Origin of the sequence: Microbacterium sp. UMB0228, assembly GCF_002871415.1 — a bacterium.
GTDB lineage: Bacteria > Actinomycetota > Actinomycetes > Actinomycetales > Microbacteriaceae > Microbacterium.
Genome location: NZ_PNFU01000003.1, coordinates 413,052 through 467,547, shown reverse-complemented (window position 1 = coordinate 467,547; position 54,496 = coordinate 413,052). Strand labels below are relative to the sequence as shown.

Annotated in this window: 57 protein-coding genes (1 of these 57 running past the window's edge); 18 read left to right on the top strand and 39 right to left on the bottom strand. The window is 71.7% G+C overall.

Going from position 1 to position 54,496, the window contains the following annotated elements; all coding sequences use genetic code 11:
* Positions 1-234: 234 nt before the first annotated feature.
* Complete coding sequence (locus CJ226_RS09720; RefSeq protein WP_102209045.1) at positions 235-891, bottom strand: class I SAM-dependent methyltransferase; 657 nt, start codon at positions 889-891, stop codon at positions 235-237.
* 140 nt (positions 892-1,031) lie between these two features.
* The gene (gene rsmI, locus CJ226_RS09715; RefSeq protein ID WP_102209044.1) at positions 1,032-1,853 is read right to left on the bottom strand and encodes a 16S rRNA (cytidine(1402)-2'-O)-methyltransferase; all 822 of its coding nucleotides are present in this window, start codon (positions 1,851-1,853) and stop codon (positions 1,032-1,034) included.
* Between the two features lie 83 nt (positions 1,854-1,936).
* Between rsmI and CJ226_RS09710 the strand changes: the two genes are divergently transcribed.
* On the top strand, positions 1,937-3,493 hold the full coding sequence (locus CJ226_RS09710; protein WP_062636469.1) for a dolichyl-phosphate-mannose--protein mannosyltransferase: 1,557 nt from the start codon (positions 1,937-1,939) through the stop codon (positions 3,491-3,493).
* A gap of 33 nt (positions 3,494-3,526) precedes the next feature.
* Here the strand turns inward: CJ226_RS09710 and CJ226_RS09705 are convergent, their stop codons facing one another.
* From CJ226_RS09705 to CJ226_RS09675, 7 genes are all read right to left on the bottom strand, one after another.
* A complete protein-coding gene (locus CJ226_RS09705; RefSeq protein WP_025105602.1) occupies positions 3,527-4,006 on the bottom strand; it encodes an Lrp/AsnC family transcriptional regulator in 480 nt (159 codons plus the stop codon).
* Position 4,007: 1 nt separating this feature from the next.
* Positions 4,008-5,399 (bottom strand): amino acid permease, encoded by a 1,392-nt coding sequence (locus tag CJ226_RS09700; RefSeq protein ID WP_102209043.1) that lies wholly within the window; start codon positions 5,397-5,399, stop codon positions 4,008-4,010.
* On the bottom strand, positions 5,396-6,499 hold the full coding sequence (hisC, locus tag CJ226_RS09695) for a histidinol-phosphate transaminase (RefSeq protein ID WP_102209042.1): 1,104 nt from the start codon (positions 6,497-6,499) through the stop codon (positions 5,396-5,398). Before hisC ends, CJ226_RS09700 begins: the two co-directional genes overlap by 4 nt.
* Positions 6,500-6,664: 165 nt before the next feature.
* Positions 6,665-8,467 carry a thioredoxin domain-containing protein gene (locus CJ226_RS09690; protein ID WP_102209041.1) on the bottom strand — a complete coding sequence of 601 codons (1,803 nt, stop codon included), beginning with the start codon at positions 8,465-8,467 and terminating at the stop codon, positions 6,665-6,667.
* Between the two features lie 40 nt (positions 8,468-8,507).
* Positions 8,508-9,077 (bottom strand): FMN reductase, encoded by a 570-nt coding sequence (gene msuE, locus CJ226_RS09685; protein WP_102209040.1) that lies wholly within the window; start codon positions 9,075-9,077, stop codon positions 8,508-8,510.
* Between the two features lie 107 nt (positions 9,078-9,184).
* Positions 9,185-10,021 carry an aldo/keto reductase gene (locus CJ226_RS09680; RefSeq protein WP_071330032.1) on the bottom strand — a complete coding sequence of 279 codons (837 nt, stop codon included), beginning with the start codon at positions 10,019-10,021 and terminating at the stop codon, positions 9,185-9,187.
* 55 nt (positions 10,022-10,076) lie between these two features.
* Positions 10,077-11,276 (bottom strand): DUF1624 domain-containing protein, encoded by a 1,200-nt coding sequence (locus tag CJ226_RS09675; RefSeq protein ID WP_257996610.1) that lies wholly within the window; start codon positions 11,274-11,276, stop codon positions 10,077-10,079.
* A gap of 66 nt (positions 11,277-11,342) precedes the next feature.
* Between CJ226_RS09675 and hrpA the strand changes: the two genes are divergently transcribed.
* Positions 11,343-15,389 (top strand): ATP-dependent RNA helicase HrpA, encoded by a 4,047-nt coding sequence (gene hrpA, locus CJ226_RS09670; RefSeq protein ID WP_102209038.1) that lies wholly within the window; start codon positions 11,343-11,345, stop codon positions 15,387-15,389.
* Between the two features lie 23 nt (positions 15,390-15,412).
* Entirely contained in the window at positions 15,413-16,357 is a 945-nt protein-coding gene (locus CJ226_RS09665; RefSeq protein WP_102209037.1) for an NADP-dependent oxidoreductase, read from the top strand.
* Between the two features lie 57 nt (positions 16,358-16,414).
* Here CJ226_RS09665 and CJ226_RS09660 read toward each other — a convergent pair whose 3' ends face one another.
* On the bottom strand, positions 16,415-16,981 hold the full coding sequence (locus CJ226_RS09660) for a hypothetical protein (RefSeq protein WP_146008238.1): 567 nt from the start codon (positions 16,979-16,981) through the stop codon (positions 16,415-16,417).
* Positions 16,982-17,105: 124 nt separating this feature from the next.
* Here CJ226_RS09660 and CJ226_RS09655 point away from each other — a divergent pair, with 124 nt between their 5' ends.
* Both CJ226_RS09655 and CJ226_RS09650 read left to right on the top strand, forming a co-directional pair.
* A complete protein-coding gene (locus CJ226_RS09655) occupies positions 17,106-17,699 on the top strand; it encodes an RNA polymerase sigma factor (RefSeq protein WP_231868258.1) in 594 nt (197 codons plus the stop codon).
* Positions 17,665-18,807: a CU044_5270 family protein gene (locus tag CJ226_RS09650; RefSeq protein ID WP_102209036.1), complete on the top strand. Its 1,143-nt coding sequence runs from the start codon at positions 17,665-17,667 to the stop codon at positions 18,805-18,807. The genes CJ226_RS09655 and CJ226_RS09650 overlap by 35 nt, the downstream gene beginning before the upstream one ends.
* Positions 18,808-18,845: 38 nt before the next feature.
* Here the strand turns inward: CJ226_RS09650 and CJ226_RS09645 are convergent, their stop codons facing one another.
* From CJ226_RS09645 to CJ226_RS09610, 8 genes are all read right to left on the bottom strand, one after another.
* Positions 18,846-19,454: an alkylhydroperoxidase domain protein gene (locus tag CJ226_RS09645; protein ID WP_062636448.1), complete on the bottom strand. Its 609-nt coding sequence runs from the start codon at positions 19,452-19,454 to the stop codon at positions 18,846-18,848.
* Positions 19,451-20,080, bottom strand: coding sequence for a CMD domain protein (locus CJ226_RS09640; RefSeq protein WP_102209035.1), 630 nt, complete (start codon positions 20,078-20,080; stop codon positions 19,451-19,453). The genes CJ226_RS09645 and CJ226_RS09640 overlap by 4 nt, the downstream gene beginning before the upstream one ends.
* Positions 20,077-21,144, bottom strand: coding sequence for a putative FMN-dependent luciferase-like monooxygenase (locus CJ226_RS09635; protein ID WP_102209034.1), 1,068 nt, complete (start codon positions 21,142-21,144; stop codon positions 20,077-20,079). The genes CJ226_RS09640 and CJ226_RS09635 overlap by 4 nt, the downstream gene beginning before the upstream one ends.
* Positions 21,141-22,787 (bottom strand): ABC transporter ATP-binding protein, encoded by a 1,647-nt coding sequence (locus tag CJ226_RS09630; RefSeq protein WP_102209033.1) that lies wholly within the window; start codon positions 22,785-22,787, stop codon positions 21,141-21,143. The genes CJ226_RS09635 and CJ226_RS09630 overlap by 4 nt, the downstream gene beginning before the upstream one ends.
* Positions 22,784-23,677: an ABC transporter permease gene (locus CJ226_RS09625; RefSeq protein ID WP_102209032.1), complete on the bottom strand. Its 894-nt coding sequence runs from the start codon at positions 23,675-23,677 to the stop codon at positions 22,784-22,786. The genes CJ226_RS09630 and CJ226_RS09625 overlap by 4 nt, the downstream gene beginning before the upstream one ends.
* On the bottom strand, positions 23,674-24,654 hold the full coding sequence (locus CJ226_RS09620; RefSeq protein ID WP_102209031.1) for an ABC transporter permease: 981 nt from the start codon (positions 24,652-24,654) through the stop codon (positions 23,674-23,676). The genes CJ226_RS09625 and CJ226_RS09620 overlap by 4 nt, the downstream gene beginning before the upstream one ends.
* Positions 24,655-24,670: 16 nt before the next feature.
* Complete coding sequence (locus tag CJ226_RS09615) at positions 24,671-26,305, bottom strand: TIGR04028 family ABC transporter substrate-binding protein (RefSeq protein ID WP_102209030.1); 1,635 nt, start codon at positions 26,303-26,305, stop codon at positions 24,671-24,673.
* Positions 26,306-26,436: 131 nt separating this feature from the next.
* Positions 26,437-27,831, bottom strand: a complete 1,395-nt coding sequence (locus CJ226_RS09610; RefSeq protein WP_062636424.1) for an NtaA/DmoA family FMN-dependent monooxygenase — start codon at positions 27,829-27,831, stop codon at positions 26,437-26,439.
* A gap of 103 nt (positions 27,832-27,934) precedes the next feature.
* Between CJ226_RS09610 and CJ226_RS09605 the strand changes: the two genes are divergently transcribed.
* A complete protein-coding gene (locus CJ226_RS09605; RefSeq protein WP_102209029.1) occupies positions 27,935-28,930 on the top strand; it encodes a Gfo/Idh/MocA family protein in 996 nt (331 codons plus the stop codon).
* Positions 28,923-29,903 (top strand): NYN domain-containing protein, encoded by a 981-nt coding sequence (locus CJ226_RS09600; protein ID WP_062636423.1) that lies wholly within the window; start codon positions 28,923-28,925, stop codon positions 29,901-29,903. Before CJ226_RS09605 ends, CJ226_RS09600 begins: the two co-directional genes overlap by 8 nt.
* Positions 29,904-29,928: 25 nt before the next feature.
* Here the strand turns inward: CJ226_RS09600 and CJ226_RS09595 are convergent, their stop codons facing one another.
* The 7 genes from CJ226_RS09595 to CJ226_RS09565 form a co-directional block, all read right to left on the bottom strand.
* Positions 29,929-30,936, bottom strand: coding sequence for a sugar phosphate isomerase/epimerase (locus CJ226_RS09595; protein WP_102209028.1), 1,008 nt, complete (start codon positions 30,934-30,936; stop codon positions 29,929-29,931).
* A 44-nt stretch (positions 30,937-30,980) separates the two neighbouring features.
* Positions 30,981-31,832: a sugar phosphate isomerase/epimerase gene (locus CJ226_RS09590; RefSeq protein ID WP_085606150.1), complete on the bottom strand. Its 852-nt coding sequence runs from the start codon at positions 31,830-31,832 to the stop codon at positions 30,981-30,983.
* A gap of 78 nt (positions 31,833-31,910) precedes the next feature.
* Positions 31,911-33,107, bottom strand: a complete 1,197-nt coding sequence (locus tag CJ226_RS09585; RefSeq protein WP_371259839.1) for a substrate-binding domain-containing protein — start codon at positions 33,105-33,107, stop codon at positions 31,911-31,913.
* 14 nt (positions 33,108-33,121) lie between these two features.
* Positions 33,122-34,171 (bottom strand): ABC transporter permease, encoded by a 1,050-nt coding sequence (locus tag CJ226_RS09580; protein ID WP_257996609.1) that lies wholly within the window; start codon positions 34,169-34,171, stop codon positions 33,122-33,124.
* Entirely contained in the window at positions 34,168-35,304 is a 1,137-nt protein-coding gene (locus CJ226_RS09575; RefSeq protein ID WP_102209027.1) for an ABC transporter permease, read from the bottom strand. The genes CJ226_RS09580 and CJ226_RS09575 overlap by 4 nt, the downstream gene beginning before the upstream one ends.
* Positions 35,301-36,821 (bottom strand): sugar ABC transporter ATP-binding protein, encoded by a 1,521-nt coding sequence (locus CJ226_RS09570; RefSeq protein ID WP_102209026.1) that lies wholly within the window; start codon positions 36,819-36,821, stop codon positions 35,301-35,303. The genes CJ226_RS09575 and CJ226_RS09570 overlap by 4 nt, the downstream gene beginning before the upstream one ends.
* Complete coding sequence (locus CJ226_RS09565) at positions 36,818-37,927, bottom strand: Gfo/Idh/MocA family protein (RefSeq protein WP_102209025.1); 1,110 nt, start codon at positions 37,925-37,927, stop codon at positions 36,818-36,820. Before CJ226_RS09565 ends, CJ226_RS09570 begins: the two co-directional genes overlap by 4 nt.
* A gap of 115 nt (positions 37,928-38,042) precedes the next feature.
* Here CJ226_RS09565 and CJ226_RS09560 point away from each other — a divergent pair, with 115 nt between their 5' ends.
* Entirely contained in the window at positions 38,043-39,260 is a 1,218-nt protein-coding gene (locus tag CJ226_RS09560) for an ROK family protein (RefSeq protein WP_257996608.1), read from the top strand.
* Here the strand turns inward: CJ226_RS09560 and CJ226_RS09555 are convergent.
* Both CJ226_RS09555 and CJ226_RS09550 read right to left on the bottom strand, forming a co-directional pair.
* Positions 39,212-40,348, bottom strand: coding sequence for a Gfo/Idh/MocA family protein (locus CJ226_RS09555; protein WP_102209024.1), 1,137 nt, complete (start codon positions 40,346-40,348; stop codon positions 39,212-39,214). The two genes, CJ226_RS09560 and CJ226_RS09555, sit on opposite strands and share 49 nt — an antisense overlap.
* Positions 40,348-41,154, bottom strand: coding sequence for a sugar phosphate isomerase/epimerase (locus CJ226_RS09550; protein ID WP_102209023.1), 807 nt, complete (start codon positions 41,152-41,154; stop codon positions 40,348-40,350). Before CJ226_RS09550 ends, CJ226_RS09555 begins: the two co-directional genes overlap by 1 nt.
* A 106-nt stretch (positions 41,155-41,260) precedes the next feature.
* Between CJ226_RS09550 and CJ226_RS09545 the strand changes: the two genes are divergently transcribed.
* From CJ226_RS09545 to CJ226_RS09535, 3 genes are read left to right on the top strand one after another with little or no spacing between them, the layout of a single operon-like run.
* Complete coding sequence (locus tag CJ226_RS09545; RefSeq protein WP_062636405.1) at positions 41,261-41,902, top strand: TetR/AcrR family transcriptional regulator; 642 nt, start codon at positions 41,261-41,263, stop codon at positions 41,900-41,902.
* 9 nt (positions 41,903-41,911) lie between these two features.
* Complete coding sequence (locus CJ226_RS09540) at positions 41,912-42,544, top strand: DUF4166 domain-containing protein (protein WP_102209022.1); 633 nt, start codon at positions 41,912-41,914, stop codon at positions 42,542-42,544.
* Positions 42,541-43,527 carry an epimerase gene (locus tag CJ226_RS09535; RefSeq protein WP_102209021.1) on the top strand — a complete coding sequence of 329 codons (987 nt, stop codon included), beginning with the start codon at positions 42,541-42,543 and terminating at the stop codon, positions 43,525-43,527. The genes CJ226_RS09540 and CJ226_RS09535 overlap by 4 nt, the downstream gene beginning before the upstream one ends.
* A 19-nt stretch (positions 43,528-43,546) precedes the next feature.
* Here CJ226_RS09535 and CJ226_RS09530 read toward each other — a convergent pair whose 3' ends face one another.
* The 6 genes from CJ226_RS09530 to CJ226_RS09505 are packed head-to-tail and all read right to left on the bottom strand — an operon-like array spanning position 43,547 to position 47,498.
* Complete coding sequence (locus tag CJ226_RS09530; RefSeq protein ID WP_102209020.1) at positions 43,547-44,350, bottom strand: MerR family transcriptional regulator; 804 nt, start codon at positions 44,348-44,350, stop codon at positions 43,547-43,549.
* The gene (locus tag CJ226_RS09525) at positions 44,340-44,882 is read right to left on the bottom strand and encodes a VOC family protein (RefSeq protein ID WP_102209019.1); all 543 of its coding nucleotides are present in this window, start codon (positions 44,880-44,882) and stop codon (positions 44,340-44,342) included. The genes CJ226_RS09530 and CJ226_RS09525 overlap by 11 nt, the downstream gene beginning before the upstream one ends.
* A 33-nt stretch (positions 44,883-44,915) precedes the next feature.
* Positions 44,916-45,860, bottom strand: coding sequence for a DUF1214 domain-containing protein (locus CJ226_RS09520; protein WP_102209018.1), 945 nt, complete (start codon positions 45,858-45,860; stop codon positions 44,916-44,918).
* Positions 45,861-45,893: 33 nt separating this feature from the next.
* On the bottom strand, positions 45,894-46,280 hold the full coding sequence (locus CJ226_RS09515) for a PLDc N-terminal domain-containing protein (RefSeq protein ID WP_025105568.1): 387 nt from the start codon (positions 46,278-46,280) through the stop codon (positions 45,894-45,896).
* A gap of 39 nt (positions 46,281-46,319) precedes the next feature.
* Positions 46,320-47,249 (bottom strand): aldo/keto reductase family oxidoreductase, encoded by a 930-nt coding sequence (locus CJ226_RS09510; RefSeq protein ID WP_102209017.1) that lies wholly within the window; start codon positions 47,247-47,249, stop codon positions 46,320-46,322.
* A gap of 54 nt (positions 47,250-47,303) precedes the next feature.
* Positions 47,304-47,498, bottom strand: coding sequence for a helix-turn-helix transcriptional regulator (locus CJ226_RS09505; RefSeq protein WP_062636381.1), 195 nt, complete (start codon positions 47,496-47,498; stop codon positions 47,304-47,306).
* Positions 47,499-47,616: 118 nt separating this feature from the next.
* Between CJ226_RS09505 and CJ226_RS09500 the strand changes: the two genes are divergently transcribed.
* The 3 genes from CJ226_RS09500 to CJ226_RS09490 are packed head-to-tail and all read left to right on the top strand — an operon-like array spanning position 47,617 to position 49,046.
* The gene (locus CJ226_RS09500; protein ID WP_257996607.1) at positions 47,617-47,988 is read left to right on the top strand and encodes a helix-turn-helix domain-containing protein; all 372 of its coding nucleotides are present in this window, start codon (positions 47,617-47,619) and stop codon (positions 47,986-47,988) included.
* Between the two features lie 24 nt (positions 47,989-48,012).
* Complete coding sequence (locus CJ226_RS09495; protein ID WP_102209015.1) at positions 48,013-48,405, top strand: ImmA/IrrE family metallo-endopeptidase; 393 nt, start codon at positions 48,013-48,015, stop codon at positions 48,403-48,405.
* A gap of 38 nt (positions 48,406-48,443) precedes the next feature.
* Positions 48,444-49,046, top strand: coding sequence for a GNAT family N-acetyltransferase (locus tag CJ226_RS09490; protein ID WP_102209014.1), 603 nt, complete (start codon positions 48,444-48,446; stop codon positions 49,044-49,046).
* Between the two features lie 24 nt (positions 49,047-49,070).
* Here the strand turns inward: CJ226_RS09490 and CJ226_RS09485 are convergent, their stop codons facing one another.
* Complete coding sequence (locus CJ226_RS09485; RefSeq protein ID WP_025105563.1) at positions 49,071-49,277, bottom strand: hypothetical protein; 207 nt, start codon at positions 49,275-49,277, stop codon at positions 49,071-49,073.
* A gap of 88 nt (positions 49,278-49,365) precedes the next feature.
* Here CJ226_RS09485 and CJ226_RS09480 point away from each other — a divergent pair, with 88 nt between their 5' ends.
* On the top strand, positions 49,366-49,977 hold the full coding sequence (locus CJ226_RS09480; protein ID WP_102209013.1) for a flavodoxin family protein: 612 nt from the start codon (positions 49,366-49,368) through the stop codon (positions 49,975-49,977).
* Between the two features lie 9 nt (positions 49,978-49,986).
* Here CJ226_RS09480 and CJ226_RS09475 read toward each other — a convergent pair whose 3' ends face one another.
* The 4 genes from CJ226_RS09475 to galU form a co-directional block, all read right to left on the bottom strand.
* Positions 49,987-50,298, bottom strand: coding sequence for a hypothetical protein (locus tag CJ226_RS09475; protein WP_062636375.1), 312 nt, complete (start codon positions 50,296-50,298; stop codon positions 49,987-49,989).
* 105 nt (positions 50,299-50,403) lie between these two features.
* Positions 50,404-51,267, bottom strand: a complete 864-nt coding sequence (locus tag CJ226_RS09470; RefSeq protein WP_102209012.1) for a hypothetical protein — start codon at positions 51,265-51,267, stop codon at positions 50,404-50,406.
* 82 nt (positions 51,268-51,349) lie between these two features.
* Positions 51,350-51,961 carry a GNAT family N-acetyltransferase gene (locus tag CJ226_RS09465; RefSeq protein WP_062636882.1) on the bottom strand — a complete coding sequence of 204 codons (612 nt, stop codon included), beginning with the start codon at positions 51,959-51,961 and terminating at the stop codon, positions 51,350-51,352.
* Between the two features lie 45 nt (positions 51,962-52,006).
* Complete coding sequence (gene galU, locus CJ226_RS09460) at positions 52,007-52,894, bottom strand: UTP--glucose-1-phosphate uridylyltransferase GalU (protein ID WP_062636370.1); 888 nt, start codon at positions 52,892-52,894, stop codon at positions 52,007-52,009.
* A gap of 40 nt (positions 52,895-52,934) precedes the next feature.
* Here galU and CJ226_RS09455 point away from each other — a divergent pair, with 40 nt between their 5' ends.
* Genes CJ226_RS09455 through mscL form a run of 3 tightly spaced genes read left to right on the top strand, consistent with a single transcriptional unit; the run spans position 52,935 to position 54,275 of the window.
* On the top strand, positions 52,935-53,531 hold the full coding sequence (locus tag CJ226_RS09455) for a 5-formyltetrahydrofolate cyclo-ligase (protein WP_062636368.1): 597 nt from the start codon (positions 52,935-52,937) through the stop codon (positions 53,529-53,531).
* 15 nt (positions 53,532-53,546) lie between these two features.
* Positions 53,547-53,819, top strand: a complete 273-nt coding sequence (locus CJ226_RS09450) for an FmdB family zinc ribbon protein (RefSeq protein ID WP_025105556.1) — start codon at positions 53,547-53,549, stop codon at positions 53,817-53,819.
* A gap of 24 nt (positions 53,820-53,843) precedes the next feature.
* Complete coding sequence (gene mscL / locus CJ226_RS09445; protein ID WP_102209011.1) at positions 53,844-54,275, top strand: large conductance mechanosensitive channel protein MscL; 432 nt, start codon at positions 53,844-53,846, stop codon at positions 54,273-54,275.
* Positions 54,276-54,346: 71 nt separating this feature from the next.
* Here the strand turns inward: mscL and CJ226_RS09440 are convergent, their stop codons facing one another.
* Positions 54,347-54,496, bottom strand: partial view of a hypothetical protein gene (locus CJ226_RS09440; protein WP_102209010.1) — the 3' portion only. It continues 48 nt past the right edge of the window; 150 of the gene's 198 nt are visible here — the last part of the coding sequence; its start codon lies beyond the right edge, outside the window; it ends in the stop codon at positions 54,347-54,349.

Genomic DNA, 54,496 nt, shown 5'->3' with positions numbered 1-54,496 from the left:
CCTGGTCCTGGTCCTGGTCCTGGTCCTGGTCCTGGTCCTGGTCCTGTCAGCGTAGGACAGTCTCCCCCGGTGCCCCCTCCCGCTCCCGCGCGCGGGCCCAGATTCGCGTCGGTGTCGCAGGGATGGAGTCAGTCTCTGCGACACGGTGCGGATCTGCGACGCGACGCGGATCTGCGACACGGTGCGGATCTGCGACACGGTGCGGATCTGTGACGGGGTAGCTGGACGGGCGGGTCAGGAACGGAGGGCTCGGAGGGCTCCGTGGGGGCGGGAGCTGATCTCGCCGGGTTCGCGCTCGCGGGTCTCGGACCATTGCAGCTCGAGGCCGGCCGCGGCGAGCAGCGGGGACAGGGCCTCCGCGGTCCAGAAGAACGCGGGGGCGACGGCATGAGGAAAGATCACCCGGGGTTCGCCGACGAAGTACCCGAGGAGCAGGCTCCCGCCAGGGGCGAGCACCCGGGCGAACTCCGCGAACACGTCCGGGAGCTCGGCCGGAGGCGTGTGGATCACGGAGTACCACGCGAGGACGCCGCCGACCGTGCCCGATGCCTGCGGCAGCGTCCGGAACGATCCGTGATGGAACGAGAGGTGCGGATACTGCGTCCGCGCCCCGTGGATGAACGCCGCGGAGAGGTCGATCCCCTCGACGTCCCGCCCGGTTCCGGGCTCCGCGCCCTCACACCCGTGCAGGAAGGCCGTCCAGTGCCCGGGGCCGCAGCCCGCGTCGAGCAGCCGCCCCGGGGTCTCATCGCGCCAGCGCCGGATGAGCTCCCGGTCACGAGGATCCATCAGCCCCAGGTCTCCCGCGACCTCCCGGTACTCCGCGGCCCTCGCGTCGTAGGCACACGCGACCGGGTCCAGTCCGGCGGGAGGTCGCAGACTCGGGCTCATGTCGCACACGTCCCCCGCATCCCTGCGACCGGGGTGCGAATCTGCGGGTGAATCCTGTCCGGCAGGAGGTCGCAGATCCGCGCTCATGTCGCAGCCGTCCCGCGCATCCCCGCGACCGGGGTGCGAATCTGCGACGGGGGTCACCGCGACCGCGCCGCGAGGGCCGCCTGATACAGATCCCGGGAGGACAAGCCGGTCAGAGCCGCGACCTCGGAGGCCGCGTCCTTCAGGCGGGTGCCATCCGCGACCAGGGCCTGCACCTGGGCGAGGGCGTCCTCCGGGGAGGCCTCCCGCCGCGGCGCCCCCTCGACGACCACCACGATCTCGCCCTTCACCCCGTCAGCGGCCCAGGCGGCGAGCTCGGACGCGGTGCCACGACGGACCTCCTCGTACAGCTTGGTCAGCTCCCGGCACACGGCGATCCGGCGGTCCGCACCGAAAGCGGCCCCCATGTCGGTGAGGGCCGTCGCCAGGCGCGAGGGCGACTCGAAGAACACCATCGTGCGGGGCTCGGCGGCGAGGGCGGAGAGGGTCGCCCGGCGCTCCCCCGGCTTCCGCGGCAGGAACCCCTCGAAGGTGAAGCGGTCCGTCGGCAGCCCCGAGATCGCCAGGGCCATGAGCACCGCGCTGGGCCCCGGGATGGCGGTCACCGTGACCCCCTGCGCCACCGCCTCGGCGACGAGGCCGTATCCCGGGTCGCTCACGGTCGGCATGCCCGCATCGCTCAGCACCACGAGGTCGGTCTCCGCGGCGAGCGCGGCGAGCTCCGCGGCCTTCTGCTTCTCGTTGTGGTCGTGCAGCGCGATCAAGCGGGGCCGGTTGTCGATCGCGAGGGCCTGCAGGAGGCGCTGCGTCGTGCGGGTGTCCTCCGCCACGACGATCTCGGCGTTCTCCAGCACCTCCACGAGGCGCCGCGACGCATCGCCCAGGTTTCCGATCGGGGTCGCGGCGAGGATGATCACCCGCCCAGCTTAGGCGTGGACCTGAGACGGGACCGGAGCCGGCATACCGGGAGCACAGAGCGGAGTGTGTCTAGGCTGGACCGGTGACCGCGCCCGAGCCCCTCCTGCCCCTCCCCGAGGAACGGCTCACGCGCTACGAGCGGCTCCGCGACCGCGTGCTGAACGCGCCGGACTGGGGCCGGGCGATCGGCTGGCTTGCCCCGCTGCTGGTCACCGCTCTCGCGGCGGTGCTGCGCCTGGCGAACGTCGGCCACCCGCACCAGCTCGCCTTCGACGAGACCTACTACGTCAAGGACGCCTGGTCGCTGTGGAGCCTCGGCTACGAGGGGGTGTGGGGTGAGAACGCGAACGACGCCTTCGTCACCCTGCAGGAGCTCCCACTGACGAACAAGGGCGCGTTCATCGTGCACCCGCCCCTCGGGAAGTGGCTCATCGCGCTCGGCATGGCCATCGGAGGCCCGGACAACAGCGCCGGCTGGCGTCTGGCGACCGCCCTGCTCGGTGCGGGATCGGTGCTGCTGGTCTTCCTGATCGCGCGCCGGCTGACCGGCTCGGTCGTGGCGGCGACGGTGGCCGGCACGCTCCTCGCGATCGACGGCCTGAGCATCGTGATGAGCCGGATCGCCCTGCTCGACGGCATCCTCACCTTCTTCGTGCTCCTGGGGGTGCTGTTCGTTCTCATCGACCGCCAGCGCACGATCCCCCTGCTCGAACGCCGGGACCCCGACGACGACGAGCACCCGCTGTGGGGACCGATCCTCTGGCGCCGTCCCTGGCTCGTCGCCGCGGGGCTCGCACTCGGCGCCGCCTCGGCGGTGAAGTGGTCGGGGCTGTACGTGCTCGCGGGCTTCGGACTCTACGTCGTCATCACCGACGCCCTCGCCCGGCGCCGCGGCGGGGTCGTCGTGTGGCCGGCGTCCGCGGTCTTCCGCCAGGGGCCGGTGTCGTTCGTCCTCCTCGTCGTCCCCGCGTTCGCGGTCTACCTCGCGAGCTGGACCGGATGGCTGGTGACGGCGAACGGCTACGACCGCGGCAGCGATCCGAACCCTCTCATCGCCCTGTGGAACTACCACGAGGCCATGCTCGGCTTCCACGTGGGTCTCACCCGCGGGCACCCGTACGCGAGCCCGGCGTGGGAGTGGCCCTTCCTGCTCCGCCCGACCGCCGTGTGGGTCGACAGCGACCCCACCGGCTGCGGCGTCGACCACTGCATCGGCGTGATCTCGGCGATCCCCAACCCGCTCATCTGGTACGGCGGCGTCGCGGCCAGCGTGTACCTGCTCTACCGCCTCGTCCGCGGCTGGATCACGCGGCAGCCGGTCGGCCCGGCGCTCAGCCTCCCGCTCGTGGGCCTCGCGGTGACCTATCTGCCCTGGCTGATGTTCCCGGACCGGACGATCTTCCAGTTCTACACGGTCGTGATGATGCCGTTCCTCGTGCTCGCGCTCACCGTCACGCTGCGGATCATCGCCGGGCGCCGGGAGGATCCGCTCCCGCGCCGCCAGTCGGGACAGCGGACCGTCCTGATCTTCCTCGGCGTCGTCGTCCTCGTCTCGGCGTTCTTCCTGCCGCTGTGGACGGGGATGAGCGTGCCCTACGACTTCTGGCGCCTGCACAACTGGCTGCCGGGCTGGGTCTGACCGGCGTCTGACCGACCGGACTCCGAGCCCGGGTCAGGAGACCTCGTCGGCCACGTGCTCCACGAGCGGGAGCACGCGACCCGAGAGATGCGTGCGCATGGCGATGGAGGACGCGGTCCGCGCGACCCCCGGCACGAGGGCGACCCGGTCCAGCACCTCCTGGAGCCGCGTCGCATCGCGGGCGACGAGCCGAAGCTGCATGTCGCTCGCGCCGGTCACCGTGTGCATGTCGACGATCTCCGGCACCGCGTCTGCGAGGGCGGTCGCGACGTCGTCATGCCCCACCTTCTGATCGATCTCGACGAGACAGAACGCCACGACGCCGTACCCGAAGCCGGCGGGGTCGATGCGCGGCACGATCGCCTCGATCACGCCACCCTCGTGCAGGCGCGCGAGACGGCTCGTGGCCGTCCCCCGCGCGATGCCCAGCCGGCGCGCGCACTCCAGGAGGGGCAGCTGCGGCGACTCCGTCAGCAGCCGGATCAGCGCCGCGTCGAGGCGATCGATCCGCACGTCACTCCTTGACGATGCCGGGGCGGGAGACACCCCGCGTCAGGCGGGCGACGACGAGCAGCACCGCGGTGAGCCCGAGCGTGAGCAGCAGCTGGATGCGCGCAGCCGGGTCGATCATCGCGAGCGCGATCACGGCGGCGAGCAGCACGAGGCACAGCCACGACACCCAGGGGAAGCCCCAGAGCCGCATGGGCATCGCCTCGCCGGCACGGTCGGCCCGCCGGCGCAGCACGATCTGCGAGATCGCCGTCGCCGTCCAGATCACCAGCAGGGTCGACCCCACGACGTTCAGCAGCGCCGGGAGCACCACGTCCGGGAAGGCCCAGTTCAGCCCGACGGTGACGAAGCCGAAGGCCACCGAGGCGAGGACGGCGACGAACGGCACGCCCTTGAGGCTCGTCCGGGTGACGGACAGCGGCGCCAGCCCCCGCTCCCCCAGCGAGTACGCCATCCGGGACGCCCCGTAGATGTTGGCGTTCATGGCCGAGAGCAGCGCGATCACCACGATGAGGTCCATCACGAGGCCGACGCCCGGGACGTTCAGGGTGTCCAGGACCGCCGAGAACGGACCGGCCTGCACGGCGGGGTCGTCCCACGGGAGCACCGCGACGATGACGAAGATCGAGCCGACGTAGAAGACCAGGATGCGCACCAGCACCTCGCGCACGATCCGGCGGATGTTGCGGGAGGGGTCGTCCGACTCGGCGGCCGCGATCGCGACGACCTCGGTGCCGCCGAACGCGAAGACGACGATGAGGAGCGCCGCGGCGATGCCGGTGATGCCGTGCGGGGCGAAGCCGCCCTCATCCACCAGGTTCGAGATGCCGGTCGCCGGCACGCCGGGGATGAGTCCGACGATCGCGCACACGCCGACGACGAGGAAGGCGATGATCGCGGCGACCTTGATCGCCGCGAACCAGAACTCGAAACGGCCGTAGTTGCGCACGCCGAAGAGGTTCACCGCGGTGAGCGCCACGACGAACACGAGCACCCACACCCACGCGGGGATCCCGGGTACCCAGTTCGCCACGATCCCGGCCGCGCCGGTCGCCTCGGCGGCGATCACGACGACGAGCTGGATCCAGTACAGCCAGCCCACCGCGCTGCCGGCGCTGCGCCCCATGGCCTTCTGGGCGTAGGAGCTGAAGGCGCCGGAGCTGGGGCGGGCCGCCACCATCTCGGCGAGCATCGCCATCACGAGCACGACGATGCCGCCCGCGACGAGGTAGGAGATGAGCACGGCGGGTCCGGCGATGCTGATCGCCTGCCCGGAGCCGACGAACAGCCCCGCGCCGATCGCGCCGCCGAGCCCCATCATGGAGATCTGGCGGCGGGTGAGGCCCGGGTGCAGGCCCTTCGTGGTCGTCGTGGTGACGGGGACCTCCGTGGTCACGCGCCCACCTCCATCAGGTCGGAATCGTGGTCGGACTCGTGCGCGGCGTCGCCGGAGACCGCGAGGGCGGCTTCCACCCTGTCGATGTCGGCGGCGGAGCCGGACGAGATGCGGATGCCCTCGCCGGGGAAGGCGCGGGCGACCACGCCGCCGGCATGCAGGAGGGCGTCGAGTTCGGCGGTGCGCTCCCCCGCGGGGACCCAGAGGAAGTTGGCCTGCGAGCGGACGGCGGGCCAGCCGGCGGCGGTGAGCACGGTGTACAGCCGATCGCGCTGCGCCACGACCTCGTCGATGCGGACGGCGAGCTCGTCCTCCGCGGCGAGCGAGGCGAGGGCCGCGGCCTGGGCGAGGTCGGTGACCCCGAACGGCACGGCCACCTTGCGCTGCGCCTCGGCGATCGCGGTGGGGGCGATCGCGTAGCCGATGCGGAGCCCGGCCAGGCCGTACGCCTTGGAGAACGTGTGCAGCACCGCGACGTGCGGGTGACGGCGGAACAGCTCGATCCCGGCGCCGCGGCTGTCCGTGCGGTCGAAGTGCACGTAGGCCTCGTCGATGACGACGAGGACGTCGTGCGGCACCGCGGCGACGAAGCGCTCCAGTGCCTCGGCGTCGACGACCGTGCCGGTCGGGTTGTTGGGGTTGCACACGAACACGAGACGTGTGCGCGGGGTGATCGCGGCGCGCATCGCGTCGAGGTCGTGTCCGTGATCGGCATCCAGCGGCACGGCGACGGGCGTCGCGCCCGCGATCCGGACGAGCGAGGGGTAGGCCTCGAAGGACCGCCATGCGAAGACGACCTCGTCCCCCTCGCCGGCGACCGCGTGGATGAGCTGGGCGGCGATCTCCACCGACCCCGCGCCGACGGTCACCTGCGCCGGGTCCACGGCGTACCGGGCGGCGAGCGCCTCCCGGACCGCGGAGGCGCTCATGTCCGGGTAGCGGTGGATGCCGGCCACCCGGTCCTGCACGGCGCGCACGACGGAGGGCAGCGGCGGATGCGGGGACTCGTTCGAGGAGAGCTTGGAGGCACCGGCCGGGGCGGAGCGCCCCTGTCGGTAGGCGGGCACGGCGTCGAGACCGGCGCGGGCGGAGAGAGTCATCGTCAGAGCATCCTTGCTGTGATCCGAGAGGGGTCGCGTCACCCTAGAACGGATCGCGGGCGCTGGGCAAACCGTGCACTCGAAGCTGCGCATCGCGCGCACTCGACGGGCAGACGGACGGCGCGCGGTAGGCAGAATGCACAGCGCTGCGCCGGAGAAGGGCGCTCACCGTGCGCGCGAGACCGCGGCCGGATCGCTCACCGGCAGGCGGCACACGAAGGCGCGGCAGTCGTAGGCGCGCTCGGCGGTCGCCTCCTTGCCCTCGAACAGCTCGAACCCCGCGGCGGCGAACGCCGCGGCCTGCGCCGGCGTGACGACCGCGACGACATCGGCATCGGCTCCGCGGGCCGCGGCGCCGAGCGCCCCACCCGGCTCCTCCGTCACCACGACGAGCTGCCGCGGGGCGGTGGCGAGTCCGGCGGCGACCCGGAGCAGGCTGCCGTGGGCGAAGGGCTGGGCGAGCGCCCGGGAGGCGAGGGCCTCCACCCCCTCCGCCGCTGCCGCGCGATAGCGGTCCCCCGCTCCCAGCCGCCAGGCGGTGAGCGCGGCCTGTGCGACCGCCGCCGTGTCCGAGGGCAGGTCGCCGTCGGTGTGGTCGGGCGAGGCGGCGATGCCCTGGGCGCGGAGCAACGGATCCTCCCCGGCGGCGCCGTCCAGCGCTCCGTCGAGGAGGCCCAGGGCCGTGGCCGCCGGAGCGACGTCGCCCGTGGCCGCCGCGAGGGCGAACAGGCCCTCGGCGAGCAGCGCGAGGTCAGCGGCCGTGGCGACCGCGGCGGAGGCCCGACCGTCCAGCGATGCCCGCACGAGCGCGCCGTCGGCCCCGCGGTTGGTGTCGAGCACGGCAGCGGCGGCGTCTGCGGCGGCGGCGATCCACGCGTCCTCGCCGAGCGCGGCGCCTGCCCGGGCGAGTGCCGCGATCGCGAGGCCGTTCCATCCCGTGATGACCTTGCCGTCCACGGCGGGCGGCTCCAGTGCCGCGCGCTCCGCGACGGGACGGAGGTAGTAGCCCCCCTCGCTGCGGGCCCCGTCGATCCACGATTCGGAATCCTGTGCAGCGCCGAAGCCGCCGCCCTCCTGCCGCAGCGTGCCGAGCAGGAAGCGGGCGATCCCGCGGGCGGTCTCCTCGTCGGCGGCGTCGAGCGCGACCTCGAGCAGCTGGGCGTTGTCGGTCAGCATGCGCTCGTAGTGCGGCACCGTCCAGTCACGCCGAGTCGCATAGCGGAAGAACCCGCCGTCGGCGTCACGCAGATCCGAGGCCGCCATCGCCGTGAGGGCGCGCTCGGCCGCAGCCGCCGCCTCCGGTGCGGCCGCGCGGATGAGGGGCTCCTGGAGGAACCGCAGGGTCGTGGCCACCGGGAACTTCGGAGCTCCGCCGAAGCCGCCGAACTCCGTGTCCTCCCTGGCGGCGAGACCGCGGGCGGCCTCCGCGAGGGCCGTGGCGTCCGGGAGGCTCGGCGCCGTGGTCTCCGCCGCCTCGGCGAGGGCCGCGGTCACCGCGTCCGCGGACTCCTCGGCCTGCGCCCGTCGCGTCGTCCACGCCTCGCGGACCGCGGCCAGCACTTCACGGAACGCGGGCATCGGCGGTCGCGCCTCCGGCGGCCAGTACGTCCCCGCGTAGAAGGCGCGTCCGGCAGGCGTGGTGAACACCGTGAGCGGCCAGCCGAGGTTCTGCGTGAACGCCGACGCGGCGGCCATGTAGGCCCCGTCGACGTGCGGATGCTCCTCGCGGTCGACCTTCACCGCGACGAACCCCTCGTTGATGCGGGCGGCGGTCTGCGGGTCGGCGAACGACTCGCGCGCCATCACATGGCACCAGTGGCAGGTGGAGTAGCCGATCGAGATCAGCATCGGCACGTCCCGGCGGCGCGCCTCGGCGAAGGCCTCCTCTCCCCAGGGGTACCAGTCGACGGGGTTGTCGGCGTGGGCCCGCAGATAGGGGCTGAGGGTGTCGGCGAGACGGTTCGTCATGCTCCCACGCTACGCCGGGCTCACCGGCTCCGGACCAGGATCAGCCGACGAGCAGCTCCGCGGGACGGGACAGGGTGTAACCGACGAGCGGGAGGGCCCGCTCGGCCGCGAGCGCGATCCGCGCACGCAGCACGTCCGTCGCCACCTCGTAGCCGTCGAAGTCGGTCGTGCTCGCGTACACGCCAAGCGGGAGGGTGAGCGCCTGGAAGAACGCGAACAGCGGGCGCAGCTGGTGCTCGATCATGAGCGCGTGTCGCTCGCCGCCACCGGTCGCCGCGAGGAGCACCGGCGTGCCGACGAGGGCGTACTGGTCCACGAAGTCGAACAGGTGCTTGAACAGCCCCGTGAACGAGGCGCGGTACACCGGGCTGCCCACGATGAGCAGGTCGGCGGTCTCGATCGCCTGCAGCTGCGCCTCCACCTCGGACGGGAGCTGGTCACGGGTGAGAGCACCCGCGAGCGAGGGCCCGACCTGCGTGAGCTCGATCAGCTGCGTCTCGACCGGGGCGCGCTCGGCGACCGCGGCGGTGATCGCACGGAGGAGGGCGGTGGTCTTGCTCGGCTCGTGGAGGGAGCCCGAGACGGCGACGACGCGGAGCGGAGCTGTCATGGGCTCGACGGTACCCACGCGGACGCCCCGTGTCGCGTGAAGCGACACGGGGCGTCATGTGGAACGGAGACGAGCCGCGGGGCGCGGGCTCGGGAGCACGGCTCCGGTCAGTTGACCTCGTCGGGGTGCGAGCCCACGCGGCCGGAGCCGTCGAGCGGGTCGAGCGCGTCGATCGCGGCGATCTCGGCATCGGTCAGCTCGAAGCCGAACACGTCGAGGTTCTCGCGCAAACGCTCCGGACGCACCGACTTCGGGAAGACGATGATGCCCTTCTGCAGGTGCCAGCGCAGGACGGCCTGTGCGGGGGTCACGCCGTGGGCGGCGGCCGCCTCCGCGATCGCCGGGGTGCCGAAGAGGTCGTACTTGCCCTGGCCGAGCGGACCCCAGGCCTCGATGCGGACGCCGTTGGCCTCGGCCCAGGCGACCTCCTCGCGGCGCTGGTACGCCGGGTGCAGCTCGATCTGGTTCACGGCCGGGACGACGCCGGTCTCCTTCACCGTGCGCTCGAGGTGCGGCACGAGGAAGTTCGAGACGCCGATGCTCCGGGTCAGGCCCGCGTCGCGCAACTCGATGAGCTTCGCGAACGCGTGTACGTAGTCGTCCTTCGCCGGGGTGGGCCAGTGCACGAGGTAGAGGTCGACCTGCTCCAGGCCGAGCTTCTCGAGGCTCTCGCCGATGGCGGCGCGAGGCTCGTCGTCGTGGTGGCGGTCGTTCCACAGCTTCGTGGTGACGAAGAGCTCCTCACGGGGGATGCCGGAGGACGCGATGGCCGCGCCGACGCCCTCCTCGTTGCCGTAGATCGCGGCGGTGTCGATGTGGCGGTACCCGATCTCGAGGGCCTCGCTCACCGCCTTCTCGGTCTCTGCCGGCGGCACCTTGAAGACGCCGTAGCCCAGCTGGGGGATGGAGTTGCCGTCGTTCAGTTCGAGTGCAGGAATGGTCATCCCCCCAGCCTAGGACCTGTGATGACAGGTGCGCCCGTGCGGATGACGAAAAGCGTCAGCGGCGAGGGACGGCGGCCATCGCGGCGGCGCCCTTTCCGACGAGGCGTTCCAGAGGACCACGTCCGACGAACATCGCCCACAGCGTCGTGACCAGCAGGAGTCCTATGGCGGTGAGCGCCCAGAAGGCGTTGTCCGCGATGAAGCCGCCGGGGCCGGCGACGAGGACGACGGAGACGACGTGCAGGCTGTATGCCGTGAGCGGCATGGACCCCAGCGCGCCGAGGGGCAGCAGCGGCCAGCGCAGCGGACGGCTCAGCAGCAGGCACAGGGCGACCACCGCGAGGGCGAAGCCGCCGGAACCCAGGATCTCGGCGGTACCGCCGCTGTGCGGGTCGACGGCGAAGACCGCGCGGACCATGGAGCCGAGCGGATCCGTCGCGGCGAGCGCCTCGGGGTAGCTCTCCCAGCCGGACGGCGGCATCATGTCGTCAGGGATGAACGACGACGACGTGCTCTCGCTCCCGGAGGACGCGCTCGTCGAGGAGATGATCGATTCCGTCCCGCCCAGCCCCGCGCCCGCGCCGAGGGCACCCAGACCGTAGCCGATCGCGGCGAGGACCACGCCGACGACGAGGGCGACGACGGCCGTGCGCAGCTCCTGCACCCGGAGCCGGCCCAGGGCCATGCCGCCCAGCACGAGAGCCAGCCACACGGTGATCGGATAGGTGCCGTAGAGAACGAACCCGATGCCCGCGCCGAACGGCTGCAGCGCCACCGCGCTGAGCAGAGCGAGCAGCGCCGGGCCGGCGAGGGCGAGGACGGCGGCGCCGAGAAGCAGCTGCCGGGGCCGCCACCGCAGCACGGGGATGACCGCGACGTAGAGCAGGCCGTAGAGGGTGAGGATCACGGCGATCGGCGTGTTGAGGAGCTCCAGGGCGAGGCCGATCACGAAGATCACCGCGCCGCGGCCCACGAGGTTGAGGCGGATGCTCGGGAGGCGTTCCCGCTCCGGCAGCACGTCGCGCCCGGTCATGAGGGCGATGGAGACGCCGGCGAGCAGCGCGAAGAGGATCGACGAGCGGCCGTGCACGAGGTCGGTCCACGTGGTCGGGTCGCCCCACTCGAACGCCTCCGTCACGCCGACGTGGGCACCGGCCATGCCGAGGATCGCCAGACCCCGCGCGACGTCGAGACCGAGGATGCGCGGCGGCCGCCCGAAATCACGGAACCAGCGCACGGGACGGAGAGCAGTCATCACCCGATGATCGTATGCGGCGATCGCGGCGACCCCGGTGTGCATCCCGGCATACGATGGAGGGCTATGTCCTCCCCCGTGATCTCCTACCCTCCGGAGCTGCCCGTCAGCGCGGCCAGGGACGAGATCGCCGACGCCATCCGCGACCACCAGGTCGTCATCGTCGCCGGCGCGACCGGATCGGGGAAGACCACCCAGCTCCCCAAGATCGCGCTGGAGCTGGGCCGCGAGCGCATCGCCCACACCCAGCCCCGACGGCTGGCCGCCCGCACGATCGCGGAGCGCGTGGCCGAGGAGCTGCGGGTCGAGCTCGGCACGCTCGTCGGCTACAAGGTGCGCTTCACCGACAAGGTCTCCGACGAGACCCGGATCGCGCTGATGACCGACGGGATCCTCCTCAACGAGATCCACCGCGACCGGCTGCTGACGCGCTACGACACGATCATCATCGACGAGGCGCACGAGCGCTCCCTCAACGTCGACTTCCTGCTGGGCTACCTCGCCCGCATCCTCCCGGAGCGCCCGGACCTGAAGGTGATCATCACCTCCGCCACCATCGACCCGGAGAGCTTCGCGCGGCACTTCGCCGCCGCCGACGGCACCCCCGCGCCGGTCATCGAGGTGTCGGGGCGCACGTATCCCGTCGAGATCCGCTATCGCCCGCTCGTCGACGAGGACGCGGAGCAGGACGCCGCCGGCGAGCCGGAGGACGAGGTGAGCGCGATCGTCGCGGCGCTCCGCGAGCTCGACCGGGAGGCGCCCGGCGATGTGCTCGTGTTCCTGCCGGGCGAGGCGGAGATCCGGGACGCGGCCGACGCCGTGCGCGCGGCCTACGCCAAGGACCGTTCGCCCACCGAGGTCCTCCCCCTGTTCGGCCGGCTCTCCGCCGCGGAGCAGCACCGGGTGTTCGAGCGCAGCACCGTGGCCGGCGTCCGTCGCCGGGTCGTGCTCGCGACGAACGTGGCCGAGACGAGCCTCACGGTGCCCGGCATCAAGTACGTCATCGACACCGGCACCGCGCGTATCTCCCGGTACAGCAACCGCTCGAAGGTGCAGCGGCTGCCCATCGAGGCCATCTCCCAGGCCTCGGCGAACCAGCGCTCCGGTCGCGCCGGCCGTACGAGCGACGGCATCGCCATCCGCCTGTACTCCGAGGAGGACTACGCGCGCCGTCCCGAGTTCACCGAACCCGAGATCCTGCGCACCTCCCTCGCCTCCGTCATCCTGCAGATGCTCGCGCTGGGCTTCGGTGACATCACCGCGTTCCCGTTCCTCACCCCGCCCGACTCCCGGGGCGTGAAGGCGGCGTTCGACCTGCTCACCGAGCTCGGCGCCCTCCGCCCGGCGCAGGGGCCGGACGACGGCCCCCGGCTCACCCGCATCGGACGCGACATCGCCCGGATGCCGATGGACCCGCGGTTCGCGCGGATGCTCATCGAGGCGGGCCCTTCGACAGGCTCAGGGACCCAGCGGGGGTCAGGCCCTTCGACAAGCTCAGGGACCCAGCGGGGCTCAGGCCCTTCGACAAGCTCAGGGACCCAGCGGGGCTCAGGCCCTTCGACAAGCTCAGGGACCCCGTCGGTGCTGCGGGACGTGCTCGCGATCGTGGCGGGGCTGTCCATCCAGGACGTGCGCGAGCGACCGGAGGACCGCCGCGAGGAGGCGGACCGGCTGCACGCGCGCTTCGTGGACCCGACGAGCGACTTCCTCACCCTCCTGAACCTCTGGAACCACCTGCGCGAGCAGCAGCGCGAGCTCGGCTCCAGCGCGTTCCGCCGGCTGTGCCGCAGCGAGCACCTCAACTACGTGCGGGTCCGCGAGTGGTTCGACGTGCACCGCCAGCTCCGGACGCTCGTCAAGAGCCCCGACCGCGGGGCGGAGCAGAGCGGCGCGGCCGATCCGGATGCCATCCACCGCGCGCTGCTCTCCGGCCTGCTGTCGCAGATCGGCGTCCTCGACGAGCGCACGGCCCCCGCGGGGAAGGCCCACTCTCCCGCGAAGGACGCTCGCCGCCGGATCACGGAGTACCGGGGCGCGCGAGGCATCCGGTTCTCGATCTTCCCGGGGTCGGGGCTGCGCAAGAAGAGCCCCCGGGCGGTCATGGCCGCCGAGATCGTGGAGACCTCCCGCACCTTCGCCCGCACCGTCGCCGCGATCGACCCCGCCTGGGCCGAGCCCCTCGCCGGCGACCTCGCGAAGCGCCAGGTCACCGAGCCGCACTGGTCCAAAGACGCCGGAGCCGCCGTGGCGTTCGAGAAGGTCACGCTGTTCGGGGTTGAGATCATCCCGCGCCGGCGCGTGCAGTTCGCCCGCATCGACCGGGCCGCCTCGCGCGAGCTCTTCGTGCGTCATGCGCTCGTCGAGGGCGAATGGGACCCGTCCCGCATCGACAAGCGGGTCAGTGCGTTCTGGCGCAGCAACGCCGAGCTCCGTCGCCGCCTGGAGAAGCTCGAGGAGCGCGAGCGGCGCCGCGACATCCTGGCCGGCGACGAGGCCGTCTTCCGCTTCTACGACGAGCGCATCCCCGCCGACGTGTTCGACGTGCGGTCGTTCGAGAAGTGGTGGCGCGAGGCGCTGACGACGACGCCGAAGCTGCTCGTGATGCGGGAGAGCGACCTCATCGACGACGAGGACCGCGCCGACCAGCGCGAGTTCCCGACCCGGTGGACGCAGGGCGACCAGGTGCTCGGCCTCGCGTACCGGTTCGAGCCGGGCGCACCGGACGACGGCGTGAGCGTCGTGCTGCCTCTGCCGCTGCTCGCCCAGATCGAGGACCGCGGCTTCGACTGGCAGGTGCCGGGGCTCCGCGCGGAGCTCGTCACCGGACTGCTGCGTGCGCTGCCCAAGGCCATCCGGCGCCACGTCGTCCCCGCCGCCGACTGGGCGGAGAAGTTCGGGGCGGCGCTGGCCGACGAGGGACCGGAGGCGCACGGCGGTCTCCCCCCGCGCACCCTCAAGGAGGCGCTCGCGCGGCTCGTGCAGCCGCTCGCGAACCAGGTGGTCACGGCCGCCGACTTCGACGACGAACGGGTGCCGGCGCATCTGCGCATGAACTTCCGCGCCGTGGACGAGCGGGGACGCGTGGTCGGTTCGGGGCGCGATCTCCGGTCGCTGCAGGCTCAGCTCTCCGACCGCGCGCGCAGCAGCGTCGCCCGCTCGATCGCGCGCCCCGGGCGTGCGGAGACACCGGGACCGCGCGGGGCGGAGCGCGTGGCCGCCGCTCCGGTCGAGCAGACCGGGCTGACGGCGTGGACGTTCGGCGACCTCCCGGCGGTCATCGACACCAAGGTCGCGGGCGGCGTCGTCCGGGGGTATCCGGCGATCGTCGATGCCGGCACGAGCGTGTCGGTGCGGGTCGAGGCGACTCCCGACGCCGCGGCCGCCGCCACGCGCGACGGCGTGCTCCGTCTCGTCCTGCTCGCGGTGCCGTCGCCGTCGTCGTACGTGCAGCAGCACCTCACCAGCCAGGAGAAGCTCGCACTCGCCGCCTCGCCGTACCCGTCGGCGGCCGCGCTCATCGAGGACTGCCGGGCCGCCGTCGCCCGTCGCGTCATCGACGCCTCGACCGGCGGCGCCGACGGCCGGGACCGCGGCGTCGTGCGCACCGAGGCCGAGTTCGCGCGGGTGCGCGACGCTGTCTCGGCCGTACTCGTCGACGAGCTCTTCGCCTGCGTCTCCCTGGTCGCGCGCATCCTCACGAAGGCGCGGGAGGTGGAGCGCGGCATCAAGGCGCAGAACGCGCTGGCGCTGCTCGGCCCGCTGAACGACATCCGCACCCAGCTCTCCGGACTGCTCCACCCCGGCTTCGTCGCGGCGGCGGGGGTCGACCGGCTCGCCCACTTCCCCCGGTACCTCGACGGCATGACCGACCGGCTGAAGACCCTCGCGAACGAGCCGGGCAAGGACCGCGCGCGGATGACGGAGTTCGAGCGGATGGCCGTGCTGTTCGCGGACGCCGGCGGCACGATCCCCCTCGCGCCCGACGCTCCGCCCGCGATCGTCGAGGTGCGCTGGCTGCTGGAGGAGTACCGGGTCAGCGTCTTCGCCCAGCGTCTCGGCACCGCGCAGCCGGTGTCGCCGCAGCGGATCACCAAGGCGCTCGCGGGGAAGTGACCCCCGCCGGGTAGCCTGAGGACATGGCCCGTGCGATCGTCTACACCGAGTTCGGATCCCCCGCTGTCCTCCACCTGATGGAGGTGCCTGACCCCGTGCCCGTTCGCGGCGAGGCGCTGGTGCGTATCGAGGCGGCCGGTGCCAACCCCATCGACGCCAAGCTCCGCGGCGGCAAGCGCCCCTCCGCGCCGATCACCGAGCCGCGTCCGGTCGGGTTCGACGGCGCGGGAGTGATCGAGGTGCTGGGCGAGGGCGTCGACGGGTTCGAGGTCGGCGACCGCGTCGCGATCCGCGACACGCTCGGGACCTACGCCTCCGCCCTCGCGGTCGAGGCCGACAAGCTCGTAAAGCTCCCGGACGCCGTCACCGCGGCCGAGGGGGCGGCGATCGGCATCCCCGCCGGCACCGCGTATCAGTCCCTCCGCTCGCTCGCCGTGACGGCCGACGACGTGCTCCTCGTGCACGCAGGCTCGGGTGCGGTCGGCCAGGCCGCCGTGCAGTTCGCGGTCTCCTGGGGCGCGACGGTGATCGCCACCGCGAGCCCCGCCCGGCACGACCAACTCCGCGAGCTCGGCGCGATCCCCGTGGCCTACGGCGACGGCCTGCTCGACCGCGTCCGCGCGGCGGCCCCCTCCCCCGTGACCGTCGTCCTGGACTGCGCAGGCACCGACGAGGCGATCGAGACCTCCCTCGCCCTGGTCGCCGACCGCGACCGCATCGCGACCATCGTCCGCGGCCCCGACGCGGCCGACTTCGGCATCCGGGCGTTCTCCGGCGGCTCCCCCGAGCCGCTCACGCCGCAGGAGCTGGAGTGGCGCGCAGAAGCGCTGCAGAAGACGGTTGACCTGCTGGCCGCGGGCGACTTCACCATCGAGCTCGGCCCGGAGCTGCCTCTCGCCGAGGCGGCGCGCGCCCATGAGCTCATGGAGACCGGCGCCGCCTCGGGGAAGATCATCCTCGTCCCCTGAGGGATCAGGGTGGCACCGGAGCGGAGGTGCTGCCGCGACAGGCTCCGATCCGATCGCCTATCCTCCGGGGCAGTCGCACTCACTGCCGCTGTAGCACTGGCACACCGAGTCAGGGTAGTCGGCCTTGGTGGCGGTGATTCTGACGTCGAGTTCTTCGAGCGGGACGACGTCCTCGATGCCGTCCAGCTCCGGGATACTCGGGCAGTCCGCGGGGCCGGTCTCCACGATCTCTTCGCCTCGCGGAAAGGTCAGGGTGAAGCACACCGCCCCTTGGCGCTGCTCGTACCACCAGCCACCGCCCGTCTGCGCGCCACCGAATGCGAGGAGTGTCAGGGTGGTGCTGTCGCCCCTCTTGTCGAGGGCGAGGAGCTTGAGGGGGTTGCCGTCGAGCTCGTCGGTTCCGTCCCGGAGGTCGGAGGCGAGGGAGAGTTCGGCGATCGTCACTTCCGGGTCCGTGACGATCGTGCCGCGGTGCTCCCACATGCTGTCCTGCGCCTCTTCGATGGAATCCGCGAGGCTCAGCCGCACGAGGTTCTCGATGCTCGGCGCGCACCCGACGAGCATGGCGGCCGCAGCGACGAAGCCAGCGACAGGGAGGCTTCGGCGCCGCAGACGGCTTGTCATGATGCGACGGTAGCGCATCCGGCGACGACCTCCGTGCAGGTGACCACGCCGCCAACGGCACACCCTCGGAGCGTTCGCTGCGATATTGGTGTGAACCGAAACAGCGGAATCGAGCAATACGGACGTGAGCCCCGATAACGAGGTGATTGAACGCTCGATCCACGAGCCCGCTGTCTTTCAGGCGTTGTACGAGCGCCATTCGACGTCGGTGTATCGCTACGCCGCCCAGCGTTTGGGTGACCATGCGGCGGATGACGTGATGTCCGAGACGTTTCTTGTGGCCTTCGACCGACGTGCGGCGTACGACGTCACCGTGCAGAGCGCGAGACCGTGGCTGCTCGGGATCGCAACGCGGCTCATGCGCAAGCATGCCCGTGTGGAGGCGACCGCGTGGAAGGGGATGTCAGCGGACCTCGCCGCTCAGGTCGCCCCGGACTTCATCGAGCAAGCGGGAGCGCGCATCGACGCGGAGCGGCTCACCCACCGGTTGACGAAAGCTCTTCGACGTCTGCCGGCTGCGGACCGAGACACGCTGCTGCTCTATGCGTGGGCAGATCTCGACTATTCGGCGATCGCTCAGGCGATGCAGGTGCCGGTCGGCACCGTGCGCTCACGACTCAACCGGGCGCGACGGAAGCTTCGTCGCGCAGCCGCCCTCACCTCGATCGAACAGGAGACGGATCATGGACGAGCTGACGCTGCTCCGCAGCACGCGTGACGGTTCCCGCGCACCGAGCGCCGCGGCGCTGACGCGCGGACGGGCCGCTCTCGCCGAACGTATCGACGGGGAGACGCCTGTGGCGCTTTTCTCGCACCTGGGGGAGAACACGAGGTTTCGTCCTGCGCCGACACGTCGACGCACATTCGCGTGGGCTGGATTCTCCATGCTGGGCGCCGCAGGTCTCGTGGCCGCGCTGGTGGCCACAGACGTTCTGGGCGTCGCCGAGTGGAATGGCGGAGCCGATCCCGCCGCGGCGAGTGCGCTCCACTCGGCAGCGCTCGCGACCATGGAGGTCAGCGACCCGGTCGTCGGACCGGGGCAGTATCTGTTCGTTCGCACCGACGGCGCTTTCGGTGCCGTCGGAACTCTCGAAGCGGATGCCGAGAAGATCAAAGCGAACAACGGAAACACGGTGCCGGAAGGCGACGTCTCCATGATCGACGGCTACCACGACGAACTGTATGTGCCCGCTGATCGTGACGACGACTGGGTGTGGATCCAGTGCGGACGATGGCCACTGCAGACGTTCGGCCCCAGGTCGGAGGCTTTCGCCCGCGAACAGGCAGCGAACTTCTCCTCGGCCGATTCGAGCGTCATCCGGCGAATCCCCGGAGGGTTCGGCCCCGACGGGCACCGCGTAGGCAGCTCTCAGACCACCACGACCAGGAGCGTCGACGACGGTGCCCTCCCGCGTGACCCGGCCGAGCTCCTCAACAAGATCTACGAGCTGAACGGGACCTCCGGGCAGTCTCGCGACGGGCAGGCGCTCGAGTGGATCACAAGCGCTCTCGAGCGAGGGACCGCGCCCGCCGAGTTCAGGGCAGCGCTGTACAAAGCGGCCGCACTGATCCCGGGGGTGACGATCACGGATCAGCAAGCGACCTTGAACGGCACCACCGGGATCGCGATCGGCCGGTTCGAACCGGCGAACGACGTCCAGTACGACATCATCATCGACCCCGATACCGGGCGGTACATCGGCGAACGCGAGGTCACACTCACCGCGTTCGCCAGCTTCCCCGCGGGGACGACGACGAGCTGGACGACCGTGACAACCTCGGTCGTCAATGCCGCGCCCACCGATATCGCAACCTGCGACAGATAGGACACGACCGAGCGCGGCCCGGAACTGCCCCCGTGAGGTCAGGCGGGGGCGACGGGGCGGCCGAGCGAGAGCATCAGCCGGTTCGCCCAGTTGAAGAAGGCCGCGCCGTGCACGACGTCCGCGATCTCGAGGTCGTCCAGTCCGGCCGCACGGAGGCGCGCGATGTGCGCGGGACCGAACGCGCGGGGCGTGTCGGTCAGCGCGACCGCGGCGGCGACGATCGCGTTCCAGCGCTCCCCGAGGTCCGCGTCCACGCCCTCGGCGAGGAGCGCGTCGATGTCGTCCGGCCGCTTGCCGTGGTGCGCCGCGAACCGGGAGTGCACCGACGCGCAGAAGACGCAGCCGTTGCGGCGGGAGGCGGCGGTGGCCGCGAGCTCCCGCTCCGCGCGCGGGAGCCCCTCCGCGGTGTTGTAGAAGATGTCCTTGTCGACGAGGGTGCGTGCGCGGAGCACCTCGGGGTCGCGCGCGAGCAGCCGGAAGTACTCGTTCTTCGCGCGGGCGGCGTCGACGAGGCCGTCGAGGTGTCGCGGGGTGAGATCCTCCTCCGTCAGCGGCGCGAGGTGCGGCGTCCAGCCGACCTCGGCGCGGGTGAAGGCGTCGGGATAGGGGGCGTCGTCGTGCCGGAGCACGGTGTCGGCGGCAGTCATGCGGCGTCCTCGTCGGTGTCGGTATCGGTGGCGGTGGCGGTGAGTCCGGCGTCCTGGAGCACCCGCAGGCCTGTGACGACCCGCTGCTGGAAGGCGAGGAACGACACGAGCTGCGACAGCGTGACGATGCCGTCCGTCGACCAGCCGGCGTCGTGCAGGCGACCGAGGTCGCCGCCGGATGCCTCGCGGGGACGGAACACCAGCAGGTGCGTGTGCGCGAGAGCCGCCGCGAGGCGCTCCCCCAGGGCGGTCGACGCCGCCTCGTCCGGCACGTACCGCGCGCCGTCGGTGCTCTCGGCCTCCAGCCCGCGTTCGGTGTAGGCGCCGAACGGTCCGGTGGTCGCGGCTGCTTCGGCCTCCCGGGCGACGATCGCGGCGCGCTCCGGGTCGATCTCGCGGGCCTTCCCGGCGTAGAACTCGGCCGTGGGGTCGTCGGCACCGGCGAGAGCGGTCGCGAACGCCGCGATGAGCGCGCGCTCGGCGAGCGAGACGTGCTCCGCGGAGACCGGGTGGAACAGCGCGTCGAAGCTCGCCTGGAGCTGCTCCCTGGTCACGGGGCGGCGACGACGCAGCGCATCCAGCTCCGGCGTCACCCCCGTCAGCTGGTCGACGATGTCGGCGGTCATGCGTTCTCCTTCACGGTGGGGGTGTTCTCGGCAGTGCGGGTGCTCTCGGGATCAGGCGGGGTCAGCGCGTAGCCGAGGGCCGGGGCGACCTCGGTCGCGAACAGCTCGATCGAGCGCAGGACGTGGGCGTGCGGCGCGTCGACCGAGTGCACCTGGAACGCCACCTCGGTCGCGCGGTGCAGCGTGGTGTCGGCAGCGAGCGAGGCGGCGACCTCCTCGGGCGTGCCGAGATGCGTGTCGAGAGCGGCGATGAGGTCGTCGAGGTCGTCTCCGGGGATGGTCTGGCCCTGCCGACGGAAGCCCTCGGCCGCGCGTCGCAACCCGACCTCGGCGAACCGGAGCGCCTCGGCGCGGTCGTCCGCCACGAACACGGTGCGGGAGGCGGTGATGCGCGGGGTCGCCTCGGCGGGCAGCGCGTCGAGGTAGGCGTCGATGATGGGGTCCTGCAGCGCGGACAGCGGCGCGTGCAGCCGGTCGTGGGGGCGGGGCTGCGTGCGGGACAGCAGCAGTCCGTGACCGTGGACGCCCGCCCGATGACCGCCGGGTGCCGAGAACGTCGCCTGCCAGATGCGCGCGGCCATCGACCCCGCGTCCGGATACAGCGCGTTCCCCGCCCCCACGTCGCGGCCTGCGAGAGCGTCGAGCAGGACGCCGAGCTTGCGGTCGTAGGTGGGTCCCTTGTCGCGCACGTCCTCCCCGAAGGGCGCGAAAGACGACGGGGTGCCGCCGCTGCCGAGTCCGAGGTCGATCCGCCCGTCCGCGAGCAGGTCGGCCACCACGGCGTCCTCGGCGACCCGGACCGGGTCTTCGAGGGGAAGGGTGATGATCCCGGTGCCGAGGCGGATCCGCGAGGTGCGTGCCGCCGCGTGCGCGAGGAAGACGAGCGGGGAGGGCAGCCCGCCTTCCGCCGCCCGGAAGTGGTGCTGCGCCACCCACGCCCGCCCCACGCCGTGCTCCTCGGCGTGCTGGATCTGCGTCAGGGCGAGGCGGTAGCGGTCGGCCGGGGACGCGTCGTCGAGGAGCCGCGTGAAGAACGCGACGGTGGGACGAGGGGTGGTGCTCATGCGAGGATCTCCGTTCGTCCGGGGACCGCGGCCAGCAGCTCCCGGGTGTTCTCGTGCTGCGGGTCGTGGAACAGCTCTTCGGTCGGTCCGTCCTCCACCACGCGACCGCGGTGCATCACGGAGACGGTGTGGCTGATGCGGCGCACCACCGCGAGGTCGTGCGAGATGAAGAGGTAGGTGAGTCCGAGCTCGGCCTGGAGCGCGGAGAGCAGTTCGAGGACGCGCGCCTGCACCGTCACGTCGAGCGCCGACACCGCCTCGTCGAGCACGAGGATCTCCGGGTCGACGGCGAGCGCCCGCGCGATCGCGACCCGCTGGCGCTGCCCGCCGGACAGCTCGCTCGGGGTGCGGCGGGCCGCATCCGCCGGCAGCGCCACGCGTTCGAGCAGCGCGACCGCCCGATCCCGACGATCGGAGCGGGTCCCGATGCGGAAGTTGTGCAGCGGCTCGGCCACGATGTCGGCGATCTGCTGCCGTGGGTCGAGGGAGGCGAACGGGTTCTGGTACACCAGCTGGATCCGCCGACGCAGCGCACGCAGTCGCGCCCCCTCGACGGCCGTCGCGTCCTCCCCCACGAGCTCCACGGTCCCGGCGTCCGGACGGAGGAAGCGCGTGACCAGGCGCGCGGTCGTGGACTTGCCCGATCCGGACTCGCCGACCAGCGCATGGGTCGTCCCGCGCCGCACCCGGAAGGAGACGTCATCGACCGCCCGGAAGCGTTCGCGTCCCGAGACCCGGAACTCCTTCACGAGGCCCGCGGCCACGATCTCCCACGGCTTCTCGGCGGCCACCGCCGCGGCATCCCGGAGGAACGGCGGCGCGTCCGGGCGTCGGAAGCCGGTCGTGAAGGCCGGCGCGTCGGCGAGCAGCTGCCGCGTGTACGGGTCTTCCGGCTCCGCGAGCACCTGCGCGCTCAATCCCTGCTCCACGATCCGGCCGTCCTTCAGCACCGCGATCCGCGCCGCCCGGTCCGCGGCGACGCCGAGGTCGTGCGTCACGAGCAGGATGCTCGTGCCGTCCTCGCGCTGCAGCTCGTCCAGAAGGTCCAGCACGCGGCGCTGCACCGTGGCGTCGAGGGCGCTGGTGGGCTCGTCCGCGATGAGCAGCCGAGGGCGGAGGGCGATCGCGGCCGCGATGAGGACGCGCTGCCGCATCCCGCCGGAGAGCTCGTGCGGATACTGTCGGGCGCGCAGATCGGGGTCGTCCAGCCCGACGCGGTCGAGCAGCTCGAGCACGCGGGCGTTGCGGGAACGACGGTCGCGATGCCCGTGCAGGCGCAGCACCTCGGCGACCTGCACGCCGACGGGGCGCACCGGGTCGAGCGACGTCGTCGGATCCTGCGGCACCAGCCCGATCTCCGACCCGCGGATGCCGCGGAACGCCCGATCCGACCATCCGGAGATGTCGAGGTCGCCGAGCCGGACGCGCCCGCTCTCGACCCGTCCGCCCTCCGGCAGCAGGCCGAGGAGGGCGTGTGCCGTGGTGGACTTGCCGGAGCCCGACTCGCCGACCAGGGCGAGCGTCTCCCCCTCGGCGATGGCGAACGAGAGGCCGTGCACGACCTCCCGGCCGGCGTACGAGACCCGCAGGTCCGACGCCGTGAGGACGGGTGTGGCTCCTGACGGAGGGGTCGCCAGTGTCATCGGGTGCTCCTTCCGAGCCGGTGGCTGATGCGGTTGGCGCTGAGCACGACGGCGACCACCACGAGGCCGGGCAGCGCCGTGAGCCACCAGGCGGTCGCGATGTAGTTGCGTCCCTCGGCGATCAGCAGCCCCCACTCGGGGGTGGGCGGCGGAGCGCCGTAGCCGAGGAAGCCGAGGGTGGAGATGGCGAGGATGGCCGTGCCGAACTGCAAGGCGGCGAGCGCGACGATTGGGGTGAGGGCGTTCGGGAGCACATGCCGGCGCAGCACGGAGAAGAAAGTGCCGCCGCTGCCGAAGGCCGCCTCGACGTACTCGGTGCGCCGCACCCGCGCCACCTCGGCGCGCATGAGCCGGGCGAAGGCGGCGACGCTGCCGAGTCCCACGGCGATCGCCGCGTTGACGGTGCCGAAGCCGAGCAGGATGATGACGGAGAGCGACAGCAGCAGCCCCGGGATGGCCAGCAGCACGTCCACGATCCGCATCAGCACGTCGTCCACGACGCCGCCGGTCGCGCCGGCGACGGCTCCGAGAAGCGTGCCGAGCGCGAGGCCGACCGTCACGGCGATGAGCGCACCCGACAGCGAGTGCACCGCGCCGTGGACGACCCGGCCGAACAGATCGCGGCCGAGCGCGTCGGTCCCGAACCAGTGCGCGGCGCTCGGGGGCAGGAGCTTGTCCGCGGGTACGCCGGTCAGCGGGTCGCCCGGCGCGAAGACTCCGGGGATCACCGCAAACAGCACCGCCACGGTGACGACCGCGAACGCCAGATACAGCCCCCAGGCGCGCGACCGCGGTCGCGGACGGGAGGCCGAGACGGGAGCCGGGGCGGACGGCGCGGGCGGGGCACCGGGCTTCTCGACGGTGGTCTCCGCGATCACGGGAGCGGTCATGCGGGTACCTCCTGGGCGGCGGGACGGACGGGGCGGGACCGGGCGGCGCGCGCCGATCGCCGCTGCCGCGGATCGATCAGGGGCGTGGCGAGGTCGACGGCGAAGCTGATCACCACGAACCCCAGGGCCGACAGCAGCACCACCCCCTGCAGCACCGGGATGTCCTGGTTCGCGACCGCCTGCTCCGTGAGGCGTCCGATGCCGGTGCGGCCGAAGACCGTCTCGGTCACCACCGCTCCTCCGACGAGCTCTCCGAACAGCACCCCCGCGATGGTGAGCGTCGGGACGGCGGCGTTGCGCGCGACCGAGCGCGTGAGCACCCACGCCGGCGGCGCGCCCTTCGCCCGCACCACCGTCACGAACGGCTGCGCCTGCACCCGGTCGATCGACCGGACCAGCACCTGGGCGAGGGGCGCCGATATCGGCACGGCGAGTGTGAGGACGGGGAGGATCAGGCCGCTGACGGGGTCGGCTCCCACGATCGGCACCCAGCGGAGTCCGAACGAGAACACCTGGATGAGGAGGATGCCGAGCCAGAAAACCGGCACCGCGACGAACAGTCCCGGCACCTGCCGCAGGCCGTCCCGCAGCCACGCGAAGGGGGCGAGCGCGGAGAGCGCCGCGATCAGCACCGCGAGCACGACCGCGACCAGGAGTCCGAGCGCCGCGAGCAGCAGCGTGGCGGGCAGCGCCTCGGCCAGCATCGTCCGCACCGGGGTGCCGTACTGGGTCGAGTAGCCGAAGTCACCCGCCAGGAAGCCGAGACCCGCGTGCAGGTACTGCTCCCCCCACGGCACGTCGGCGCCGTAGGTCGCGCGGATGTCGTCGAGCTGCTCCGGCGAGAGCCCCAGGCTCGGGTCGGAGAACTTGATGAGGATGGCGTCTCCCGGCAGCAGCTGCAGCAGGAAGAACGTGGCCGTGAAGGCCGCGATCAGCACGATCGCGGCCTGCCCGGCCCGTCGGAGGACGAAGGTCATGGGGTCACCGTGATCCTCAGTGCTCCGCGAGCCACACGCCGGAGAACGTGGGCCGGCCGACCGACTCGAACGCGACGCCGTGCACGTACGTGGCCGCACCGTAGACCTGCGGCTCCTCGAAGAGCGGGATCACGTACGCCTGCTCCGCGATGTAGTCCTGCACGGCCTGCGAGGCGGCCACCCGCTTCTCGGCGTCCGGCTCGGAGGCGACGGCCAGCAGCAGCTCGTCGAGCGTCGCGTCCTGAGAGATGAGCACGTCGCGGTTCTTCGTGAAGTACTGGCTCTTGATCACGTCGAGGTCCGCACGGCCGACCATCGAGTGGTAGAACCCCGTCTTCAGCGGATCACGGGTGTCCTCCGCGTAGCTGCCCGCATCGCCGGGCTTGACGGTGAGCTCCACACCGACAGCCGCGAGCTGCTGCGCCACGAGCTCCAGGGTCTGCTTCGACAGGGGCTGCGGCTTGGCCTCGTAGACCGTGATGGACAGCCGCTCGCCGTCCTTCTCCCTGATGCCGTCGGCGCCGGGCTCCCAGCCCGCCTCGTCGAGCAGCGCCTCCGCCTTCTCCGGATCGTGGGCGTAGTGCGCGGACTCGTCCTTGTATCCCGCGGCCTGCGAGGACAGCACCGACGTGGCCACCGGGTAGTTCTCGGTGAACAGGGTGTCGACGACCTCCTGCGCGTCGACTGCGGCGATGATCGCCTGGCGCACGCGGATGTCGGACAGCAGCGGGTTCTCCGGGCGGAGGGCGATCGAGTTGTTCACGCCGCGGGTCTGCGGGGCGTACAGCGTGAATCCGGCGCCCTCGACGCGGTCCTCGTCGAACGCCTGGACGTAGCGGACGTAGTCGGCCTGGCCCGCGAGCAGCGACCCGATGCGGACGGAGTCCTCGGGGGTGACCAGCACGTGCACGGCGTCGAGGTACGGACGGCCGTCGTTCTCGGCACTGTCCGGGCCCCAGGCGTAGTCATCGCGGGCGGTGAGGGTGTACTCGGTGCCGAGCTTCTCGTCCGTGACGGTGAAGGGGCCGGAGCCGATGATGTTCTCCGCGTTGCCCGCGCCGAAGTCCTCGATTGTGCCGTCCAGGGTCTCCGGAGACAGCAGTCCCGAGTTGATGGTCGACGTCGCCTGCAGGAATCCGGGCGACGGCGCGCTGAAGCGGAACGTCACGGTTTCCTCGTCGACCACCTCGCTGCCGGCGTAGTTGTTGATGGCCTCGGAGACGGTGAGCCCGCGCTCGGCGTCGCCCAGACCGTAGGTGTCGAAGTTCTTCGCCACGGCGGCGGCGTCCACGGGCGTGCCGTCCGAGAACGTCACGTCCGGGGTGAGGTCGAAGGTGTACTCCGTGGCGTCGTCGTTCACGGTCCACTCCGCGGCGATCCAGGGCTCGATCTCGAGCGTCTCCGGGTTCTGCCAGGTGAGCCGGGCGGCGATGTTGTTGACGATGCCGCCGTTCGGGTAGAAGCCGGCCTGCGGCGGATACAGGTTCGTGTAGGCCTGGTGCTCGAGGTAGGTGAGCGTGCCGCCGGAGACGGGGTCCCCCGCCGTGGCCGGGGTGTTCCCCGGGGCGGGCGAGCTGGCGCAGGCGGCGAGGCTGCCGGCCAGGACGAGCGGGACCGCGACGGCGGCGGTGCGGATGAGGCGGCGGTTCATGCGGAGGACTCCTCGGGTTCGGAAGGCAGGGTCTCGGGTGCGGGTGCAGTGCGGGTGGTGTTCACGGTAGGAAGCGGCGGGGTGCAGCGGCGAGGCCGCGGACTCCGGGTGTCGCGAGACGACACGCGTGGTCACGCGCCGACACGCGACGTCACACGGAGGCGGTCGCGCAGCGTCTCCGCGCGGACCCCCTGGCCGGTCTCCTCCGGGGTCCGGAGAAGACCGCGACGACGGAGCTCGGGGGCTGCGAGGCGGGTGAAGGCCTCGAACTGCCCGGGCTGGAACGCCGAGAGGACGTTGAAGCCGTCGGCGGCGCCCTCGTCGCGCCAGTGCGCGAAGTGGTCGGCGATCGTGCCGGCGTCGCCGACGACGAAGGCCGCAGGGACGGCGTGCGCGGCGACGAGATGCCGCCAGGTCGGCGCGTCCGGCGTCCCGACCCGGAGTCCGGCGATCCCCGCGAGCCGTTCGACGAGCGCGGCGCCCCGCTCCCCCAGGCGTGCGGCCTCGGCGACCGTCACCGGAGTGTCGAAGGCTGCGGCCCGCAGCGGGTCGTCGGCGGCCACCTCCAGCGCGTCGGCCAGAGCCTCCACCGTGCGGTTCGCCGGGAACCCGACGCGTTCCCGCTGCCCGCCCTCCGCGAGCGGGACGAGCTCCAGCAGCCGCCGGACGATCCGGTGGGCGGCGGCGTCGGACTCCGCGACGACGGGGAGCACCGGGGCGATGACCTTCAGCTCCTTCGGGGGGCGGCCCGCCTCCGCCGCGATCTCCCGCAGCAGCCGCCGCGTGGCCACGGCGTCGGCGAGGGTGGGGGCGGGGATGAGGGCGAGGTCGGCGGCGGTCGCCGCGAGCGCCCGCGACCGCGGCGAGGTCCCCGCGTGCACGATCGGGATGCGCCCCTGCGGCGGGCGGGCCACGTTGAGCGGGCCGGCGACCCGCACGTGTGCACCCTGGACGTCCGCGGCGCGCAGCCCCCGGGGGTCGATGAGCACGCCGCGCTCGGCATCCGCGATCCAGGCGTCCTCGTCCCAGGAGTCCCAGAGCCGGCGCAGGGCGACGACGAACTCCTCCGCCCGGTCGTAGCGCGTCTCGGTGTCGGCGTGGGCCTCACGACCGTGGTTCCCTGCGGCGCGCGGCTCGGCGCCGGTGACGAGGTTGATCCCCGCCCGGCCGTCGGTGAGGACGTCGAGGGAGGCCAGGGCCCGCGCCGTGGCGTACGGGTCGGCATAGGTGGTGTTGACCGTCGCGATGAGTCCGATCCGGGAGGTCACCCCGGCGAGGAACAGCACCGCGCTCAGCGGGTCGATGCGGGCCAGCAGGTAGGGATCACGGAACTCCAGGTCGGGCCCGGTCGCCAGCCAGTCGCCGAAGAAGAGGTAGTCCAGGCCCGCGTCCTCCCCCTCCCGCGCGATGCGGCGGAGGATGTCGGCGTCTCCCGCGGGGTCGCGGTGGGCTCCGGGGTACCGCCACCCGGAGGGGTAGGCGCCGAGGGTGCGCACCATGGCGCCGATCACGAGGGGTTCCGTCATGCCGACACGGTAGGACCGCTGCCGCCACCCGGGCCACGGGGAGGAAGCCGGAGGTCACCGGATGTCACAGACGGTCACATGCGCCACCCTCTACGCTGAGAGGATGACTGGACTTCGTTGGGGAATCCTCGCGACCGGCGGCATCGCCGGCGCCTTCGCATCCGATCTGCGCACGGCCGGCCTCGACCTCGTCGCGGTGGGCTCGCGCTCGCAGGAGTCGGCCGACGCCTTCGCCGAACGCTTCGACATCGCGCACGCGCATCCGTCGTACGAGGCGCTGGTCTCCGATCCCGACGTCGACATCATCTACGTCTCCACGCCGCACCCGATGCACCACGAGAACGCCCGGCTCGCCCTGGAGCACGGCAAGCATGTGCTCGTGGAGAAGGCGTTCACCCTCAACCATGCCCAGGCCGAAGACCTCCAGCGGCTCGCCGCCGAGCGCGGGCTGCTCGTGATGGAGGCGATGTGGACGCGCTACCTGCCGCACATGGTCCGCATCCGCGAGCTCCTCGCCGACGGCGCCCTGGGTGAGATCCGCGCCGTGAGCGCCGACCACACGCAGCAGCTGCCCACCGACCCCGCCCACCGTCTGAATGCGCTCGAGCTCGGCGGCGGCGCGCTGCTCGACCTCGGCATCTACCCGATCTCCTTCATCTGGGACATCCTCGGGGCACCGACCACCATCCGCGCCGTGGGGCGTCTGGTCGAGACCGGAGCCGATTCCGAGGTCGCCACCGTCATGATCCACGAGAGCGGGGCGGTCTCCACGAGCCTCTCCTCCTCGCGCGGTGCCGGCCCCAACGCCGCGAGCATCGTCGGCACCGAGGCCCGCATCGACATCGATCGGGTCTGGTACACCCCCACCTCCTTCCGTGTCGTGCGGCCGGACGGCACCGTGCAGGAGGAGTACGTCTCGGAGGTCGAGGGCCGCGGCATGCAGTACCAGGCGCTCGCGGCCGAGCGTCTGGTCCGCGACGGTCTCCTCGAGGGCGACATCCTCCCCATCGCGGAGAGCGTCGCCATCATGGGCGCCCTCGACGAGATCCGCGCGCAGATCGGCGTCCGGTACCCCGGTGAGGAGGACGACCGTGGCTGAGACGACCGACGCCCGCGTGGCGGTGTACCTGGACTTCGACAACATCGTCATCTCCTGGTACGACCGCGTCCACGGCCGCAACTCCTACGGCAAGGATCGCCAGCGCATCACGGAGCACCCGAACGACCCCGAGGTCGCTGAGCGGCTGAACCGGGCGATGATCGAGGTCGGCGCCATCATCGACTACGCGGCGTCCTTCGGCACGCTCGTGCTGACGAGGGCGTATGCGGACTGGTCGTCGCCGGTCAACGCCGAGTACCGCTCGCAGCTCGTGGCGCGCGCGGTGGACCTCGTGCAGCTCTTCCCGGCCGCGGCGTACGCGAAGAACGGCGCGGACATCCGGCTGGCGGTCGACGCGGTCGAGGACATGTTCCGCCTGCCGGACCTGACCCACGTCGTCATCGTGGCGGGCGACAGCGACTACGTGCCGCTCGCCCAGCGCTGCAAGCGCCTCGGCCGGTACGTGATCGGCGTGGGCGTCGCCGGGTCCACGGCGAAGTCCCTCGCTGCGGCCTGCGACGAGTTCGAGTCCTACGACTCGCTCCCCGGCGTGGCGCGTCCGACGAAGGCGGCACAGCCCGCCGTCGCCCCCGCGGTCGAGGTTCCGGCGGAGCCGTCCACCCCGGCCACCGCGGACACGGGTACCGCGAAGCCCAAGACGGCATCGAAGTCGCGCGCGAAGGCCAAGAGCAAGACCACCGCCGAGGAGCCCAAGGTCGAGGAGAAGATCGACGACCAGGGCGAGGCCACACGGCTCCTGGAGCGCGCGCTGCGTCTCGGCCACGACAAGGCGGACGCCGACGAATGGCTGCACAGCTCCGCGGTCAAGACGCACATGCGCCGCATGGACCCGTCCTTCAGCGAGAAGGCCCTCGGCTACCGGTCGTTCTCCGACTTCCTCAAGTCGCGCGACGACATCGCCGAGCTCGAGGAGACTGGGCACGAGCGCCTGGTCCGCCTGCGGGAGCCCTGAGCACGGCGATAGGACGCCGGTCCCGTCACTGGTGGCGGAACGCGGCGTCGAAGGCGGCCGCGGGCGGCGGCCACAGCAGGGAGCGCACGAATCCGAGCGCCTCGGGCGCGCCGTGCAGGCGGTCCATGCCGGCGTCCTCCCACTCGATCGAGATCGGGCCGTCATAGCCGATCGCGTCGAGCGCACGGAAGGCGTCCTCCCACGGCACGTCGCCGTGGCCGGTGGAGACGAAGTCCCAGCCGCGCCGGGGGTCGCCCCACGGCAGGTGCGAGCCGAGCACCCCGGCACGGCCGTTCCGCGGCCGCAGACGGGTGTCCTTACAGTCGACGTGGTAGATCCGGTCGGCGAAGTCGACGATGAAGCCGACGGGGTCGATGTTCTGCCACATCATGTGCGAAGGGTCCCAGTTGAAGCCGAACGCATCGCGGTGGTCGATCGCGTCGAGGGCACGGTCGCTCGACCAGTAGTCATAGGCGATCTCCCCGGGGTGGACCTCGTGGGCGAAGCGCACCCCCTCCCCGTCGAACACGTCGAGGATCGGATTCCACCGGTCAGCGAAGTCCTGGAAGCCCTGGGCGATCACCGCCTCCGGCACCGGCGGGAACATCGCGACATAGGGCCAGATCGACGACCCGGCGAAGCCGACGACGGTGTCGACGCCGAGCTTCCTGGCCACCCGGGCCGCCCGCTTCATGTCCTGCGCCGCCCGCTGCCGGACACCCTCGGCCTCGCCGTCGCCCCAGACGTACGCGCGCAGGATGCCCTCGTGGCGGAAGTCGATGGGGTCGTCGCACACCGCCTGCCCGGCCAGGTGGTTGGAGATCGCGAACACGTGCAGGCCGTGCCGGTCGAGGATCTCGCGCCGGGAGGCGACGTAGGCGTCGTCCTCGTCCGCCCGACGGAGGTCGAGGTGGTCGCCGGACGCGGCGATCTCCAGCCCGTCGTAGCCCCACTCCGCGGCGAGGCGGGCCACCTCCTCGAACGGGAGGTCGGCCCACTGGCCGGTGAACAGGGTGACCGGGTGACTGCTCATGGATACTCCTTCGTATCGCGGGGCTTCGTGTCGCGGGCGGGGGTTCAGGCACCGAGGGCGCGCAGGTGGGCGATGCTGCGGGCGGCGAGGTCGTCCTGGCTCGCGGCCAGCGGTCTCCACACGGAGGCGGCGACGGCGATCGTCGCGTTCTCCCCCGTGAAGCTCTCCAGTCCCAGGGCGCCGCGGTAGCCGGCGTCGTCGAGCGCGCGAAGCATCTCCGGCCAGTCGGTGTGGTCGTCGCCCACGGCACCGCGGTCGCTGCCGCACACCTGCACGTGCGCGATGGCGGCGCCGGCCGCGCGGACCGCGTCGGCCGGCCTCTTCTCCTCGATGTTGAGGTGGTAGGTGTCGAGGGCCAGCCCCACTCCGGCGCCGAGCAGCGGCGCCAGCGCGTCCAGACTCTGCGCCACGGTGTTCAGCACGCTGGTCTCGTAGCGGTTGAGCGGCTCGACGGCCAGCGTCACGCCGATCGCCGCGGCCTCCCTGGCGAGCGGAGCGAGGTTCTCCCGGAGCTCGCCGACGACCTCCGCCCGTTCCGCCTCGTCCATGCGCCAGGTGACGCCGGTCGGCGCGTAGAAGGGTCCGGCGACGATCGATGCCCCGAGCACGGCCGCGGCGTCCAGGCACGCACGGAGGTAGTCCTGCGTCGCGGCGACGTCTCCGGCGCGCGCGAGCAGCGAGCGACCAGGACCCATCGCGCCGACCACGACCGCGCCCATGCCGAGGCCGTCCAGCACGGTGCGGGCCCGGAGCGGATCCCAGTCGCCGACGCTCTCCAGCGGCAGCTCCAGGGCGTCGTAGCCCATCCGCGCCGCCGTGCGGGCGAGCGGCTCCAGGGTGTCGTCCGTCAGCGGAGACGTCCAGACCCAGGTGTTGACGGCGATCGTGCGGGGCATCGTTGTCCTTGTGATCGTACGGGTGCTCCCACCCTCCCACTCGGCGCGGGCCGAGCGGAAGGGCGGGAGCACACGGGGTTACGGGATCTGACGCTCCTGCCAGACCGTCGGGTAGCCGGGGAGGTCCTCGCCGCCGAACTTGGCGTAGTGGCCGTCGGGCATCCCCTCGTTCGCCGCGAGGTAGTCGTCCAGCTCGGCCTCGGTGATCGGCTTCTGCGGGAGCACCCACTCCTTCGGCACCTCTTCACCCGCGAAGATCATCTGCGCCGCGAGCAGCGGGGTGCGCCACTGGAAGTTCGAGTACACCGGAGCGAGGCCGGTGAGACCCGTGTCCTTCCACTTGCGCAGGAAGCTCATCTCGTCCTCGCCGGTCATCACCGGGTAGTCGGCTCCGGCGTCCTCGAAGGCCTCGATGGCGGCGACGGCACCGTCACCCGCGTCCATCCAGATGCCCTGCACGTCACCCTTGGCGAGCTCGTCGCTGATGATGCTCTTGATCTCGGCGGGGTCGGCACCGGTGAAGTGGTCGACGGCCTCGATCCCGGCCTCCTCGAACAGCTTCTCGGCTCCGGCCCAGCGGTGCTCCAGCACGTCGACGCCGGGGAGGATCCGGAGAGCCACGACCTTGTCGCCCTCTTCCAGGTTGTCGATGAGGAACTCCGCGGTGTCGATGCCCCAGGCGAAGCCGCCGATCGGGTGGATGAACGTGACAGGGCAGTCGGTGTTCACGCCGCGGTCGAACACGACCACCGGCTTGCCCGTCTCGCACGCCCGCTCGACCGCGGGGGTCATCGCCGCCGTGCTGTTCGGCGAGATGAGGAAGACGTCGCAGTTCCCCTCGGAGATGAAGTAGTCGATGTCGGCGATCTGGGTGTCGTCGGAGTCCTGCGCGTCGCGGGTCTCCATCTCGCTGATCGCGCCCGACTCCTGCAGCACCTTCAGCTGCTCGTTCATCGTGATCCAGCCCGTCTGCCGCCACGGGTTCGAGATCGAGGCGTTCGCGAAGCAGGCCTTCTTGGCGCCGGTGCTGGCGAACTCCGACGTGTCGACCATCTCGGCGTTGATGTGCTGCAGGTAGGGCTGGTCGGCGGGGCCCTGGGGGTCGACGCCGCGCTCCTCGTCCTGCTTGTCGAAGAGCTCCTGGTCGAACCACTCGGTGGTCTCGGCCGACTCCTCGGGGTTCTCCGACTCCGCCGGCGCCACGGACGGGTCGGTCGTGCACCCGGCGAGCGCGATGAGGCCGAAGAGGGCCACCCCTGCGGTGGCGATCTTCATCGATCGTCGCATTGCTAATCTCCTCTGGTTGTAGGGCTTGATGCGGTGGTGCGGTTCTCGGCGTTCTCGGTCCCCGCGGTCGGGACGTCCGTCGGCTGGGGACCGCGCCGGCGGCGGGCTCGGAAGGCGACCCCCGCATAGGCGACGGCCGCGATGATGATGACGCCCTGCACGGCGTCGCGGAGCGTGGAGGGCACGCCCGCGATGTTGAGGAGCAGGAACAGCGCTTCCAGCGCGAAGGCTCCGGCCACGGCGCCGATGATCCACCCTCGTCCTCCGCCGAGCACGACGCCGCCGAGCACCACCGCGGTGATCGCGGTGAACTCGTAGCCGCGGCCGACGGACGGGTGCACCCCCGCGTACCCGACGAGCAGGACGGCGGAGAGGGTGGCCGAGAGGGAGGACAGCACGAACGCGCGGGTCGTGACCCAGGCCCGGCGGGCACCGGCGTAGTCCACCGCGCGGGCGTTGTCGCCGATCGCGATGAGGGTCTTGCCCAGCGGGCGCTTGGTGATGACGATGCCGAGGGCGAGCCAGGCGGCGAGCAGGAGGACGGCCCAGGGCAGGAATTCCAGCACGGGGAGGTCGCGTATCCCGCCGCGACCGATCTCCCGGAAGCTGTCGGCCGGGTTCCCCGTGGCCGCGCCGCCCGTCCACCACATCACGCCGCCGAGCAGGGCGAGCATCATGCCCAGCGTCACGATGAACGACGGCACCTTGAGCAGCGTCGTGAGGACGCCGTTCACGAGCCCGACGACCACGCCGAACACGATCATGAGCAGCAGGACAGGGAGGGTGCGGGCGTCGTCCTGGCCGACGAGGTTGCCGGCGATGATGACCTGCGCCGTGATGAGCGATCCCTGGGAGAGGTCGAACTCCCCCGCGATGATCACGAAGTACTGCCCGATCGCGACGATCGCGATGGGGGCGACGCGCTGCAGATACCGCATGAACTGCCCGGGCTCGGCGAAGCTCGGGTTGAGCACGGCGACCGCGACGAGCAGGATCACGAGCAGCAGGAAGACCGCCCCGCGGGGGCTAACGAGCGTGCGCAGCGCGTTCATGAGCGTCCTCCTTCCCGCACGGAGGCGGTATCCCCGGCGCTGTCGACGGCGGCGACCTCGGTGGTCGGATCCGCGAGCTCGGCGGCCGCGACCGCCATGTCGGCTTCGGCCGCCTTCGCGGCGTCGTCTCCCCCGGTGCGCGTGCCGCCGGCGCCGAAGCGGGGACGACGCCGCACGATGGCCCGCCGACTGTAGACGGCGACCGCGGCGACGATGACGATGCCGCGCACCACGTCCTTGAGGAAGGGATTCACCTGCAGCACGCTCATGACGTTGTCGACGACGGCGAGGATGGCGACGCCGCCGATGGTGCCCCAGATCGAGCCGCGTCCGCCGAGGAGCAGGGTGCCGCCGAGCACGACCGCGGCGATGGAGAGCAGCGCGTAGCCACCCTGCTGACCGACCGTCGGGCTGCCGACGCCGAGACGGCTGGCGAGCAGGAGTCCGGCGAGGCCCGCGAACACGGAGCACAGCACGTGCGCCCAGATCAGCGGGAGGCGGGTGCGCACACCGCTGAGCCGCGCGATCTCGGGGTCGCCGCCGACGGCGTAGAGATGGGCGCCGGTACGGGTGCGGTTCAGCAGCACCCAGACCAGCACGGCGAGCGCGATCGTGATGAGCGTGGACACCGGGATCGGTCCGACGCCGGTCGCGCCGATGAGCTGGAACGCCCACGGGACCTCGCCCGCCGAGCCTTCGAAGTTCGTGTTGAGGATGCCCTGGAGGATCAGCCCGACGCCGAGCGTCGCGATGAAGCCGTTGACCTTGAGCACGGTCACGATGAGCCCGTTCACGAGCCCGATCCCCGCGCACACGAGGAGCGTCGCGATCACGGCGAGCGGGATGTTCCCCGCGTTCCCGGCCATCATCGTCGCCGCGAGCAGGCTCGACAGGCTGATGACATAGGTGACCGACAGGTCGAGCGAGGCCCCGAGCACCACGAGCGTCTGCCCGATGGCCACGAGGCCGAGCACGCTCATCCCGGTCAGGATGTCGCGGATGTTCCCCGGGCTGAGGAAGTTGCGACCGACCGTGGCGACGAGGATCGCGCCGACGACGAGCGCGAGCAGCAGGATGCCGAGCACGATGACGGTCGAGTCGATGCGGAGACGGGCTCCGGTGCGGCGGCTCATCGCGCACCCCCGTTCGTCGAAGGACCGCGGTCGGCGCCGGTGGCCGCCGCGAGGATCTCGTGCTCGGCCGCACCGGCCGGCAGCTCGGCGACGAGTTCGCCGTCGTGCATGACGAGGATGCGGTCGCTCATGCCGATGACCTCCGGCAGCTCGCTCGAGACCATGAGCACGGCCTTCCCCTGTGCCGCCAGCTCGCGCATGAGCTGGTAGACGGCGTACTTGGCGCCCACGTCGATCCCCCGCGTCGGCTCGTCGAAGAGCACGATCTGCGGCTGGGTGAGCAGCCACTTCGCCAGCACCACCTTCTGCTGGTTGCCGCCGGACAGGAAGCGCACCTCCTGGTCGAGGCCGCGCGACGACACCTCCAGCGTGCGGAGCACCCCCGGCACCTCCCGGCGCGACGCCGCGGTGCGTCCCGCGAACACGTTCCGCACCACGAGCAGGGCGTTGTCGAGGATCGACTGCCCGAGCGCGAGCCCCTGCGCCTTGCGGTCCTCGGAGACGAGGGCGAGCCCGGCGCGCACGGCCGCGCGTGGTCCGCCGATCCGCACCGGCTTCCCGTCGATCCGCACGGCGCCGCGGGTGAAGGCCTGGATGCCGAACACGCCCTCCACCAGCTCGGTGCGCCCCGACCCCTGGAGCCCGGCCACCCCGACGATCTCCCCCGCACGGAGCGTCAGCGACACCGCGTCCACGTAGGCGTTCCCGCAGCCGTCGAGCTCGAGTCGGGGCGCGCCGACCGCCGTGCCGGTCACCGGGTCGGGGAAGTACGACTGGATCGACCGCCCCACCATCCGGCGCACGAGCTCGTCGGTGGTCAGCGCCGCGGTCTCGTCCGTGGAAACGAGGGCGCCGTCCTTGAGGATCGTGATCCGGTCGCAGAGGTCGAAGATCTCCTTCAGCCGGTGCGAGACGTAGATGACGGCGACCCCTCGGGACGTGAGCCGGCGGATGATCGCGTACAGCAGCTCCACCTCGCGGTCGCTGAGGGCGGCGGTCGGCTCGTCCATCGAGATCACCTGCGCGTCGAACGACAGCGCCTTCACGATCTCGACGATCTGCTGCTCGGCCACCGTCAGCGAGCCCACCCGGGACTGCGGATCGATGAAGGAGACGCCGAGATCGCTCAGCAGCTCCCCGGTACGCACGTTCATGGCCCGGACGTCGATGAGCCCCGCGCGCCGCGGCTCCCGGCCGAGATAGACGTTCTGCGCGACCGTGCGCTCCGGGAGCAGGGTGAACTCCTGGAACACCGTGACGATGCCGGCGTCCATCGCCTGCCGCGGGTGCACGTGGCGCACTTCCGCGCCGCGGTACGTGATCGTCCCCTCGTCGGCCGGCTGCACGCCCGCGATGATCTTCATGAGGGTGGACTTGCCCGCGCCGTTCTCGCCGACGAGGCCGTGCACCTCCCCGGGCCGCACGTCGAAGTCGATGCCCTTCAGCACCTCCACGCCGAAGAACGCCTTGCGGATCCCGGCCACCCGCAGCACCGGCTGCGTCGTCGTCGCGGTCATGCCGGCACCTCCGTCCAGCGGCCCGCGTGGGCAGCGGAATCGAGCACGGCCTCGGTCAGCACGGCCGCGCGGTGGCCGTCGGCGAACGTCGGCAGTCCATCGGGGACGTCGCCCGCGATCGCGGCGTAGACGTCGGCGACGAAACCGTTGAAGGCATCCTGATACCCCATGGCATGCCCGGCCGGGACACGCTGCAGCCGGGCGGACTCCGGGTCGGCCGTGGCGGGGTCGCGCAGCAGCAGCCGCGACTCCTCGCGCATGCCGACCCAGAGCTCCTCCGGCCGTTCCTGCTCGAACCGCAGACTCTGCCGCGTCCCGTGCAGCTCCAGGGTGAGGGCGTTCTTGCGGCCCGCCGCCATCTGCGAGATGAGCAGCGTGCCGAGCGCCCCCGCCGAGGTCTCGACGAGCACGGCGACGATGTCCTCCGTGTCGACGGCCTGTCCGGCCCGCTCGGCGAAGACCCGGCGGGTCCGGGCGCTCAGGGCGCGGATCCGGTCACCCGTGACGAACTCGAGGAGGTCGCACAGATGCGAGCCGATGTCGGCGAACGCGCGGGAGGCCCCGCCGGACGAGGAGCGCACCCGCCAGTCGTCGTCGGTGGGCCGCAGCATCCAGTCCTGCAGGTACGAGCAGTCCAGCGTGAGCAGCTCCCCGGCCTCGCCGCGGGCGATGCGCGCCCTGGCCTCCCGCACCATGGGGTGGTAGCGGTACACGAAGGGGACGGCCGCGACCAGCCCGCTCTCGGCGGCTTCCGCGGCGAGCGCGGCGGCGTCGGCGGCGGTCGTGGCGAGGGGCTTCTCGCACACGACATGCTTGCCCGCCCGCAGCGCGCGCAGGGCGAGGTCGGCATGCGTGGCGTTCGGGGTGCAGATGTGGACGACGTCGATGTCATCGGCGTCGAGCAGCGCCTCCGCGTCGTGCTCGGCGCGCGCGGCGCCGAGCAGCTGCGCGGCATCCCTCGCGCCTTGGGCGGACCGGGTGGCGACGGCGCGCAGCGCGCCGCCCGCGTCTCGGGCGGCCGTGCGGTGCACACGGGCCATGAAGCCCCCGCCGAGGATCCCGGTTCGGATCGTCCCGAGGCCGGTGTCAGTGACATCCGTTGTCATGGCGGCGAGTCTGACACAGCGGTGAGGACTTTTGCTAGCCCTTCGTCAAAAGTTGTTTGTAACGAATCTGAAGTCGCACAGCCGACTGCGAGAAGTGCTGTGCTTTACTGACGCCATGGTTGACGTGCTGAGGCCGCTCGCGACGCCCTCCCCCGGGACCGGCGAGATCTTCCAGATCCTCCGCGACGGACACGCGCGCACCAAGGCGGAGCTCGCCGCCCTCACCGGCCTCGCCCGCTCCACCGTCGCCTCCCGGGTCGACGCGCTGCTGGCTGCCGACCTGCTCCGCCCCGCCGGTGAAGCGGTGTCGACCGGCGGCCGCCCTCCCGCCCGCGTGGCGTTCAACCCGCGCGCCGGACTCGTCCTCGCCGTCGACCTCGGAGCCACGCACGCGACCGTCGCCGTGGCCGACCTCGCCGGCGTGATCCTCGACGCGCGCACCCGCGCGATCGACATCGGCGACGGACCGGAGGCCCTCCTCGACGCGATCCTCGCGGAGGGGACGGCCGTGCTCGCCGCGACCGCCGAGGGCCTTCCCCTCGTGGGCGTCGGCATCGGCGTCCCCGGCCCCGTCGAGCACTCCACGGGGCGCCCGACCAACCCGCCGATCATGCCGGGCTGGGACCGCTTCGACGTCCCCGGCTACGTGCAGCGCACGTTCGACGTCCCGGTCCTCGTCGACAACGATGTGAACATCCTCGCGCTCGGCGAGCAGGCCACGAGCTGGCCGCGGGTGGACGACCTCGTGTTCGTGAAGGTCTCGACCGGCATCGGCGCCGGCATCATCGCCGGTGGTCAGCTCCAGCGCGGTGCCCAGGGGTCGGCGGGCGACATGGGCCACGTCCAGGTGCCGATGAGCGCCGGCTTGGGGCGGGAGCCGGGCGACGAACGGGATCTCGAGGCCCTCGCGAGCGGTTCGGCCCTCGCCGTCGCGCTGCGCGCCGAAGGCCACGACGTGCACAGCGCCTCCGACGTCGTCGACCTCGTCCGCGCCGGCAATGCGGCGGCCATCGAGGCCACCCGCCAGGCGGGTCGCGATGTCGGCGAGGTGCTCGCGACGGTCGTGAACCTGCTCAACCCGTCGATCATCGTGCTCGGGGGCAGCATCGCCCGCGCGGGAGAGCACCTGCTCGCCGGCGTCCGCGAGGTCGTCTACCGCCGCTCGATCCCGCTCGCCACCCAGCACCTCGCGATCGTGCAGTCGCAGGCGGGCGACCGCGCCGCGGTGCTGGGGGCGGCGATCATGGTCGCCCGCGAGGTACTCTCCCCCGCGAACGTGGACCGCTACGTCGCCGCGAAGGGATCGAAGTCGGCGGGCAGCGCGCCCACCTGATCCAGCGTGCTCGCGACCTCCACGAACGTGCGCCGCGCTGCGGCCTCCTCGATCGAGAGAAGCGTGTCGAGCACGTGGTACCCGAAGTCGCCGGTGGCGACGTGCGGTCGGTCCTCCGCGATCGCGCGCACCATGTCGAGCAGCCCGAGCCCGCGCCCCGCGAGCACCCCCTCCGGCGCGACATCGACGACCTCCTGCACCACCGGCTCCGGTGGCACGAAGTGCCGGGACAGCGGCCGGGTGATCGTGATCGGCCCGCCGAACGTGTTCGGGTCGGGGATGACGAGAGTGCCCTCGGTTCCCGTGATCTCCACGATGCCCTGCCGCACCAGCGGCGAGTCCGTGCTGTAGAGGCTCTGCGCCTGACCTCCGCCTTCGAAGTCCATCAGGACGCTGAGCGTGGACGGGATCTCGACCGGGAACTCCTCCCCGGCACGGTCGCCGACCTGCACGCGGCGGGTCGGCGACCCCTGCAGCCCGAGGGCGGCCACGGCGGCCACCGGCCCGAAGACGTGGACCAGGGTCGAGACGTAGTACGGCCCCATGTCGAGGAGCGGCCCCGCCCCCTTCGCATAGAGGAACGCGGGGTTCGGGTGGAAGATCTCCGGTCCCTGCCACTGGAAGGTCGTATGACCGAACAGCGGACGGCCGATGTCGCCGCGGGCGATCGCGCGCTTCGCGGTCTGCACGCCGGGGCCGAGGACGGTGTCGGGCGCGACGCCGACACGGAGCCCGGCCGCTGCGGCCGTCTCCAGCAGGCGTCGCGCCTCCTCGCGGTCCACGCCGAGCGGCTTCTCGGTCCACACGTGCTTCCCGGCGGCGACGATGGCCTCCGAGACGGCGACGTGCGCGGCGGGGATCGTGAGGTTCACGACGATGTCGATGTCGGGATCGTCGAGCACGACCTCCACACCCCCGGCCCGCGGCACCCCGTACGCCGCGGCCTGCGCGCGCGCCCGCTCCTCGACGAGGTCGCCGATCGCCCGCACCTCCACATCCGGGAAGCGCGTGAGGTTCTGCAGGTACTGGTCGCTGATGTTCCCGGCGCCGATGAGGCCGACGCCGACGACGCCACCCCCGCGCACCATCAGCGCGCCGCCTCGGCGTCGAGGAAGACCCGGCTGCGCTCGATGGCGTCGAACAGGTCACCGTCGTAGTGGTCGAACTCCACGATGGCGAGCTCGAGCGCGGGCGCGGCGGCGATGGCCTCCCGGAGGGGCACGGCCCCGTCGCCCGCGGGCACCTGATCGGCCGGCGGGTACGCGTCCCGCAGCGCGGGGTCGAGGGTGCCGTCCTTCGCGTGCACCGCGATCACGCGCTCGCCGAGACGCTCCACGAGCGCCACCGGGTCGACGCCGCCGCGGGCGACCCAGTACAGGTCGACCTCCAGCACGACGCGCTCGTCGAGGTGCTCCGCGAGGATCTCCAGCCCGGTCACCCCGTCGAACACCGCCTCCAGCTCATGCGCGTGATTGTGGTAGCCGACTCGGACACCGGCCTCCGCGCCGATCTCCGCCGCCTCGTTGAGCAGCCGGGCGGTCTCGACGATCTGGTCGACCGATTCCCAGCGCGCCGGCTCGGTGTAGGGATCGATCACCGTGTCCATGCCGAGCGTCTTCGCGGCCGCGAAGACCTCCGCGGGCGGTGGGACGGGAGCCGTGGTGCCGGAGCCGTCCGGGCGCACGAAGGTCGGGGTCGCGAGGAACGCATGCCCGGACGGGGCGGTCAGTCCCGCGGCCGACACGGCGGCGGCCATGTCGTCCGCCCGGCGCACGAAGTCGTAGGGCTCGACCGCGGTGAACCCGCGCGCCGCCACCGCGGCGAGCGTGCCCTCGAGGTCGGCCTCCAGCTGCTCGCGGATCGTGAACAGCTGCAGAGAGGTCTGGATCGTCATCGGTCGTGCTCCTCGGTCGTCGGTGACAGGCGGGCGTTGGGCGCCCTGCACGCACGCTAGCACCGAATACCTCCAGGTGGAAGTTTCTTGTCGATAGACTCGGGACATGCCCGCCGCCCCCTCCGACGACTCCGGACGGCCGCGTCCCCGTGGGACGTACGCCAAGGGCATCGCCCGCCGCCAGGAGATCCTGGACCGCGCGATCGAGGTGTTCGCGGCCCGCGGCGCCGACCGCACGAGTCTGCGGGCGATCGCGAAGGAGGTGGGGGTGACGCATGCCGCCCTCACCCACTACTTCGGGTCGCTGGAGGAACTGCTCGTCGCGGTCTACGTCGAGAGCAACGCCCCGGGACGCAAGACCGAGCCGGAACCCGCGAACCCCGTCGAGGGGATGATCCGGTCGGCCAGGGCCAACCGCGAGGTCCCCGGTCTGGTGCAGCTGTACTCCACGCTCGTCGCCAGCGCGCTGGAGGAGGGCCATCCCGCCGCCCGCGCCTTCGCGACCGAGCGCTTCGCCCGCCTGCGGGCCGACATCGCCGAGACGGTCCGCGAGCAGCAGACGGACGGGCGCATCCGGGCCGACGTCGATCCCCTCGCGGTCGCCGCACTCGTCGTCGCAGCCTCGGACGGCCTGCAGACGCAGTGGCTGCTGGACGACACGGCTCCGCAGCACGAGGCCCTCGCCCTCCTCGACCGTCTGCTCCGCCCGGCGGACGGCGCGGGCCGGGGCGGGGTCCCCGAGGGCTAGGCTCGAACCGTGACGCCCGTGCCGCAGTCCCCGTACGCGAGGGCCCTCGGCGAGCGCCTCGCCGAGCTTCACCCCCGACTCCGGACTTACTTCCAGGCGGTCCCGGACGGGATGGTCGGCGTCGGCGAAGGCACGTTCCAGCGCGTCGGCACGCCGCGCCGCGCGCTCTGGCCGCTCCTCCGCCGCCTCGAGCGGCGCGGGGTGATCGCCGCCCGCTGGGAGCGCGACGTGCCCTTCCGCATCGAAAACCGGACCATCGCCTCCCGCGCGATCGCCGAGCGCACCTTCCGGTTCACGAGCGGGCCGTGGGTCATGCGCGACGCCGTCGCCCCGACGCGGCACGGCCGCATCGTCGACGAGATCGGCGAGCCCGGCCTCATCATGGCCTGCTTCGATGCGGAACCCCGCGCGGGTGCCCTGCACCTGACCAGTCGCGCGGTGGGCATCCGCCTCGGGCGCTTCCGGCTCCGCATCCCGCGGATCGTGGCTCCCGTGGTCCGGCTCGTCGAGCGCTGGGACAACGAGACCGGTCGCCAGCGGGTGCGCCTGACGGTCGACGCCCCGCTCCTCGGCCGCCTCTACGAGTACCGGGGCGACTTCGACTACGCCCTCGAACCCGATCGGAAGGACGACAGCGCATGAGCACGGACCGGGCGGTCATCGGCGGGGCGACAGGATTCATGGGGCGATTGCTCACGGCGCGTCTCCGGGAAGCGGGCCGCGAGGTCGTCACGATCTCCCGCTCCGGGAGCGACCTGACCTGGAGCGATCAGAGCGGCATCGACGCCGCTGTCGACGGGGCCTCGCTCGTGATCGGCCTCGCAGGCACGAGCGTGAACTGCCGCTACACGCCACGCAACCGTGCCGAGATCTTCCGCTCCCGCCTGGACACGACCGCGGCCCTGAGCCGCGCCATCTCCCGCGCGGCCACCCCGCCGCCGCTGTGGATCAACTCCTCGACCGCAACGATCTACCGGCACGCCGAGGACCGGCCGATGACGGAGTCCTCCGGCGAGATCGGCACCGGCTTCTCGGTCGAGGTCGCCAAGGCGTGGGAGCGCGCCCTCTTCGCCGACGCGCTCCCCGGCACCCGCCGTGTGGCCCTCCGCACCGCCATCGTCCTCGGCGACGGCGGTGTGCTGGAACCGCTCCGCACCCTCGCACGGCTGGGTCTCGGCGGCCCCCAGTACGACGGGTTCTGGCCGGTCGGTCCCGCCCGCCGCGCCGCCGGCACCGCGCACCTTCCCGGCGCCCGTCGCGGTCGGCAGCGCTTCAGCTGGATCCACATCGAGGATGTGGCGCGCATCATCGAGTTTCTCGAAGAGACCCCCGCTCTGGACGGGCCGGTCAACGCCGCCTCGCCGCACCCCGTCGACAACGCCGCCTTCATGGCCACCGTGCGCCGCGTGCTGGGGGCGAAGGTCGGCCCGCCGATGCCGCGCTGGATGCTCGAGCTCGGCGCCATCGGCATCCGCACCGAGACCGAGCTCGTGCTCAAGAGCCGCTGGGTCCTCCCCGAGAAGCTCACCGCCGCCGGCTTCACCTTCCGCTACCCGGACCTCGAGGAGGCCGTCCGTGCCTCGTTCGCCGTCACGGACGCGAATCCCCGGACGCACGCGGCCTGACCGGGCGGGCGCAGAGGGGTCACCGCCAGACCGCTGACTCCGGATCGATGCCGTGACGCCGGGCCTCGGCCTCGATGCTGCGGCGGAACCACTCCGCCAGCCCCGGGCGGATGCCGTCATAGTGCGCCGCGTAGCCGGGGGCGGAGACGAACAGCCGACCGAGCACGACCTGCATCTCCCTGCTCAACGGGAAGTAGGCCGAGAACACCGCACGGTTTCGCTCGACGAGCGCATCGGCGTCCGCCGTCCCGGGAGCCGCACCGGCATCCATGGCCGTCGCGAGGGCGGACTCGAACTCCCGCATCGCGTCCGCGACCGCCTGCCATTCCCCCACATCGCGCGCCGCGGATCGCTCCGCGTACTGCTGCCACTGCACCGTGTCGCCCCAGCGGCGGCGCGCGTCGAGAGGCCAGGACGGGTCCCAGTCGGGCCCGAACACCGCGCGCTGCTCGCCCGCGCTCAGCATCAGGCCGCGCTCGTGGGCGGTCACCATCCGCTCCAGTTCAGCCTGCAGGTCGGTCAGGCGTGCGATCCGGGTCGCGAGCTGCTCCTGCTGCGCGCGCAGCGCGGTGAGGATGTCGGTGGCCGGATCGTCCAGCAGCCGGCGGATCGCCTCGAGGCCGAGACCGAGTTCGCGATAGACGACGATGCGCCGCAGGCGCTCCTGATCGACGTCCGTGTACACCCGGTATTCGGCCGCCGAACGCGCGGACGGACGGGCCAGGCCGATGTCGTCCCAGTGATGCAGCGTCCGCACCGTCACCCCGGCGAGCGCCGCGGCCCGACCGACGGTCAGGTGCGCGGCGCCGCTGTCATCCGACATCCGCTCCTCCTCCGATCTCCGCCGTGTCCGCGGGCGGACGGATGCCCATCTCCGCGAGGGTGGCCGCCTCGACGCTCCCCGGCTCGTAGGGCTTCGCCGCCGTGAAGACGACGCGCACGTTCTCGGGGGTCACGATCTCCACATCCCGGGTGTTCCAGGGCGTGTCGATCGGATCCCCGACCGTGCCGGGACCCCACGCCCGACAGGCCTCCACGAGCGGCTCGATCTGGCCGAGCACGCACGCGAAGCTGACCCGCAGGCCGGGTGCTGTCTCCTGTGCGGTCTCGCCCGGCACGAGCAGCACATCCTGGAAGGCCCATCGCCGGAGGTGGACGATCCGCCCCGGCACCCCGAAGAGCTCGAAGAAGCCCAGGCCCCGCGTCCAGAACTCGACCGAGGCGGCGAGGTCCGTCGTGGGGATGGTGACGAAGGCGGGCATCCCGTAGATGCCCCGGAACAGCTCCGGTGCGACCGCGTCGGGGCCCGGCGCCGGCACCGGGCTCATCTCGAAGGCGTTGTAGTGATCAGTCATGACTCCACGATCGGGCCTCACGCGACGTCAGGGTCAAGCCGATTCCCGGAGCGTCGGGAACGTCCAGCTGCCGTCGAGCACCTCGGGGCGGGGGCGGTAGAGGCGGACGAGGTAGTTCCAGCCCTCCGTGATCGGCAGCACGTTCGGCACGCCCTCCGGATGGTCGCCGAAGCGGACGGTGATCGTGCCGTCGTCGTTGCGGACGCCGGTGATGTCGTTGATCGTGTAGGCCTCGCGATCGTTCGGCTCGAAGAAGCCGTCGGCGTTGTACACCGAGATCGACCAGAAGCCGTCGACGGGGACCTCGTCGACCGTGAGCTCGTAGCGGCCCACCGGCAGACGCGGATCGACGCCGATGTAGCTCGCCTCGGATGAGGGAAGCCCTCCCCAGCCCGCCGCCGTGCCGATGAGGTGCCGCACCGGGTCGACCTCGTCCTCGCTGCCGAACATGCGGTCGAAACCCCGCAGGTTCCGAGCCAACGCGAGCAGCGCCTGGCGGGTCTCATCGAGGCTGACGGTGTCGTAGTCCGGCATCGCGAAGGGCGTGGCCGACCCGCTGTGCAGCGCGATGCGGTCCTGCAGCGCCCCCACCTCCGCCACATCCGCCGGGTCAGCGGGGTCCACGAGGATGCGCACGGCCAGCACGACGTACGGCGTCCCGAACTGCGCCTCCGTCAGCGTGTGCTCGCCCGCCTCGTGGAAGATCGCATCCACATAGTGGTGCTCGTTGACGACCATCGCCGAGAGGTAGCGGTCGCCGTGCTCCGGGATGCGGAACGTCGCGCCCTCGCTGATGTCGAGGACCGCGAAGCTGTACAGCGTGTCCCGGTTCAGCCGGATCACGGTCTGCCGGTCGATCGCGGCCGGAGCCCGGTTGTGCAGGAACCGGTCCACACCCCCGGCCTCCTTCTGGAGGTCGCGCATCATGCGGTGGGTCTCGGCGAGGGCGAAGTTGTCGACGTTCACGAGGATGCTCATGACGGCATCCTGGCAGGCCACACCGCTCGGCGGCTAGGACGACGGAAGAGCGTCGTCTCCCCGTTCCCGACGCCGCTTCTCGATCTCCTCGCGCAGCCGCCACTCCTCGATCTCCCGGTCGAGGTCCGCGATCTGCTGCTCGGTGGACCGGACGTCGACCGGCGGCGCGGGGCGTGCGACCGTCGTCGTCGGGGCTGCGGGGCGCTCGGCGCGCCGCATCCGCGGGAGCGGAACGCCACCCTCCCCGTACTCCCGGCCGAGCGCGAACCACAGCGCGCTGCCGATCAACGGCAGCAGGATCACGATGATGATCCAGACCATCTTCGGCAGGTGCTTCACCTGCGAGTCGTCGCGCGTGATGATGTCGATCAGCGCACCGATCATCAGCGCGATGACCAGGAGCGAGAACAGGAACGGCATGGGTTCAGGGTAGACGACGCACGGACCGGAGCCGAGGGTTCACGGCAGCAGGTGTCCGGCGGCACGGAAGAGCTCGTACCACTCCGGGCGGGTGAGCACGACGTCTACTCCGGTCGCCGCCTCCTGCACGCGGTGCGGCGTCGTGGTGCCGAGCACGACCTGCATCCCGGCGGGGTGCCGGGTGATCCAGGCGGTGGCGATCGCGGTCGGTGTCACTCCATGGACTCCCGCCAGGCGCTCGATCACGGCGTTGAGCTCGGGGTAGTCCGGGTGCCCGAGGAAGACGCCGCCGCCGAAGCCGCTCTGGTACGGAGACCAGGCCTGCACGGTGATGCCGTGGATCCGGCAGTAGTCCACGATGCCGCCGCCGTCGCGCCCGATGCTCTGGTCATGACCCGCCATGTTCGCCGCCACCGGCTGCGCGATGATCGGCGCGTGCGTGAGGGACAGCTGGAGCTGGTTCGCGACCAGGGGCTGCCGCACCGCGGTCTTCAGCAGCTCGATCTGCGACGGGGTGTGGTTCGACACCCCGAACGCACGCACCTTGCCGGAGGACTCGAGGTGGTCGAAGGCGCGGGCCACCTCGTCCGGCTCGACGAGGGCGTCCGGCCGGTGCAGCAGGAGGACGTCGATGCGGTCGGTGCGGAGGGCCGCGAGCGAGCCCTCGACCTGCCCGACGATGTGATCGTAGGAGAAGTCGAACATGCCCTGCGCCGGCACGATGCCGCACTTGGTCTGCAGCACGATCTCGTCCCGCTCCGTGGCGCTGAGCCGGAGAGCATCCGCGAATCGCGCTTCGCAGTGGTGCATCTCCCCGCCGTAGATGTCCGCGTGGTCGAAGAAGTCGATCCCGGCATCGCGTGCGGTCGCATACAGGCCGCGGATCTGCTCGTCGTCGAGGCTGTCGATGCGCATCATCCCGGCGATCAGGGCCGGAGCGGTCGTCGATCCGAAGGGTACGGTCTTCATGCGCCCACGCTACTTCATCGCCTCGCCCCGTCCGAGGCGGGGGCGGGCATCGTCTCAGGGCGCGCAGGGCAGCAGCCGCGTGACGGGGACGTCGAGCGCCGCCGCGATCCCCGCCACATCCTCCATCGTGAAGTCCGCGCGCTCCTCGAGGAGGTCGGCCAGCGCGGCCGGCGTGATCCCGGCCTGCTCCGAGAGCTCGATGAACGACACTCCGGCGTGCACGCGGGCGGCCTCTACAGCCGATGCCATCAGATGACGCAATTCTGTCCCCATGCGCCTACGGTACCGCCACGCACGGACACCGACCCAGCCACCATCTGCCAATATGACGGCATCCTGCTCTCGATGCGCTGCTAAGGTGAGCCGGATGAAGACACCAGCCGAGCAGTTCAACGAGGCGGTCGGCCGTCAGATGCGGGCGGAGATCGCGGCGGCACGCAGCAGTATCGCCGCCATGGCACGCAATGTGGGCATCGCCCGGAGCGCCCTCGACAACTACGTCACGGGCAAGCGCGCCATTCCCGTGCCGGTGGTCTACGCGGTGTGCGCCACGCTCGGCGTTGAGCCGCACGTCCTCGTGGCCCGCGCCGAGGAGCGTCTGGCCGCCGACGGCATGTCGGCGATCGTCACTCCCCTCCGGCGCCGCACCGATGTCGCCACCCCACGAGACAATGCCCGCGAGGTCGCCTTCGAATCCGGATCCACCCGCGAGACGGACACCGACGACCTCTACGAGTAGACGACACCGACCGGACGGAGGCCCATGCAGCAGCTTCTCCGTCTGGCCGACGAGTTCGGTCTCCGCGTGATCGAACGCACCGGTCCCACCCCCGGGGGCTTCCAACCCGTCACGCGCACGATCCGGCTCGCCCCGGGGATGAGCAGGCGCACCGCCCGCAGCGTGCTCGCCCACGAACTCGGTCACGCCCATCTCGGTCATCAGCCCACGTGGCAGGCGGGCTTTCGGGCTCGGCAGGAGCGGCAGGCCGATGAGTGGGCCGCGCGACGCCTGATCACGCCGGCGGCATATGCAGCGGCGGAGCAGCTCCGCGGCACACATCTGGCCAGCCTGGCCTTCGAGCTCGACGTCACGATCGAGATCGTGCTCGCGTTCCAGCGCGTGCTGCGCCGGGAGCATCTGGCCATCCCCGCCTGAGGGCCAAGCACAGCGGCCGACGCTGGTTGAATGACACCATGGCCTTCCACGTCGCCCCCGCCCCCGTCACTCTCACCGGCGAGCTCGTCGAGCTCCGCCCTCTCGACCGGTCGCACGTCGACGGCCTCGTCGAAGCGGTCTCCGAGGGCGACCTGTGGAAGACCGCCTGGTACACCTCGGTTCCGGCGCCCGACGGCGTCGCGGCCGAGGTCGACCGGCGCCTGAGCCTCGTCGCCACCGGCGAGATGGTGCCCTTCACGGCCTTCGACGCCGCCGAGCGCGTGCTGGGACTGACGTCGTACTACGACATCGTCGCCGACGTCCCCCGACTGCACATCGGATACACCTGGAACCGGCCCTCCGCTCATGGCACGGGCACCAATGCGGAGTCGAAGCTGCTGCTCCTCCGCCACGCCTTCGAGACGCTGGGGGTCTTCCGGGTCGGGCTGACGACCCAGTGGGTGAACTTCCAGTCCCGCGCCGCGATCGAACGACTGGGCGCGAAGCAGGACGGTGTGATGCGGGCCATGAGTCGCTACCGCAACGGCGCACTCCGCGACAGCGTGGAGTACTCCATCATCGAGCCGGAGTGGCCGGCGGTGCGGGCGAACCTCGAAGCGAGGCTCGCCCGGCGACGATGAGCGCGGGGCGCCGCCCCGCGGCGGTCACTCGGTCGGGCTGCCGGTCCAGTTCTTGGAACGACGCGTGGCCGAACCGCGCTGACGCATCGCGAACCCGAGGGCCAGCGAGACGAGCAGGATGCCGCCGACGAAGGTGAGCGCGGCGAGCGTGTCCGGCATCTCGTGGGCGATCCCCAGCAGCCAGAAGCCTCCGAGGAACATGATCATGAAGAAGAGGAAGCTGAGGATCACGGGATCTCCTGTCGTCGGTGCTCTACCAGGATAGCCCGGACCCGGGAAGGCCCTGTGCCGCCGCCCGCATCTCTGGTGGAGTCGGAGCATGGACACTCCCCTCACCGCCCTCGCGATCTCCTGCACCCTCAAGCCCTCCCCCGCGTCGTCGAGCTCCGATCTGCTCGCGCGTCAGCTGCTCGATGCCCTCGCCGAGCACGGGGTGACGGGTGACCTCGTCCGTGCCGTCGACCACGACATCCACCCCGGCGTCGAGAAGGACATGGGCGACGGCGACCAGTGGCCGGCGCTGCGTCAGCGCGTCCTCGATGCCGACATCCTCGTGTTCGTCACGCCGACGTGGATGGGACAGCACTCGAGCATCGCCCAGCGCGTGCTGGAGCGCCTCGACGCCGAGCTCAGCGAGACGGACGAGCGGGGCCGTCCGATCCTCTTCGACAAGGTCGCGATCGCCGGCGTCCTCGGGAACGAGGACGGCGCGCACCACATCTCCGCGATCCTCTTCCAGGCGCTGAACGACATCGGCTACACGATCCCCGCGCAGACCTCGGTGTACTGGAACGGCGAGGCCATGCAGACCGTGGACTACAAGGACCTCGATGAGACTCCGGAGGCCGTGAACTCCGCGATCGCGACCGCGACCCGCAACGCCGCGCACCTCGCCCGGCAGCTCACCGCGCAGGCGTACCCCGCCGAGTAGCGGAAAGGCTCAGTCGGCGGGACCGTCGACGACCTCGTCCACGAGGCTGATGCCTCCCGACGAGCTTGCCTCGACCATGAGGGCCTGGATCCACTTGACGTTCAGCTCCGGCGTCTCCGGCTCCGCGAAGGTGAAGCGCAGCGGGATCGACGGATGCAGCCAGATCGTCGAACGTCCCGGCACGTCGCCGTCGGGGTGCTTCCAGGACAACGTGAAGCTCTCGTTCCGGCGGAGTTTGGTCGCGATCGCGACCTTCAGATGGGCCAGGGCGCGGTCCTCGATCTGGATCTCGCTGCCGGAGCCGTACTGCATGGTTCCCATCCCACGACTCTACGGCCCCGAGCGGGCGGGACGCGAGGAGCGACACCCTCGCGCGTCTGCGATGCCCTGGGTGTCAGGGGAGGAGACCCGCGCTCACCGCGACGGTCATCCGGCGGCCCGACGCTGAAGGAGTTGGCGCACGTGCGCCTCGATCTCCGCGTCGTCGACGAAGCCCATGCGGGCGTACGGAGATTCCGTCGCTGCCGCCGGCGCTGCCGGGAGGCTGACGGGCGCAGGCGGCGCCATCTCCTCCGCGCGGGCACGCAGCGCGGCCACCCGAGCGGCCTTGCGGCGGTCCTCCTGCGCATCGATCTCGGCGCGAGCCGCCTGGGCGCGCGATCCCGTGACCGACACCATCGGCTCCGGGAGCGGACGCGGGGTCCAGGTGGCGGGGCCCTGGTCGTGCAGGGTCGGAGCGACCCTCTCCGCGACGGTCTCGACCGCTGCGGGCTGCGGACGACGGGCAGCGCGCACCGCAACCGCGGCCATCCGCTGCAGGACGATGGTGGCGATGAGGGCTGCCACCCCGCCGCTCCAGAGGAGCACCGCACCCCCGGTGGCCAGGAGCTGCCAGATGCCGAGCCCGACGGCGACGAGTCCGAGCACGAGCGCGCCGGTCGCGGTCAGCCGCACGCGTCGACGGGCACGGGCGCGACGGATCACGGGATCGGCGCGCGTGGCGGCGAGTTCCTGGCGGAGGGCCTCGAGCTCCGCGGCTTCCCGCTCGGCCTGCAGCCGCTTCGCGAGCTTCTGCTGGGCGACGACGGTACGGGCGTTGAGCTCCATGTGCACCTCGCTGGGCGTCTCGCTCGTCTCGGCGAGGATCCGCAGCGCCTGGTTGAGCCGCACGGCGTTGCGCTCGGCCGCGTTGTACTGGAAGCGCCCGCGCCAGGAGGGCAGCAGGTACAGCATCCACAGGAGCACGGCGACGAGCACGATCACCCCCCCGCTCAGCACCGGCCCGTCCATAGGACAACGGTAACGGCGACGGACCGGCCGCGCCGTGCAGTCGGGGCGCGTGTCGCGGCGAGTCCTTCCGCGACGGACGATATCAGAGGGTCAGGCGGTCCGCCGGGGGAATCGTCGCCGCGTGCGGCGGCACCTGTCCGTGGATCCACCGGGCGAGCACGCCCTGCGGAACCTCCTCCTGGGTGAGGGCGAAGGCGTAGTGGTCGCGCCAGTCCCCGTCGATATGGATGTACCGGCGGCGCAGCCCCTCGTATCGGAAGCCGAGCTTCTGGACCACGCGGAGGCTCGCGGCATTCTCGGGCCGGATGCAGATCTCCATCCGATGCAGCCCGTACTCGGTGAAGCAGGCATCCGTGGCGAGCGCGACCGCGGTCGGGGTGATCCCCCGCCCCGCGAAGCGCTCGCTCACCCAGTACCCGATCGTCGCCGAGCACAGCGATCCCCGAGCGACGCCCCAGACGTTCAGCTGGCCGGCGACCTCACCGTCGTACTCCATGACGAACGGGTAACCGCCGCCGTCCCGATACTGCTGGAGCAGCCGGCGGATGCTGACCCGCATGTCGAAGGAGACGGCTCCGTTCGGGATCGTCGCCTCCCACGGCTGCAGCCACGCACGGTTGGCGAGCAACTCCTGCTGCAGAGGGCGCGCGTCCTTCGTCCGGATGAGGCGCAGCTCGACCGGTCCGTGCCGCATCCCCGTCGACAGCTCCACGCCGCACCTCCGACGACCGCGAGGCGCCTAGAGGCGCTCCGCGAAGTCCTTGAGCCAGGGGCGCAGCTCCGAGCCCAGATCGTCGCGATCGGTCGCCAGCTGCACGATCGCCTTGATGTAGTCCACGCGGTCGCCGGTGTCGTATCGGCGACCCCCGAAGACGACGCCGACCACGCCCGGTCCGCCGTCGGCCGTCGCGAGCTCCTGCAGCGCGTCGGTGAGCTGGATCTCCCCGCCCTTGCCGGGTTCGGTGCGCTCGAGGATCTCGAAGACCGACGCGGGAAGCACGTAACGTCCGATGATCGCGAGGTTGGACGGGGCATCCTCCTTCGCGGGCTTCTCGACGAGCCCGGTGACGCGCACGGCGTCCGACCCCTCGATCGGCTCGATGGCGGCGGCGCCGTACAGGTGGATGCTGTCCGGGTCGACCTCCATGAGGGCGACGACGGCGGCGCCCGTGCGCTCGTGCTCGGCGATCATCTCCGTGAGCAGCGGGTCGCGCTCGTCGATGAGGTCGTCTCCGAGCAGCACCGCGAACGAGCTGTCGCCGACGTGTGTCCGAGCGCGGAGCACGGCATGACCGAGGCCCTTGGGCTCGCCCTGGCGGACGAAGTGGATGTCGGCGAGGTCGCTCGACTTCATCACGCGCTCCAGGCGACCGGTGTCACCCTTCTCCATGAGCTTCACCTCGAGCTCCGGGACGGAGTCGAAGTGGTTCGAGATGGCATTCTTGTTGCGCCCGATGATCACGAGGATGTCCTCGATCCCGGCGTTCGCCGCCTCCTCGACGACGTACTGGATCGCCGGCTTGTCGACGACGGGGAGCATCTCCTTCGGCATCGCCTTCGTCGCGGGCAGGAATCGTGTCCCCAGCCCGGCAGCGGGAATGACAGCCTTGATCTTCTCGTGAGCCATTCCCCCAGCCTACCGGTGGGGGCCGCCCTAGACTCGAACCATGGCTAACGACGTCGAGCACGCCAAGCGAGCCCTCCGCGCAGAGTTGCGCGAGCGGCGACAGCTCCTGTCCGATCCCCAGCGGGAAGCCGCTGCGGCGGCGATCGGCGAACGGCTCGACGCCCTCATCGACGAGCTCGGCGCCCGCTCCGTCTCCTGCTTCCTCTCCACCACCACGGAGCCGGGCACCCGGGAGTTCGTGACGCGCGCGGTCCGCCGCGGGATCCGGGTCCTCCTCCCGGTCACCCGCTCCGACGGACTGCTGGACTGGGCTGTCGCCGACGACACCGACGAGATCACGGAGGGCCTGTACGGGCTGCCGGAGCCCACCGGCGAGGTGCTCGGCCCGATCGCGGTGAACGACGTCGACCTGATGATCGTCCCCGCCGCCGCCGTCGACCGCTCGGGGATGCGCATGGGCTGGGGCCGCGGCTACTTCGACAAGACCATCGGCTCCATGGAGAAATGCCCTCCGGTGTACGCGGTGATCTATGATTCCGAGGTACTCGACGAACTGCCGCGCGAGGTGCACGATCAGCCGGTCGACGGCATCGTGACCCCGTCGCAGACGCTGCATCTGTCGCCTCGGCGACGCTGACCCGCAAGGACCGCCATGCCCACCTACGCCTATGCCTGCACCGCCTGCGGGCACCAGTTCGACGCCGTCCAGAGCTTCTCCGACGACGCGCTCACGGTCTGCCCCGAGTGCGGTGGCGCACTGCGCAAGCAGTACGGCTCGATCGGCGTGACCTTCAACGGCTCCGGCTTCTATCGCACGGACTCGCGCGCCAAATCCGGGGGTTCGAAGGATGCTTCGGCATCATCGAAGTCGGATTCGACGACGAGCGCCAAACCGGCTGCTGCGTCGACTCCCGCCTCGAACTGAGGCCCAGTCGACTTGGGGGTTTCCATGCTCAAAGGTTTCAAGGACTTCCTGCTCCGCGGAAACGTCATCGATCTGGCCGTCGCGGTCGTCATCGGCACCGCCTTCACGGCCGTCGTAAACGCGGTCGTGAAGAGCGTCATCGAGCCGCTCATCGCCCTCTTCCTCAAGGCGGACGCGGCGGGGAAGTTCGGCATCCCGGTGACCAACATCTACGGCGAGACCGTCACGTTCCCGATCGGCGACCTCATCTCGGCGATCATCAGCTTCTTCGCCGTCGCGGTCGTGGTCTACTTCGTCTTCGTGCTGCCGATGAACACGTTCAAGGCCCACGTCGAGGCGCGCAAGGGCACGCCGGCCGAGGAGCCGGAGGAGGAGCCGGCCGCCGCGACCGAGGCGGAGCTGCTCGTCGAGATCCGCGATCTGCTCAAGACCCAGCAGGGCCCGCGCGGCGTCTGACCGCACCGCCCTCACGACCCACGGCTCTCCTCGGAGGGCCGTGGGTCTTTCTCATTCCGGGTGCGGCCGCCTCAGTAGTGTGGAGGCACGTCGCGGAGGAGCTGGTCGTCGTTGGGACCCTTGCGGTCGCCGGGGGCGGACCGGCGCGGCGCCTCACCCTCCGGCACCTCGGGCGCCGGATCGCTGCCCTCGACCGGCGTCAGGCGCGCCCGCCGGGAGCC

Excerpts from the sequence above, each read along its gene's own strand:
- CJ226_RS09490 (WP_102209014.1), top strand. The coding sequence starts at position 48,444 with ATGGCCTTCCACGTCGCCCCCGCCCCCGTCACTCTCACCGGCGAGCTC.
- CJ226_RS09535 (WP_102209021.1), top strand. The coding sequence starts at position 42,541 with ATGAGCACGGACCGGGCGGTCATCGGCGGGGCGACAGGATTCATGGGG.
- CJ226_RS09675 (WP_257996610.1), bottom strand. The coding sequence starts at position 11,276 with ATGACTGCTCTCCGTCCCGTGCGCTGGTTCCGTGATTTCGGGCGGCCG.
- CJ226_RS09635 (WP_102209034.1), bottom strand. The coding sequence starts at position 21,144 with ATGAGCACCACCCCTCGTCCCACCGTCGCGTTCTTCACGCGGCTCCTC.
- CJ226_RS09530 (WP_102209020.1), bottom strand. The coding sequence starts at position 44,350 with ATGTCGGATGACAGCGGCGCCGCGCACCTGACCGTCGGTCGGGCCGCG.
- CJ226_RS09590 (WP_085606150.1), bottom strand. The coding sequence starts at position 31,832 with ATGCCCCGCACGATCGCCGTCAACACCTGGGTCTGGACGTCTCCGCTG.
- CJ226_RS09450 (WP_025105556.1), top strand. The coding sequence starts at position 53,547 with ATGCCCACCTACGCCTATGCCTGCACCGCCTGCGGGCACCAGTTCGAC.
- msuE (WP_102209040.1), bottom strand. The coding sequence starts at position 9,077 with ATGACAGCTCCGCTCCGCGTCGTCGCCGTCTCGGGCTCCCTCCACGAG.
- CJ226_RS09480 (WP_102209013.1), top strand. The coding sequence starts at position 49,366 with ATGGACACTCCCCTCACCGCCCTCGCGATCTCCTGCACCCTCAAGCCC.
- CJ226_RS09455 (WP_062636368.1), top strand. The coding sequence starts at position 52,935 with ATGGCTAACGACGTCGAGCACGCCAAGCGAGCCCTCCGCGCAGAGTTG.
- CJ226_RS09665 (WP_102209037.1), top strand. The coding sequence starts at position 15,413 with ATGGCCCGTGCGATCGTCTACACCGAGTTCGGATCCCCCGCTGTCCTC.
- CJ226_RS09470 (WP_102209012.1), bottom strand. The coding sequence starts at position 51,267 with ATGGACGGGCCGGTGCTGAGCGGGGGGGTGATCGTGCTCGTCGCCGTG.
- CJ226_RS09625 (WP_102209032.1), bottom strand. The coding sequence starts at position 23,677 with ATGACCGCTCCCGTGATCGCGGAGACCACCGTCGAGAAGCCCGGTGCC.
- CJ226_RS09595 (WP_102209028.1), bottom strand. The coding sequence starts at position 30,936 with ATGAGCAGTCACCCGGTCACCCTGTTCACCGGCCAGTGGGCCGACCTC.
- CJ226_RS09550 (WP_102209023.1), bottom strand. The coding sequence starts at position 41,154 with ATGACGATCCAGACCTCTCTGCAGCTGTTCACGATCCGCGAGCAGCTG.
- CJ226_RS09500 (WP_257996607.1), top strand. The coding sequence starts at position 47,617 with ATGAAGACACCAGCCGAGCAGTTCAACGAGGCGGTCGGCCGTCAGATG.
- CJ226_RS09660 (WP_146008238.1), bottom strand. The coding sequence starts at position 16,981 with ATGACAAGCCGTCTGCGGCGCCGAAGCCTCCCTGTCGCTGGCTTCGTC.
- CJ226_RS09575 (WP_102209027.1), bottom strand. The coding sequence starts at position 35,304 with ATGAGCCGCCGCACCGGAGCCCGTCTCCGCATCGACTCGACCGTCATC.
- CJ226_RS09475 (WP_062636375.1), bottom strand. The coding sequence starts at position 50,298 with ATGGGAACCATGCAGTACGGCTCCGGCAGCGAGATCCAGATCGAGGAC.
- CJ226_RS09555 (WP_102209024.1), bottom strand. The coding sequence starts at position 40,348 with ATGGTGCGCGGGGGTGGCGTCGTCGGCGTCGGCCTCATCGGCGCCGGG.
- CJ226_RS09495 (WP_102209015.1), top strand. The coding sequence starts at position 48,013 with ATGCAGCAGCTTCTCCGTCTGGCCGACGAGTTCGGTCTCCGCGTGATC.
- CJ226_RS09525 (WP_102209019.1), bottom strand. The coding sequence starts at position 44,882 with ATGACTGATCACTACAACGCCTTCGAGATGAGCCCGGTGCCGGCGCCG.
- CJ226_RS09560 (WP_257996608.1), top strand. The coding sequence starts at position 38,043 with ATGGTTGACGTGCTGAGGCCGCTCGCGACGCCCTCCCCCGGGACCGGC.
- CJ226_RS09640 (WP_102209035.1), bottom strand. The coding sequence starts at position 20,080 with ATGACCGCCGACATCGTCGACCAGCTGACGGGGGTGACGCCGGAGCTG.
- CJ226_RS09520 (WP_102209018.1), bottom strand. The coding sequence starts at position 45,860 with ATGAGCATCCTCGTGAACGTCGACAACTTCGCCCTCGCCGAGACCCAC.
- CJ226_RS09580 (WP_257996609.1), bottom strand. The coding sequence starts at position 34,171 with ATGAACGCGCTGCGCACGCTCGTTAGCCCCCGCGGGGCGGTCTTCCTG.
- CJ226_RS09610 (WP_062636424.1), bottom strand. The coding sequence starts at position 27,831 with ATGACGGAACCCCTCGTGATCGGCGCCATGGTGCGCACCCTCGGCGCC.
- CJ226_RS09605 (WP_102209029.1), top strand. The coding sequence starts at position 27,935 with ATGACTGGACTTCGTTGGGGAATCCTCGCGACCGGCGGCATCGCCGGC.
- CJ226_RS09570 (WP_102209026.1), bottom strand. The coding sequence starts at position 36,821 with ATGACCGCGACGACGACGCAGCCGGTGCTGCGGGTGGCCGGGATCCGC.
- CJ226_RS09545 (WP_062636405.1), top strand. The coding sequence starts at position 41,261 with ATGCCCGCCGCCCCCTCCGACGACTCCGGACGGCCGCGTCCCCGTGGG.
- CJ226_RS09620 (WP_102209031.1), bottom strand. The coding sequence starts at position 24,654 with ATGACCTTCGTCCTCCGACGGGCCGGGCAGGCCGCGATCGTGCTGATC.
- CJ226_RS09650 (WP_102209036.1), top strand. The coding sequence starts at position 17,665 with ATGGACGAGCTGACGCTGCTCCGCAGCACGCGTGACGGTTCCCGCGCA.
- hrpA (WP_102209038.1), top strand. The coding sequence starts at position 11,343 with ATGTCCTCCCCCGTGATCTCCTACCCTCCGGAGCTGCCCGTCAGCGCG.
- hisC (WP_102209042.1), bottom strand. The coding sequence starts at position 6,499 with ATGACTCTCTCCGCCCGCGCCGGTCTCGACGCCGTGCCCGCCTACCGA.
- CJ226_RS09690 (WP_102209041.1), bottom strand. The coding sequence starts at position 8,467 with ATGACGAACCGTCTCGCCGACACCCTCAGCCCCTATCTGCGGGCCCAC.
- galU (WP_062636370.1), bottom strand. The coding sequence starts at position 52,894 with ATGGCTCACGAGAAGATCAAGGCTGTCATTCCCGCTGCCGGGCTGGGG.
- CJ226_RS09645 (WP_062636448.1), bottom strand. The coding sequence starts at position 19,454 with ATGACTGCCGCCGACACCGTGCTCCGGCACGACGACGCCCCCTATCCC.
- CJ226_RS09720 (WP_102209045.1), bottom strand. The coding sequence starts at position 891 with ATGAGCCCGAGTCTGCGACCTCCCGCCGGACTGGACCCGGTCGCGTGT.
- CJ226_RS09615 (WP_102209030.1), bottom strand. The coding sequence starts at position 26,305 with ATGAACCGCCGCCTCATCCGCACCGCCGCCGTCGCGGTCCCGCTCGTC.
- CJ226_RS09585 (WP_371259839.1), bottom strand. The coding sequence starts at position 33,107 with ATGAAGATCGCCACCGCAGGGGTGGCCCTCTTCGGCCTCATCGCGCTC.
- CJ226_RS09630 (WP_102209033.1), bottom strand. The coding sequence starts at position 22,787 with ATGACACTGGCGACCCCTCCGTCAGGAGCCACACCCGTCCTCACGGCG.
- CJ226_RS09565 (WP_102209025.1), bottom strand. The coding sequence starts at position 37,927 with ATGACAACGGATGTCACTGACACCGGCCTCGGGACGATCCGAACCGGG.
- CJ226_RS09465 (WP_062636882.1), bottom strand. The coding sequence starts at position 51,961 with ATGCGGCACGGACCGGTCGAGCTGCGCCTCATCCGGACGAAGGACGCG.
- CJ226_RS09510 (WP_102209017.1), bottom strand. The coding sequence starts at position 47,249 with ATGAAGACCGTACCCTTCGGATCGACGACCGCTCCGGCCCTGATCGCC.
- mscL (WP_102209011.1), top strand. The coding sequence starts at position 53,844 with ATGCTCAAAGGTTTCAAGGACTTCCTGCTCCGCGGAAACGTCATCGAT.
- CJ226_RS09680 (WP_071330032.1), bottom strand. The coding sequence starts at position 10,021 with ATGACCATTCCTGCACTCGAACTGAACGACGGCAACTCCATCCCCCAG.
- CJ226_RS09515 (WP_025105568.1), bottom strand. The coding sequence starts at position 46,280 with ATGCCGTTCCTGTTCTCGCTCCTGGTCATCGCGCTGATGATCGGTGCG.
- CJ226_RS09505 (WP_062636381.1), bottom strand. The coding sequence starts at position 47,498 with ATGGCATCGGCTGTAGAGGCCGCCCGCGTGCACGCCGGAGTGTCGTTC.